Origin of the sequence: Candidatus Acidianus copahuensis (genome assembly GCF_000632495.1) — an archaeon.
Taxonomy (GTDB): Archaea; Thermoproteota; Thermoprotei_A; order Sulfolobales; family Sulfolobaceae; genus Acidianus; species Acidianus copahuensis.
Map to the genome: position 1 here is coordinate 1 of NZ_JFZT01000062.1, position 49491 is coordinate 49491.

Here is a 49491-nt window from a genome sequence, read left to right on the forward strand (position 1 = left end):
ATCCATTGCCGTGGATGGGACAAGTGGTCGAGGTATACGACTCGTTAACAAACTTAACAGTTATTCCGTGTTCTTCAGCAACATCCCTCAACTTTTCCATAACTTGTTTATAAGACCAGACGTTAACAACTAGAAAGTTACCCTTTTTCTGACTTATGTTCTTTGGATAACCAACCTTAATTAATGAGACTCCCTTGTTGTATAAGAATTCAGCAACTTTCCTTACGGTAGTATCTATTATAGCGTTTAACTCCCTCTTCCACTTAACATATAATCGCCTTATTTTACCCGAAAATGGCTGGTCATACAAGGATAACAACTTCTGTTTCATACTTATCAGTTTCATGAAGTAGTACGAGATTGATTTTAACACTCTAGTCTTGATTAACACTTGTGTACCGTCAGAGATGTAGACAGCAAAGAGGTTGTTTATCCCTATATCTATCCCACCTACTAAATTACCTTTTGGTGTTAGCGGTACTTTCACCCATTCATCATTCTTTCTGTCAAGTCTCTCACTTGCCTTTATGGTAATGTGGGCATACCACTTGTGCAACACGGAGTTGTATATTATTTCCAACCTCCCTTGTTCCCCTCTATAGTATATTTCCCCATTGTATTTTATTGCCAAGTCCTTGAATTTTCCTAAATGATGAAGTTCTATCTCTTGTTTCTCTTCATCTATCTTGTATTGATCTTTCCTTAACACGATTATCAACTTCCTCTCCTTCCTGTCTTTCCAGTAACCTGGTGGGTTTACGTTCTTGATAAATGGTAGTAATTTTTTATCTTTCTTTGCTCTCAATAGAGAGAAGAATGAACTCCACGCCTCATTGTTCTTGTTTAAAACTTGTTGTGTTGTTATTGTACCTATCATGTTCTTATACTCATTATACCACTTTGTATAGGTACCCTTGATATCAACACCACGTTCACCGTTAAAGAACTGTCTTCTCCTCTCATAGTTTACTTGGTTCCATAGTTTTGAACACAAGTTTCCTAGTTCTTTTAACACTTCCTCTTGTTCTTTTGTTTGAATTAGTTCTACAGTTACGGTGCGTCTTAGGACTGGTACGGTAGGCATAGGGACTGATCCCTTACTACTCTTCTTAGGTTTACCCACCGTACCGTCCTCATTAGGAGTTACTCTCTATCTTTTTATAAACTTTTTCTTAACCACATCCCCGCTCTAAAGAGCGAGGCTTTCAGTTGTAAAAGTAGGGAAACAATTGAGAAGTTAATCTGAGAAGTTAATCTGACATATACAACAAGGGCTTATCCACGTTATGATTACGTAAATAGAGAAACATTCGTATTCTACAGACTTAAATTACCACGATTCCCGAAGTATATTTCCAATTCGTCGAATCAATTACGACTGATCTATCAGTGGCGCTAAAAATATTATCTGAAAATGACTTAACATATTTTTGGAAAATCCATCTTCACCACAACGTTAGTCTCACATCTCCCCAATCCATTAGGATAAAGATAAAAATAATCAAAGGGATTAGGTGACTTATGAAAAGAGTTGCAATAATAGACTCGGATACGGCAAGTGACGACACTATAGCCATTATTTTAGCCTCAAGATTTTTTGAGTTAAAGGGAATAACAATAGTTGCCGGCAATGTTAATTATGAAAATCAAGTTAGAAATGCTCTATTTACAGTTGAATACTTCAAACTTAATGTCCCTGTCTACCTAGGTAGTAGAAGACCAATCTTAGGAAATTGGAGGACTGTAGAGGAGGTTCATGGAAAGAATGGTATGGGAGAGTGGAACTATGAGGAACCAAAACTCTCCCCATCTTCTGAAAGAGCGATAGATGCTATCCTAAGATTATCCAAGGAATATGAAGATGAGCTTGAGATACTAGCTATTTCTCCTCTTACAAATATCGCCTTAGCGTATCTCATAGATAATGAATTAGTTGATAGAGTTAAGAAAGTCTGGATAATGGGTGGAGCATTTACTAAGGGAAATACTACAGAACTCGGAGAATTCAATTTCTGGACCGATCCAGAAGCTGCTGAGATAGTACTCAACGCAGGTTTTGATATAACTATAGTTCCTTGGGAGGTTACAGAAGAGGCTGGAGTAGTTGATGATATACTATGGGAAAAGATTTCGTCTCTTAAATCAAGATCTTCTGAATTCTTTATAAAAGTTAACAAAACACTAAGAGAATTCTCTAAAAAACAAGGAAATCCAGGAAGTATTCATCCAGACTCCTTAACTGTCACCATCGCTTATGATAAGAACATAGCTCTAAACACGGTTAAACATGAAGTTAAGGTTGAGACTTGCTCAAGAGCTAGAGGCGGAATGCTTATTGACTGGTACGACCAACTTCCTAGAAGTAATAAAGTAGAAATAGTAACAAAAGCTGATCATAATAAGTTTAGAAGCTATTTGTTAGATACCTTATTACAGCTAGCATAGGCAACTACACTCACGTTTTTAACATCGAATCCCTTTTCCATTAACTGGTTTTCTATATCTTGAAGATTTGCACTTACATCTATTATTTCCTTCGTATCTAGACAAAATACATTTATATGTGCCTTAGTTGCCATTTCATACCAAGTAATACCATTAGCTTCGAAGGAATTTACTATACCAGCGTTTTCTAAAGCCTCTAATGCATTATATACCGTTGATAAGCTTATGCTTGGTTCATTCTTCTTCAGCTCTTCGTATATTTGCTCCCCATTAAAGTGACCTCCTCTACTTAATAATTTCATAACTGCAAGCCTTTGAGGAGTCACTTTAAGTCCCTTCCCTCTTAGCATTTCAACTATTTCAGTATCCATTGTGTAACAACTTTTATCTTAGAGTAATTAAAACTTATCATAGAAACTCTTTAATTTTTTTCTGTTATCACTTACCTATGAAATACCTAGTTGATATAAGCGTCGAACCCATAGGAACGGGAAGTACAAGTATTTCCTCTTATGTGAAAGCTGTTTATGAAGTGTTAAAGGCTAAAGGAGTAAAGTTCTACCCCGCACCTTCCATGACTACATTAGAGCTGGATAACATAGAAGACCTTGGAAAGATAATCAAAGAAATAGATAATAAGTTAACAGATATGGGTGTAAAAAGAATAGTTACGATAATAAAAGTAGACGATAGAAGAGATAAGGAAAATTCAATAGATCATAAGTTAGACGTCATTAAAATGTAGATGTATACATTTTAACTTCGTATAGATATTTTCTGACTCTATCGTCTAATAGTGCTTTTGTAACGTCAGTTGTAGTTATTACTCCTTTTAGTCTATCTCCTTCAACTACTGGAATCCCCTTTATTTTCCTTGAGGCCATTAGTTTAGCTGCGCTATTCAAGTCCTCTTCTTCCTCTACAACAATAATATTCGGACTCATGGAATCTCTTACAGACACCTTACACTCCTTGTACTTTAAAGCTGGTAATAGGTAAAGAAGATCTGTAGTAGTTAACAGCCCCGAGACTCTATCATTATCTACTATGATTACTCTACTTATATCTTTCTCTACCATGGTTTTTACTGCCTCAATAACACTATCATCAGGCCCAATTGCTATTGCTGGAGTGCTCATATATTCTCTAACCTTTTGTACTCCCTTTATTTGGGCAGCATAATACTGAGTTAAATCAGTCTTTATAATAATACCTAAAGCTTTTCCTTCATCTGAACATACGACAAGCATCGGTTGCCTTTTATCAATCATAATCTGAGCAGCCTCTAACGGATCTATGCTCTCGCCTACACATACTATATCTTTTTTCATGACCTCAGAAACGTAAATCTTATCAAAATCTGTCTCTTCTCCTTTTTTATAAACAAAGTTAATAATGTCCTTTTGTGTAATTATCCCAAGAGGGAATCCTTTTTCATCAGTTACAACTGCTTTTGGTATGTATTCCATTACCATTACTTTGAGTGCATATAGTAAATTATCGTAGGGCCTCATAACTATTGAACTTCTAACAATACCCATAGTTTACAATAGTTAAAACAACATAAAAATCATTTAGGTTAATAAGTGTCAAAATCTAGTTATTTATTATGGAGGATTTTCGGGAAATTATATTAAACACTGTACTTTCATCGAAGATAACTAATTATAACGACGTGTATAGGTCTGGATTGAGAAAGAGAAACATGTGTTACTTCTTTGATGGTACATTCTGTAAAATAAAGATGGAAGAGAACATTGTAAATACGTGGAAGTCTAATAACAAAACTAGACCACATCCAGTACTATGCTATATTTGTCCATATTTTTCTATTAGAGAGAATGATGGAATCTCTAATTCCAGTTTATTTGATATTTATTCATATTATATAAAACTTAAAGAGAGTATAGAAAGAGAACTTCAATACCTAGAAAGTAAAATGAATAGTATAATGTATGGATCTATGTCTTTAAGGAGAAGAAAAGAGGAATTAATATCTTTACTTTCAGATATAAACGAGAGATTAAGTATAAATAAAGAGCTTATAAAGCTTTCAGAAACTGGGATTACTAATGGAAGTATTTAAAGACCCTAAAGGTTACATCAACTGGTACTTTAACCATAAAGAAATATACGACTCTGAAAGGGAGTTAGTTAAATCTTTGAACTTAGAGAACTGCATAGATATTGGTTCTGGACCATCTGTTTTCCACGATGCTCTAAAGGGTAGAACTATAAGTGTTGATATTTCAATATTAATGTTAAAGGAAGCAGACCCTGAGGAGGATAAGGTTCAAGCAGATGCAATGCATTTACCCTTTAGGGATAACTCAATGCCTTGTGCGTTTGTTTCAGTTGCAATATGCTTTCTTGAAAGCCCCGAAAAGCTTATTCGAGAAATGGAAAGAATTTCTTCAAAGGAAATAGGAGTATGTATTGTCCCAAAGGACTCTAGCTGGGGAAAATTTTACCAACAATTAGGGGAAAAAGGGCATAAGTACTATTCGATAGCTCACTTTATATCTAAGGAAGAGCTATTATCAGCTCTAAAAGATTTTAATTTAGTTGAAATTAAGTCAACCCTTCATTTTGCCCCTCTAGAGGATGCTAAATACGAGGAACCAAAAAACGACCCGTTTGGAGGCTTTCTATGCGTAAAAGGAATCAAGAAAAATCATTTGGGCTTCCCTTAGAAAGATATAAAAATAATGAAATTAATTGATAGGTGAATGAGACAGGTACTTTGGTTTTGGATAACTTTTCTTGTATCTCTATGCTTTGCGTTGACATCAAGTAGTGCGATAATAGTTACAGAAGCGATTCATTCTTTTATGGATGCTGCAGTTGTTACATTCTCTTCTTTAGCTTTGGGTATTGTCAATAGAAGGAGTCCAGATTATACGTACGGCCTGCATAGATTAGAAGTAATATCAGCAATATCCAATGTCCTTGTAGTTATTTTGGGTTCATTAATAGGAGGAGTTGTAGATTTTCTATTCTTCTCATTCCATATAGTAGACAAACCAGAGATCGTTATAGCGGCATCTGCATTAACCGCGTTATTCGCTTTTATGGCTTCTCTAAAAGAGGAAAATGGAAGCGTAAAGAAAAGTATTAGGATTCACGCTATTTCTGATACAGTATCCTATTTAATAGGTTTAGCCGGAGGTATAGCCGTATTATTAACGAGGTTATATATATTAGACCCTGTAACTTCGGTGATTATCCTCATAATAATGATTTCCATGAACGTCAAAAACTTACGGGCATACTTAGACGTTGTAATGGAGAAGTCTCCAATAAATACGGACATCATATTGGACGATATATCGTCGATAATACCTGGGACTCATCACGTCCATGTATGGACAATTTGCGAACATATGAGGATTGCAACTCTACACGTTGAAGAGAAACCTGATACAACATTAAGGCAGTTAGATAATGAAAGATTAGCTATAGAAAAAATCCTCATGGAAAAGTATGGTATAAATCACGTTACGATACAGTTTGAGTCAAAGAAGGAAACTAAAAGAGTTGATTAGGCCACCAAGAGTTTCCGCGCTTTCTTACACCTATTATCTGTAATATCCTTCTCCTATCCTCTCTACTTACTTTAACGTCAAAATGTACCTTAAGTAAGGGGTATGGATATCCATTCACTGATACTGAGCTTAGAATATCTAAGATATCTTTTGCTTGCTGCTCATTAATAATCCCTACTATATCTACCTTTAACACTTTTGCGTTTTTATCTAATCTTAAGTAAAAGGAACTATACTGCAATCCATTTAATGGTCTAGTTTCCTCACTGTTAATAATAGTATTAGGATCTACGTTATGAACTATTGGCAAAGTATAACCAGGTTCCTCAGTTAACGCTTCAAGTATTCCCACGTCGGATATGTTTTGGTTAAACAGATCATTACCCTTACTATTCTTCGAAATCCAGAGAACGTTTCCCCTATACTTAGAAATTAGCTGAGCTAATTGTGCCTGCTTTTTAGCGATTAGTGTATATAACATCTCTTTCTCTCCATTCATAGATAAAATTTCGTCGAGAGAATTGGATATTAAGTATCCTGGTTTAGCTTTTTCCAATTTCTTAGCAAAACTTCCATCCATTAATACAAATTCAGATTTATCTGCGTGTTCAATGGCTAGATTTACTTCTAGAATGGCCATAACTTCAGAGGTTCTCTCCTTGGCTAGATTTCCTGGACTAAAAGTAAGAATTTTTGAAGTGGTACCCACAGCATCATAGTTTTCACCATCGAAGAGAAGTGCCTCTGCATTAACTACTGCCACGGACCCTACTCTAAACTCTTTAAGAAATTCGCCTCCATCGATCGATAAAAAAGTAGACTCTTTAGGAGCAGGAGTATATGTTCTCCAGCTTCTATTTATTTCATCTTGAACCTTTTCCTTTAGATTCTCAGAATAGACGGAAATCTTATTCTTTATTTCTGAATAGTTGTTTACTAGCTCTTCATAAGCCTTGTTGATCGTCTGGGATAACCTCCTTAACTCTACTACCGTTTCCTTTTGCTTCAACTTGAATTATATAATCAGATATATCCCTGACTTCTTCATCGTGAGTTACTACCATGATTTGAGGAACAATTCCCATTGAGCTTCTTATTACATCCATTAATTCCTTTTTTCTTTCATCGTCTAAATGAACAGTTGGTTCGTCTAAAATCATAAAACCTACATCCTCCATTAAGGAGTTCGCTATAGCTAATCTTAACGCTAAACCGAGGGCTACTCTCTCTCCACCACTTAGTTGGTTTACTGTGAAATCCTGTCCAGCATTATTGAATAGTTTTATTTCCGCTCTACTTTTATTCCTTCTTCCAGAGAGATCAAAGTCCAGTTCTACTGTTGAATACGCTAGGTCAAATTTTCCTAATATTTCTGTTAGATTATTTTCTATTTTACTTTTGAGAGAGGATATTAGAAAGTTCTGTAGACCTGTTCCTCCTAGATCTGATCTTAACTTGTCAATCTTTTTTATCGCATTTTCAAGACTAGGAAGTTTAGATACATTCTTCTTATCTTCCTCAATTTTTTTAGATAAATTATCTATATCCGCACTGAGGATCTCTATCTCCTTCTCAAGGGCTGAAATATTGTTTTGGAGATCTCTCAATCTTTTATCTAAATTTTGATGCTCTTCCTTAACTTTCTTATAATAATCCTCAGTATAGTTAAGGGAAGATATTTTGGATTTTAATTCAGCTATTCGTTGATTTAGATCATTTAGTCTCTCTTCTTTTGCATGCTTCTCTCCTCTTTTGTTTAGTAGTTGAGAATACTGCTGCTTTAATATTTGAAGATCTCTCTCTGCTTTTTGCAGAACCTTTTCATCACCTATTTTTTCCTTCAATTCTTTCTCTTTCTCCTCAAGTTCTTGGAGATTACTCTGAAAACTAGAGAGATCTCTAAGTAATTCATCTAATCTTTCCTCCGTAACTTCTTTTACTGAGAGATATTGATTGAATAAAGGCTCTAGGTCTTTTAATGATCTCTGAAGCTGAAAGTATTTTTCCTCTAGTTCTTCCATCGATTCAAGTTCTTTCTCCTTTTCTTCTATAGAACTTTGGCTTGTATCATACTGAGATTTGATTTGCCAAGCTTCAGTTAATATATTCAATTTATTCCTTAACTCTTCAAGATATTTTTCACCTTGTTTTACCTCCTTTTCAAGGTTTATAATATTAGAACTCAAATCTCCAATTCTTTCTGTGCTTTCTTCAACTAATTTTTGTATATGATCTTTGTCAAGTTGGTGTCCGCAAACAGGACATTTACCTCCTTCAGCATTTTCAAGGTTTTTTAAAACGTTCTCTAATCTCGTCTTCTCTGCAATATTCTTAGCTTTTTCTTCCCTTTTTCTCTTAACTTCCTCATCAAGTTGTTCTATTTTCCGCTTTACAACCTCAATGTCCTCTATTTTACCGAACTTATCTAGCTGTTGTTTAAGCTTGTTTAATTGAGTTTTCAAAGATTTAATCTCTCCAGATAATCTAGTATAATTCTCATGAACTTGCATAATTTTATCATATTCGTCCTTAGCCTTCTGATATTCCTCAAATTTGGGATATAATTTATTCTTTAGTTCCAGGTTCTTTTTGACCTTTTCAATTTCTGAAGTAATTTTATTGATCTGTCTACTTATCTCGCCTTTTTGTTTGACTAAAGTAGCAAGCTCTTCTTTGTATGCACTTGCCTTTTCGACCCAACTTAGCTGGTTAATCTGGTTATCTACATTCTTGATTTCCTCATCAAGGCTCTTAACTTTTTCTAAGAATGCGCTTATCTCGTTTTTCTCTTGTAAAGCTAATGAGAGTTGGTTATCGAGTACAAAATATTTGTTTCTCTTATCTTCTAAAACCTTTAGCTCGTTTTCTAATTCCTCAATGTTAGCTATAAGAGGCACCTCCTCATCCTTTAGCCTATTGAGCTCATTCTGCGAATTTACAAGTTTGTTTCTCTTATCTTCTTTCTCCTTTATTAGATCTGCGAGTCTCTTTTCTTGCTCTTCGATTACTCGTATATCAGCCTCTATTTTAGTCTTCATCTGATATATTGGACCTCTGCTATCGGTCAATTTTTCTATATTTTCTATTTTTAGAATTTTTTTCATCACATCAGGTAGATTATTAAATATTTCCTCAATTTCTCCTTGTCTAACTATAACTGTCGAGAGAAGAACATCCTTATCTAGACCAAACATTTCCTCAATTTTCTTGTTAACTTCTGTTCTTCCTCTAGCTATAACCTGTTTACCATCTTGTACCAGTAAATCTTCAGCGCTTGAAGTAACGTTTCTCTTTACCTCATAGGTAGACTTTCCTTGAGTAAACTTAAGTCTAATCCATGACTTTGTTGCACCCTTCTTTATCAGATCTTTTCTATCTCCCTTTTGAGAGTCTGTAAATAAGGAGTAAGAAATTCCCTCAATTATTGAGGTCTTTCCAGCCCCGTTTGGTCCAACAATGGCATTTATATTTCCCTTAAAGTACACAAGGCTTCTCTCATGACTAAGAAAATTTGAAAGTTCAACTTCTTCTATTCTCATCTAATCCCACCAATTTAACCAATAGAGGGTTTACAATTTCCTCCTCATCATAATGATTAATCATTTCAACAATCAAATCCATTTCTTGATCATTGTACCCTCTTTGCTTCAAGTAATCTCTTATTAATTGATTTACTGAACTAGAACTCTTAACACTAATATCTATATTTCCCCAAGTTGTTTCATCTCTAGCTATTCTATAATACTCTGTAATGTCTTGCAAGACTCTTAATTTCTTGAAAAGAGTTGTTTTTTCTATTCTTTCTCCTTGAAGAACTATGTGAATTATTGGCTTCTTACTATAAGAAGAACACTTTTTTACTAGATCCTCTAAATCACTATCAATTGAGTTAGTGTTTATATTAAATATTTCTTGAGGTCTTATATTCAAATTTATTGGTTGAATGTCAGGTTGTTTCTGACTAAGATCTACTAAATATGCTCCTTTCCCGTACTTTTCATAACCTTCTATTTCTTCATCTCTAATTATTTCTGGAGATCCTGCTATTGATAATATCCCTCCATCTGGCAAGATCTCCTTAAACCTAGTATGAAAATGCCCTAACGCAATATATTGAAATCCTTGAGGAAGATCTCCTTCTTCTATCTGCCAAGATCCATCATAAGGAAGCTTCTTTTTCAAGCCTTGATGTAACATTAATACATTTCTTTCCGCACTAGGTTTTATAGACTTTAGTTTATCCTTTAATATTTGAGCAGAGACAGTAGGTATATGTCTTATTCCGCATATACTCAGTTTTACTTGATCTTTTATTTCTATACACTCTCCGTCTGATAAGAAAGTAACTAAATTCAGAGATTCACTAAGTAGCCTCTGGGGATATATATATCCTTTCCTCTTTGGCGTGTCATGATCTCCTGGGATCGAAATGAATGGGATCTTATCTTTAATTTTATTTAATGCATCTATAGCAACCTTTATTGAAGTGACCTGAGGATGATAGACATCAAACAAATCGCCAGTGTGTACTATTGCCTTAACGTGTTCCCTTATAGCGATATCTATTAACTGATTAAAGGCATCATAGACATCCTGTTCCCTTGAGTCCAAGCTATACCTCCTTGAACCTAGATGAGTATCAGAAATGTGTAAAATCTGAATAATCTCACCCAAAATCTGCAGCACTTTTCTCTATCTCAATATCTTTTAACGCTTTTTCCCATTCTCCCCTTAAATCTGGATCGGTTCCACCTAAAGCCCCAGTGTATGCATCTACTTTTACAACTGCAGGAATCCTCATTAGATTACCTATAAGTAAGGCCTCTCCTACATTTAGAGTGGATAGTTGGTTCACCAAGTCCTCACTGAGGTTATCACTAGTCTGTAATACATACTCCTTATCTTTAGGTTCAACAATTCGAAGTATAATCTTGTTCGTCATTTGACTCAATATATTCTCGTCTAACCCTTTAGGTCTCTGACTCACAATAACTAGACCTACACCAAACTTTCTTCCCTCTCTAGCTATTCTAGAAGCCCAAGTTCTAGTTAACGTTGGATCATCTTTAGATAGAAATACGTGGGCCTCTTCGATCACTAGAATTACCGGAAATGTTAGCCCAGATTTCTCCCTCTTAAAAGACTTCCTTGCATCTAGTATTCTTCTCAAATAGTGAGAGACAACAGCATCCATAGCCTCTTCATCTAGAGGACTTATATCAATTACATTAACTGCCCCAAGCCTTACGTTATTAACAATATCTCTGGCAACTAAGTCAAGAATTCCACTATACTTGTCCGCAAATTCCTCAAGTTTATTCTTAACTTCTTCTACTGCATCTTTCTTCTCTTTCTTCTCTTTCTTCTCCTGCATTTCATCTATTATTCTCTCTATATCGTCTACAAATGACTGGTTTAAACTGCTAAGGTCAAGTTCTCCTTTATCCTGTTTCTCCTGGATTTCTTTCTTATACTGTTGAAATGACCGCCTTAATATTCTATACTGTATTGGCGCATTACCTCGAATTTCTAAGAGTCCGGAAAATTCCCTAGGTGTTAGGTAAAGCGGATTTAGCCTAGGAGGAATTACGTTTAGAGGTTTTAAATCACTTCTAGAGTACTCGCCATGATAATCGAAGATTATAACAGCCCCATTAATCTCAGCTATCCTTTGAGATAAGATTGCGACCGTATTTGATTTTCCACTTCCCGTAGCTGCCAGTATAGCTAAATGTCTAGCTAAAGAATTTACTCTAATTTTAACCTCTACATTTGTTCCCACTAATTTTCCTATCTTTAAATCACCCTCAGAGAATAGTTTAGCCAGTTCCTCCTCTCGAGCTAAAATAACTGGAGTCCCAGCTAGAGGGGGCACTTCAGGTCTTGAAGAACTATTTAAATCGTAAAGTAACTTAACCTCGGCTCTTATATATTTGGGTACTTTACTATCAAAGGCTCTTAGTCTCTCAACTACGTTTACATCTATAGTATCACCATCAATCATAGGACTTCCCCTTGTTATTTGAGTAATTAAGCCTATTACCCTAGAGTCATCATAATCCATTTCAACGTATCGGCCTAATCTAATTGGCTTTTGAGTAAGAACAGTTGAATACTCAATGGTCGAATCGCCAACAACATAACCGATAATCCCCTTATCGTCCTGCATTTAGATAATTTATAAGTATAACATATATAAACTATACTAATGCCTAATAGGTAATACAAAAAATAATAGTTTACTGGAGTTTAGCTATTCTTTTTGTTGCTTCAGCGATATCCTTCTCTTGTTCTGCATATGCGCAGAGCATAGCTTCAACATCAGCATGTCCCTCTTCTTTAGCCTTCATTGCAACGTTATTGTACTCAGCTACATGCTCAGCATCTTCTTCTACTGCAAAATCCTTGAGCATTTTCATTACCTTAGCGCTTGTATTAGCGATATCCTTCTCTTGTTCTGCATATGCGCAGAGCATAGCTTCAACATCAGCATGTCCCTCTTCTTTAGCCTTCATTGCAACGTTATTGTACTCAGCTACATGCTCAGCATCTTCTTCTACTGCAAAATCAGAGAGAACAGAATTAACATCAGTATTAGCTAGCAGTTTTTCGAATATTCCTCTAGCGTGACCAAATTCAACTCTAGCTTTTTCCCTTAGTATTTTAGCCTCCTCCTTCTTGCCCATAGCCTCGAGTTTGTCTGCCAAGAAACTTAGAGTTAAGTAGTCTTCTGCATTTGCCTTAAACAAGAATTTTAGACCGTTTTCGGTCTCTTTTCCGAGAGTCATTTTGTTCACTACTAAGTATGTTAACGGTAAGTTAATAAACTTTAACTAAGATCTCTATTAACTGTATTACATTCTAATTTAAGCGTCTGAAAAGATAATAATGAAAAGAGGAGGATAGATTAAATATTATTTATAGAATAGTTAAGATGATGTGATGACTGACTTCAATCCTGAAAGGTGAAGAAGTAACTCGAAGCTGACAAATTATGGATATACCTCCACTTTTTCCACCTAGTTAGCAGCATTGCTTAAATTACGATATTTTTATGAGTGTCGCAGTCTATTTTTCTTCTAAAACACTTATATATCTTTAAAAACAATAATAATTTAAGTCCTAAATATGATGGGTAGACTTGTAATTAGGATCGAGAAAAGTACTCACGTGTAAGTATGGGTTAAAGATTGATAGATAAGTGAACGCTAGTACAAATATCTTCCTAAAAATGTGTGAATTTCCCAAATCCCTGAGGTCTTCGATCAAGGGTATGGGTGAGGTTAGCTCGCTAATGGATCGTGATGATGGGTTTTGTTCAGAACGTGGTGAAGCCCAAGGGTTTTACGGAGATGATAATAAATGTACGTAAAACCCAAATCCCATAGGAAAGTTCTAAATCCCTTTTTGTTATTATTTCTTTATGATAACTACTAAGAAAATGAGGATACTGGAAATTAACAGCGAAGCCTTAGGAGTTCCAACATTACTACTTATGGAAAATGCGGGAAGATCCGTCAGAGATGAGATTATAAGAAAAATAGATGTCAATGGGAAAAATGTTGTAATCTTTGTTGGCCATGGAGGAAAAGGGGGAGATGGTCTGGTAGCAGGAAGACATTTAGCCGGAGATGGAGCTAAAGTTACAGTTCTTCTGCTCGGGGAAAATAAGCATAAGGACGCGTTACTTAACCTTGAATCTACTCTAGAAATGGATTACTCCATAATATTAAAGGAAATAAAGGATATTGAAGATTTACAACCCATAAAATCTGACGTTTTGATAGATGCAATGTTAGGGACAGGTTTTAGAGGAAAGCCAAGAGAACCGTTTAGAACAGCAATCAAAGTCTTTAATCAAAGCTTAGGATTTAAGGTTTCAATAGATGTACCCTCTGGTATGGATAGCGATACAGGAGAAACTCCAGGAGAAAGCGTTATTCCAGACTTAGTTGTAACATTTCATGATATGAAAAAAGGGCTACAAGAGAGTAGACTTAACGTTGTTGTCAAGAGCATAGGGATTCCAAAAGAAGCTGAAATTTATGTTGGGCCCGGAGATGTACTAATGAACATCAAACCAAGGGATATGAAAAGTAAAAAAGGATCCGGAGGTAGAGTCCTTGTTATAGGAGGAAGCAAAACGTTCAGCGGAGCCCCTTCTTTATCGGGCATGGCAGCTCTAAGAAGCGGAGCAGATCTAGTTTACGTAGCTGCACCTGGAAGTACTGCATATACTATCGCCTCCTATTCCCCCGATCTTATCGCTATTAAGCTAACTGGAGACAACTTAAATCCCTCTAACCTAGACGAATTAAGAGCTTGGATTGATAAGGCAGATTCAATAGTAATTGGACCGGGTGCAGGATTAGCTGAAGAAACTATAGAAGCTTCGAAGAAAATAGTAAATTATATTCTAGACAAAGGAAAGCCGGCCGTAATAGACGCAGATTCTCTAAAATCAATAAAAGGTTTCACTCTAAAAGAAAACGTCGTAGTTACACCGCATGCTGGAGAGTTCAAGATTTTCTTCGGAGAGGAAGTTAACTCTGAACCAATGGAAAGAATACAACAGGTTATGAGATTAGCAAAAAAATGTGGTTGTACCGTATTACTAAAAGGCTACTTTGACGTAATAAGTGACGGTAATACCTTTAAGCTTAATAAGACTGGAAACCCTGGAATGACTGTAGGTGGAACTGGAGACACTTTAACCGGTATTGTAGCTGCACTTTTAGCTGAAGGATTGCCGGCATTTGATGCAGCGTCAATTGGATCCTTTATTAATGGCCTAGCAGGTTCTGTAGTTTACTCGGAAAAAGGTAACCACATAACGTCTACAGATTTAATTGAAGAAATACCTAAAGTAATGATAGATCCGCTAGAATTGTTCAAGAAAAAAGTTTATAAAAAGGTACTTTATTGAGAGATTATAGCTAGAGCTTTATCAGCATGATCTTCAGCCTTTTTCAGATTTTTGAGAACAGACTTAACTTTTCCTGATTCATCAATTATGAAAGTTACTCTTTGGGCACTTGTCCCTTTCTCACTCAATACCCCATATTCATTAATAATCTTTTTTTCCTTATCCGCAACTAAGGGAAAATTAGCCCCATATTTTTCTGCAAATTTCTTTACTGAACTAACGCTATCAGCACTAACTCCTATAATTATACTATTTTTACTACTAAATTGGTTGTAAAGTTCAACAAATCTCTGTAATTCTCTTGTACAGCCTGAAGTAAAAGCTTTTGGATAAAAATAAAGAATCACATTTTTTCCCTTATAGCTAGAGAGCTTAATCTTACCTATACTTGACTCCGCCTCAAAATCTGGAGCATCTTGCCCTACTTCTATCATAAATTGTAGATAAGAAGATATGCTTAAAACTCTTTTTACATAACATAACTAAATGAGAAAAATACCCCGGACGATGTCTACGCAACATCCAGACAACGCTAAGGTACCGGATTGGTCAAAAGGCGAGGTAATTGAAGGAGATGATGAAGTAGTTGAAGCGTATTACTCGTATCTGAACTTAAAAATCCATGAAGTTATGTGGGATGCTGAAGGAAAGGATGTTGATACACATGTTGTGAGAAAATTACTTTCAAATTACTCCGAATATTTTAGGGAAAAGATAATAGGCGAGGATATTTTTCTTACTTATAGACTTCCTAATCCTAAAATTGAGGGAGCAGAAAGAAAGGTTTTCGCAGAGACTATGGAAAGCATTCCAATAGCCTACGACTTAGCTAAGGAATTCTATAAGGGAGAAAAGATACCTGTCTTTGAAGTAATCTTGCCTTTTACAACTTCTCCTGAAGAGATAATATCAGTCTCAAAGTACTATGAAAAAGCAGTATCAGGAGAAGAGGATATTGAACTCTATGACGGAATATATGTTAGAGATTTAGTGGGAGAAATGTATCCAAAGTCTATAGAGGTCATACCACTAATTGAAGATAAGGATTCCATGTTTAGAGTTAGGGATATAGTCACTGGCTACTTTAAGGTAATAAGGCCAAAGTACATGAGAGTATTCCTAGCGAGATCTGACCCCGCAATGAATTATGGTATGATCCCTGCTATTTTTATGGCAAAATATGCTTTAAGCACCTTATATTCTATCAAGAATGAAACTGGACTAGATATCTTTCCAATAATCGGTGTTGGTTCTCTTCCAATGAGGGGTCATTTAAATCCAATAAACTATCGAAACGCTTTAGAGGAATATGATGGAGTTTACACGTTCACAATACAGTCTGCTTTTAAATATGATTATGATGAACCAATAGTAAAGGACGCTATATCAAAAATAAACGAATACACAGTTAAGGAACCTAGAATATTTACTAATAATGAAGAAGAAATCCTTAAAAAAATAGTTGAAGGGTACGTTTCTACATACCAGCCTATTATAGAGTCACTTGCTCCTGCAATAAATTATATCGCTCTTAACTTACCAAGAAGAAGGGCTAGAAAATTACATATAAGCTTATTTGGTTATGCCAGAAGTACAGGAAAAGTAACCCTTCCAAGAGCCATTAGCTTTGTGGGTTCCCTTTACTCTTTGGGTATACCTCCAGAGATTATTGGCCTTTCTTCTCTCTCAAGGTTAAGTGAGGAAGAGTGGAATTTTCTTAGAGAAAACTATAAGAAAATGGAAATAGATTTGCGAGAAAGTGCAAAATTTATAAATCCTGATGCTTTGGACAGAATAAAAGATATATGGAATTTAGACGAATGGGTAACATGGAAAATCAAGCAAGACTTAGATTTCCTTGAAAACAATCTAGGAATACCTATTGGCGGATCTGACTATGAATCCAAAAAACATGTTCTTCTTTCGTCGCTAGCTTTGCTTGCATGTAAGGAGAAGAGAGAGGAAGAATTAAGAGAGTATATAAGAGAAATGGCCATACTAAGAAAATCATTAGGCTAACTGTTTCCACCAACTGTCTCAACTATTTTACTTGCTACGTCCAATACGATACCGTCCTCATAAGGAGTTCCACTAACCATAAGCCCAATTGGTAGACCATTAATGGAGGATAAAGGAAGAGTAATAGATGGTGCGCCAACAAGGTTAAAGAGCTCAGTGTTTGAAACTAGAACAGATCTAAACTCCTTTTCTTTCCCTACTACGTCGCTAATCCTAGGAGCTGGTATTTTTGTCGTAGGAGAAAGGAGTACATCAATTTCCCTCAACGATTTAATATATTCTTCAACAACAAAAGCTCTGGCCCTTAAAGCGTCAACATAATCAACAGCCCTTATTTTAAGACCTTGAAGTAAAATATCCTTAACATCTGGGAAATACATTCCTGGAGAGCTCTCTATCCATTCCCTATGATATGAAGCGCCTTCGGCAAGCGCTATAGTTCCACGTATATTTGAACCAAAACCTTGCAGAAAGTTCATATTTACTTCCACTAGATCGAAGATTGAGGAGAGCTTATTGAGAACGGGCTTTAATGCATGTGATGATTCATCCTCTCCAAAAAGGAAAATTCCAGCTCTAGGTCTTCTTCTAGCTTCAGTTGTTAATATATGACCCATTTCTGGAGGAACAACTGCCTCTAAAACATTCCAGATAGTTTCTACATCTCTAGCTATAAAGCCTACTGTGTCAAGAGTCCAACTAAACGGAATTATCCCATCAGTAGGTATTACGCCTGTAGTTGGCTTAAAACCAACTACTCCGCAAAGGGATGCAGGAATCCTTATAGATCCTCCAGTATCAGTGCCTATACCTATATCTACCATGTTTAATGCCACTGCTGCAGCGGAACCTCCACTTGAACCACCAGTTATCCTTTCCGGATCAACTGGGTTTTTAGCTGGACCGCCTATTGAGGAAGTATTTGTTGCACCTATTGCGAATTCGTGAGTATTTGTTTTTCCACGTATTGTCCCGCCTTGATCTAGGATTCTTTTAACTATCCACGCATCATTATCTGGGACGTAATCCTTTAGGATTCTAGAGCCAGCAGTAGTCTTCACACCTTTGGTAATTATAATATCCTTGATCCCGAAGGTCAGACCAGATAGCTTTCCTTTACTTTTACCTTTGATCTCTTTAATCGTTATGAACGCATTGTACTTTGTATTTAATTCTTCTAACATCATCTTCTTTCACTTCAAACATCGGTTTGGGCAATTTTTTTGAGAGAAAGTCTTCTGAGCTCATTTATAACTTCCTCTACCTCCTTATTAATTTCGTCCCTACTTATACCACTTTCTTCAGCTTTTTTAAGAACTATATCCTCAACTTTAGCGTAATTTTTATACGTTTCATTAAGCTTTCTCCAGTCTATTCCTTTGAGGACTTCCGAAATCCTTTTGCTATAAGATAATTTGCCCTCAAGCATAAGTACAGCTATTATAGGATAGCCCACATATCCTCTAAATTTAGTTCCATTATCGTCACTAAAAGCAGAATCATCCCTAATAAATACTCTATATTTTCTATCGCCTTCAGATGAGATAACTTCGTACTCTTCTTCTCCTTTTTTCTTTATCCTGCCGTCTGATATTGCTCCTAAGGCCTCAAGAACTTTTATTCTAGGTGGAAGCTTTAACTTAACCATGATAAATTCTATTGTAAACCGCTATAATAACCTAGAAGGATTTATTATCTCTGTATTAAGAGATTGATAATAATGGCAATTAGAGAACTGATCTCGAGATCCCCTGTAATCGTATCACCCGACGCTACTATAGTGGATGCATCAAAAGAAATGAAAAAGGAAGGAGTAGGATCCCTACTAGTTATGGAAGGAGGTTCTCCAGTAGGAATAGTGACAGAAAGAGATATTATATACGCAATTGCTGACGATCTCCCATTAAATGCTAAGGTTAGAGATCTAATGAGCACAAACTTAGTTTCTGCTGAAGCGTCTACTGAAATAGGTGATGCGGCAATTCTTATGACAACTAATAAAATTCGTCACTTAGTAGTAACTGATAAAGGAAAAGTTATAGGCGTTATATCATTGAGAGACGTAGCAAGGGCTTTAGGACTGATAACCACTGACCTAGTTATCTGGTAGTTCGTTTGTTTTTAGTGTTTAAATCATTTTTAATATCTCGTTAAATTCATCCTGCTTTCCATGGAGAGTCTATAGACGTAGTGTGTGTTGTCACCATATTCTCTACTGACTATGTTTAACGAACTAAATAGTAACGGAAGACTTATTATGTGTAACTATTATAAATTTTACTATTATAAAACGAAATTAAAAAAAATAACTCGCCTGTATTAAGAAATTGCGTCAACTCTATTAATAAAATTGTTTATAGAAAAATACGGTAAACCTTCCGATAGTAATTACGATTTTCGTTTTTGTCAAGGGATCGTGAAACTGTTTCTGATTCTAGTGTAACAAAAGGAAATACATGCTTAACCTATATTGGCACTACGAATACTTGATGTAAATTAAGTGCTCCGGCCGGGATTTGAACCCGGGCCGCGGGCTTGAGAGGCCCGCATACTCTCGGCCGAACAACGTTGACCGGGCTATACTACCGGAGCAATTTCCTCTTTTGTTATTCTATATTTAAAAGTTTCTTTATGTTCCTTACTACTTCCTCTTCTCTTCCAACTACGAATTCCGCGTAAACTATTTCGTTATACGCTATAACAAAACCGGAATTTTCTGGAAGTATTTGAAAGTTATAGCCTCTTTCCTTTCTAATTCCTCTAAGTATTCTCTTGAAGCCGGCTTGAGAGATCGAGTATCTAAACTCTCCATCTTTCTTAACATCTGCATCAGCAGTTCGTAAAAGCCTTTTCATTAACTTACCCAATCCCACATGGATGAGCTCAACATTAGTTATTCCCCTTTCCCTTAACTTTGCAGGTAGCTCAAATTCCCTGTCTACCTCTCCTCTAATCTTGATAATCCCTTTAATTTCCTTATTCCATGAGCTGATTTCTTTTCTACACTCTCTCTCAATAGTCCTTATTCCCTTTGCATCACCAATCCATGAAAGTAAATAGGCTTCCCTAATCCTATCAATGCAGTTCATGGTCTCACCACAACGCCAAGTACTTTATCTTCGTTTAAAAAAACATAGAAGAGCAAGGAAAAGTTATCTGGATACCTTAAGATCTCGCTCGAAATTAAGTCCTTCTCTAAGCCTCTCTTCAAATAGTCTTTCTTATAAAATACAGATGATCTAGTATTCATAAATACTAAGCCTTCTTTACCTAGAAAATCTATCAATTTAGGATATTTATTTACTTCAATTACCATATCGGTCAATATACCCATGAATTTAGAAACTCTCATCCTCACAACGTCTGTTATCCCTATACCAAACTTTACATCCATCAGCACAGAGGTAATTGCTTCTCCCAGACTACCTGAGATATCTCCAGACATGTATTTCCAGCTATTCGCATGATAAGGATAGTTAAACCCTATTCCTTCAATATTTCGTGATGAGAAAAACCCAGCTATTGTAACTAAGTGTGGGTCGATAGTTACTTCCTCTGTTCTTCCTCCCTCCTCTTCGTAAGTTTGTATTATGCCATTAACTACAACCTGTAAATCTTTATCACTATCCCTTTTAAAATGAGGTATCATATCTGAATAAACGTCGATCCAGGTAACTCTCACATGGAATTTCTGATACTTTGAAATAAAAGCTTATATAGTCATCAAAAACTAGAAAAATCGCTAAGGCTTTAGAAGGATCTTACCAATCTTGTTTTTATCCTTTAGCATTTCATATCCCTTATCTATTTCATCAATGCTTACTGTTCCAGCAATTACTGGCTTTATTTTACCTTCAGCGGTAAGTTTTAGAGCTGCCTCATCGTCCTTCCTAGTTGCACTCGCATGACCTATTATTTCTATGTCCTTGAGAATCATATAACCTAGTTTAAGATTATAACCCTCGGCCGGATTTACGTTACCTATTTGCACAATTCTTCCTCCCATCCAAAGGGACTTCAACGCTTCGTCAAAGGTAGGAGTTCCAACAGTGTCTATTACGACATTAACATCATCGAGTTTCTTCGCTTCATCGGCGAACTTTCTTCCAACAATCACATGATCTGCAAAACTAGATAAAGTTTTAGATTTCTCCTCAGACGTGGTTACTGCAATCACTTTAGCTCCTAACGCTTTAGCAACCTGTAGTGCGTGAATTCCGACTCCTCCACTAGCTCCTGTCACTAACACTGTTTCTCCCTCTCTCAGTTTAGCTCTCATTAAACCTCTGTAAAGCATACCTGTAACACAAGGTACTAGGACGGCCCCTTCATCTGATGTGCCTTTTGGCACTTTAATTAGGCTAGTCACTTTTATCAGTGCTTTCTCTGCAAAAAAGCCATTAAGTTCCTCAGAATAACCTAATCTAGCGTGACAGTAAGCCTCTTCTCCTACCTTACAATAACTACAGGTCCCATCAGGAGCGTAAAGCATAGAGATCACTTTATCCCCCTCGTTAAAGCCTTCTACATCTTCTCCAACTTCCTCAATTGTCCCAACAACTTCGTGTCCTAGAACCACAGGGTATTTCATCCTTGGATAATATCCCTCTAACTGAAGCAAATCCCTATAGCATAAAGCCGCTCTATCAACTCTTATAACTACTTCTCCTTTTCCAGGACGTGGATCCTCTATATCCCTTATTTTATATCCCTCTTTTTTGCCCGTAACAACTACCGCTTTCATCGCTTAAACATGTTTATACAAACTAAAAAAAGTTGTTAGAAGAGTTATATAAGGAATGAAAATTACGAATTGATATATTACTACCATCATTAGTATTATAGTACAGAGACTTTTATATTTAAGCATGTTTTAAATTATTTCCAGAAGCTAATAAAAACCTAACAGAACCAATTAGAAGATAAACAGATTTAAGATAAGCTATCCCCTAACCTCTTGATCAGCCTTTCTGCTTAATCTTCCAGACTTGAACTCACTATTACGACAGTGAAAGTCTATTTTGTGAAATCATTTCAACAAACCTCGTAAGTATAGGGATTATGAGTTTCTAGAGTTCATACAACTTAATTATTCTATGAATACTGTACCACATCACCAAATCAATTACGACTCATATTAGCAATATGAAGAATATATTATAAATAAGTTTATATACCTTAAGTGATATTTATTTCCTTTACACAAAGAAATTCTGTCCTCTTAACCTTCATTAGACTAAAACAGAAAAATCTCAGTTTCATTGTCCAGTGTAATTTATCTTCGTTTAACCAAACATGATATCAATAACTAAAAATGAAACGATAGAAAAGGTAAAAGATGAGCTCATTAAAGATTTGACAAAAGTAAAGAAAGGTGAAATTTATTTCTATTCTAGGAGAATTATATCCTACAAGTTCAATAACGAAGAACTTAGTCTAGTATTTAGAGGTGATAATTTCTCAATTGTAGATATTTTTTATAGCGGTAATGATTCACAAATACTTGGTCTTTTAAATAAGTGGAAAAAAGATCAAAAAACAAAATCTTATACTAATTATATAAATAACGTAAAATCTATGATTAAGGTATTATTAAACTTCTTATAGCTTCTCCTTCTTCAAGTACTTTCACAGCTTCGTTGATCTCGTCGAGTTTATATCTTCCAGTTATCAACTTTGTTGGATCGTACTTACCTAATCTAACTAGATCTAATAGTCGTGGCATATCTACTCGTGGTCTACCGCCGTAATTTCCTGCTATAGTTATCCCGTTTCTAACTATTGATGCTATTCTTACTGGGATGTCAGACGACGCTGGAGGTAATCCGACTAACACTACTCTACCTCCTATTCTAACGGAATCTGTCGCTATTCTAATAGTTTCCTCAACTCCTCCTGCCTCCACAACAACGTCTGCTCCCCCATTAGTTATTTGTCTTATAGCTTTCACTGCATCAGCTTCCTTTGAGTTTATTACATCAGTAGCGCCTAGATCTATCGCTCTGTCTAGCTTCCACTTTTTCGTACCAACAGCAATTATCCTCCCAGCTCCAGATGCCTTAAGCATCTGAATCACTGAAAGGCCAACTCCTCCGACGCCTATTACTGCAACATTTTCTCCTGGTTCAACCTTTGCCTGCTCTATTGCTCCATATCCTGTTATTCCTGCACAGCTCAAAGGTGAAACTTTCTCTAAATCAAGTTCACTGGGAACTTTAGTCAAAGCGTTCTCTCCAACAATTGCATACTCAGCAAATCCTCCCCCTAGAAAAGTTCTTACTTCTTTTCCGTTCAATGTTATTCTAGTTGTTCCATCAAACATGGTCCCCTTCAGTCTCACAGATGCAAAGGTCTCACATAGATTCTCATGCCCAGAAATACAGTTCCTACAAACTCCGCATGGATGAATGAAAGCTGAGACAACTCTATCTCCAGGTTTCACTCTAGTTACTCCATGCCCTACTTCCTCTACTATGCCAGCGATTTCATGTCCAGCAATGACAGGCGGTGGAACAGGAGTCTTTCCCTCAAAAACGTTTACGTCAGAGTGACATAAACCAGTTGCTGTAACTTTAACCTTTACTTCTCCTGCTTTAGGTTCAGCAATCTCAACCTCTTCTATCTTAAGAGGTTCCTTATACTCATGTAAAACAGCGGCTCGCATTTGTGTATAAGTGGATCCAAACAATTTAAACCTTATTAAACTTATAACTGACTAACTGTTAGTTCTCTTATGAGAATATTAGTTGTCGGTTCTGGAACTATGGGACATGGAATAGCTGAAGTTATGGCAATAGCCGGTCATGAGGTAAAAGTAGTCGATATTTCATGGGATATACTTAATAGAGCAAAGGAAAAAATGAATGAGTCTCTAAATAGACTTTACGAGAAAAAAGTAATTTCGGAGAGTCCAGAAGCTATTATGGCAAGAATCTCTATGTCAACAAGTTACGATGTCGCGTCCGATATAGACTTTGGAATAGAAGCTGTTCCTGAAATATTTGAACTAAAAAAGAAAATATTTCAATATTTAGATGAGAAAGCGCCTAAAACAGCTATTTTGGCTACTAATACTAGCTCAATCCCTATATCTGAAATAGCTGAATTCACCAATAGGAAAGATAAGGTTATAGGAATGCACTTCTTTAACCCTCCTCCTTTAATGAAATTAGTTGAGGTAATTCCAAGTAAATACACGTCTGAGGAAACAATAAATGAAACAGTAGAATTAACAAAGAGAGTAGGGAAAGTACCAGTAAGGCTTAAAATAGAGGTCCCAGGATTTGTATCAAATAGAATATTTATAAGGCTTGTTCAAGAGGCATGCAGAGAAGTGGAAAGTGGCGAAGCTTCAATCCAAGACGTTGATAGCGCTGCTAGAAATAAGTTAAAACTGCCAATGGGTATTTTCGAATTATCTGACTATGTTGGTCTAGATGTTGTAGTAGACATATGGAAGGTAATAGTTAGTAGAGGAGGTACCGACGTAAAATGCAGTTCATTTGAAAAGAAGGTCTCCTCAAAAGAACTGGGAGTAAAGACTGGAAAAGGATTCTATTCATATCCAGGAGGCAGATACGTAAAAGTTCCATTGCCTGAAGATAGTAAGGCGGATCCAGCACGTATTATTTCTCTTGCGGTAAACGAGGGGGCTTGGCTAATTGAGAATAACATAGTTAACGCCGAAGAAATAGATACGGTTATGAAATTGGGATTCAACTTTCCAAAAGGATTAATGCAAATTGCAGACGAACTTGGAGTTGACAGTATTGTTAAGAACTTAGAGGATATAGAGAAAAAAGGAGAAAAGGCATACTCTCCAGTAAAATTATTAAGAGAAATGATTAGCAGAGGAGAAACCGGTGTTAATGCAAAGAAAGGATTCTACAGATATACTTAAATTATTTAAATAACATAAGTCTTGATTAGTATGTCGGTTATAGATGCTTATAATTCCATTTATAGAGAACTCAAGCAAGAGGGTTACATATCTGAATATCCATTAGATCCCTCAGAGAAAATATGGAATAAGAGAATACTTACAATGAAGAGGGAAGAGCTCGAAAAGTTAAAGAGCTTTAGATTGAGAAGAATTGTTAAGTGGGCTTGGGAAAACGTAGAATTTTACAGAAAGTTCTGGAAATCTAAAGGGTTTGATCCTGATTCAATAAAGGAATGGAAAGATATAGTTAAAATACCAATTTTAAGAAAAGATGAGCTCAGAAAGGATTTACAGGCAAATCCTCCGTTCGGAAGTATAATGACACCAGATTTAGCTAGAAGAATAAGGTTTGTTGGAGCAACATCAGGATCTACAGGTCTTCCCACGTTTCAAGGTTGGGGGGCACTTGAGTTAGACTACTTTGAAGAGGCCCAGGCTAGATATCTCTGGACTTTCGCCGAAGTTAAACCAACGAAAGTTTATGCAAACTATCTTAATATGAGCGGTTTTTACAGTTGGGGTCCACCATTAGTTGAAACTGCAATGTGGAGATGCGGGGCTACCGCTATTGCAGGAGGGGGAGAGACGTACTTTAGTTGGAAAAGTAGACATAATCTAATTTTTAAGCTTTGGAAGGTTGACGTATTAGCTACTACACCTTGGTTACATAGGCTAATAGGAGAAGAGGCAAAAAGTGAAGGATGGGAAACTCCATTTAAGGTTCTCCTATTACATGGAGGAGCTGCAGCTGAAAATACAAAAAAGAAATTATTTCAAGTAAATCCTAACGCTAAGCTTGCAATAAGCGTATGGGGGACTACAGATGGACATATGGCAGTTGAAGTACCGAATCTTCCAGGACAGCTTGTAATATGGGAAGATATGGAAATATTTGATGTAGTTGACCCAAAGACTGATGAGCCTTCAGCTGAAGGTGAAAGGGGAGAGCTAATTGCCACACTACTAAATCACTTTACTATGCCCCTCATAAGGTATAGTCTTGGTGACTTTGTCAAAAATGAGTTCTTAACAGATCCTGATCCAACATATGGCATAACTCACGCTAGATTTGCTGAACCTATACCGGGTAGAGTAGAGTGGATGTTCAAAGTAAAAGGTAAACTCTTATTCCCAATATACGTTGAGGACGCAGTAAATGAAATACCAGATACAACTGGAATGTTTAACGTCTTCGTTTACGATAATGAGATGGATAAGTTAAAAATAAGGATAGAAACTAGAAGACGTGTAGATAACCAGTACGATAAGGATTCTAGGGAACTATTAGGTGGCAGACTTGGAATAAACAGCGACGATATAGAGATAGAATGGGTTGAACCAGGTAAAACTATGTGGACTGGATATAAATTACAAGTATTCATTGATCAAAGAAAGAAGAAGTAAAACATTTTTAATATAATATTACTGCAGTCCTTATAGGAAAGGATATTAAATTTAAAGTTTAATTTCCTTTTGTGGTAACTTTAAGGTACTTTAAGGGACTTTTAGTATCAGATCATTATGCACCTGGACTATCTTGGAGGGATGAAACTAGAGGATATACTGGCCTAGCATACAAATATGAAGAAGTGTTAAATTACTTCCGAGAAGAAGGGATTGAAATCAAGGACGAGGTTATAGATCCTATTCCCTTTCCTATAATTAGAGATAAACTGGAACTAAGAGATTATCAAATGAAAGCGCTTAGGTCTTGGTTTAAGAAGGGTAAAAAAGGGGTTATAGTACTCCCTACTGGTTCTGGAAAAACTGCAGTGGGGATTAAGGCTATCTCCTCACTTAAGGTATCCTCTCTTATAGTTGTTCCTACAATTGATCTTTTAGATCAATGGTCTCAGAAAGTGGAGGATTTTCTTGGTTTCCTTCCAGGAAAAGTTGGAGGAGGTTATAATGAAGTTGATGCAATAACGATTATAACTTACGATTCTGCGTACGCTAGAATAGAAGAAATAGGCAATAAATTTCCGTTAGTAATTTTTGATGAAGTGCATCATCTTCCCTCAGAAGGATATACGAACATAGCAGAGATGTTAGCTTCGCCGTATAGATTAGGTCTCACAGCCACTCCAGAAAGGCCAGATGGAAGACATACCGTCCTTCCAAGATTAGTCGGACCCATTATATATAGAGTTTCTCCCTCAGATTTATCTGGAAAATACTTAGCCGAATTCGAGATGAAAAGGGTTTACGTCGAACTAGCTGAGGATGAACGAAAACAGTATGAGGAACTTAGAAGTAAACTGAATACATTTCTGAAAAAGAATAAAATAAGTCTGAATAACCTTTATGCATTTCATAGACTCCTAAGAATGGCAAGTAAAAATAGGGAAGCTAGAGAGGCACTTTTAGCGTGGCATAATGCCTTAAGAATAGCTGTAAATTCCAAATCAAAGATTGAAAAATTGAGAGAAATACTTGCAGAAAATAGAAATGACAAAATAATTATCTTCACAAGGGACGTAGATATGGCCTATTCTATATCAATGGAATTTTTAATTCCAGCAGTAACGTATAAGACCGATAAGGATGAAAGATCTGAAATATTAAGAAAATTTAAGGAAGGTAAATACAAAGTGATTGTAGCTTCAAGCGTGTTAGATGAAGGCGTCGACGTTCCTGATGCAAGTATAGCTGTAGTTTTAGGAGGTTATGGCACTTCTAGGCAATTACTTCAAAGGCTAGGAAGAGTGCTAAGGAAAAACGGGGATAAGAGAGCGCAGATGATAGAGATTGTAACTAAGCGTACTTCCGACTATAATTTGAGTAGGAGGAGACATAATGCTTCCATCTGATCTTGCTAGGTTTAAGATCTATGGTGATGAAGTATCGCCCATCTTTGCTGACGAAAAAGATTTAGAACTAGCTAAGTCAATCATCTCCATTTTTAAACCAGGGAAAAAGGTTGGCGATGTTAGAGAAGAAATTAAAGTTCTTGAAGATGTATACAAATTATCTCCCTTAAGAGTTAAACTCATCAGAGGATTGTATAGAGTTTTCCTGAGAGAAGCCAAACTCTCAGAGGATTCACCAATAGACCCTCGAATAATTAGAAGAGAACTCTACTCCATTGGCCCTGTCATTACCCACGAGGATAGACAGAAGGTAATTAAGGAAGTTTCATCTAGATTAAACGTAAACGTAGAGAAGTACATGTTTTCCGATTTAGAAGACGAAAAAATAATAAAAGAGTTACCAACTATTACCCCAGATGACCTAATTAAGGCCTATAATTTATCCCTCCTTCAAACTATGTTATTTAAGGCTTACAAAGTTGAGGTAGAAATGGAAGGAAATTGGAAGGAAGTAGCAAGGAGAATAAAATGGCTAGGTCTAATGTACTTTGCCTACTCTAATCCTGTTAGAATTGAGATTTTAGGTCCTGCTACCCTTATTAAAATGACAGAGAAGTATGGGAGAAATATGGCCTTGATTTTACCCTATGTAGTATCCTCAAAAAAGTGGAGAATTTCGGCTGAGATCGTTCTGGGTAAAAAAAAGAAAAGGCTATATAAGATGGAAATAAAGGACTTCCCCTTAATTTTATCAAAGCACTTTAATGAAGAGAAATTCGATAGTACAGTTGAAGAGAAATTCTATGAGGACTTCTTAAAGAACATTAAAGGGTGGAAGATAATTAGAGAACCTGAGGCTATTGTCGTTGGCGATAGGCTTTTCATTCCAGATTTTGTTATCGAAAAAGATCCATTTAAGATATATGTAGAGATCGTCGGATTCTGGACTAAGGGGTATATAAGGGAAAAAATAGATAAACTAAGAGGCCTTAAGTCTAGCGAGATTTTAATCCTACTTAATGAAGAGCTAGCTAAAGAAGATTTTCCAGAAAGTAATATCATAAAGTACAAGGGAAAAGTAAACATTGCGCTAGTATATAGCTGGCTTAAAAGGTATGAGGAAACACATTCTAACTTTAACTTTGATTATTCTCTAAGTGGTGATATAGTTTCGCTGGTCGATATAGCTAAAAAGCTAGGAATAAATCAAGAAATATTAAGAAAGAACTTGAAGCAAGTTAAAGGTTATGTATTACTTAACAACTACTATATCAAAGAAGAACTTTTTAACAAGCTTTCAAAGATGGATTTTTCCGGAATGAGATTGAGCGAGATAACTAAAGTTTATGGAGACTATATAATAGAAGTTTTAGAAAGGTTAGGATATAAATTTAAGTGGGATTCGGTAATTGATGCACGAGTGATAAGATGAATGCTGTTATTCTTGATCTTGATGGGACTTTAGTCGAGACAGCACATGTTCATAAAATTGCCTGGGAGATCTCTCTAAAAGAGATGGGAATAAACATACCAGATAACTTAGATTCATTAATGGGAATGAGAACGATAGAGATTGCCAAGTTAATAGGCGGAGAAAAATGGAAGGAATTATTTGACAGAAAGAATAGGAACTACGAGGAGTTATTTTTCCAGCTAGCAAAGCCTACTCCATGCTCGAACGAGTTGATAAACAATCTGACATCAAAAGGAGTGAAGATTGCTGTAGTTACTTCATCCCTAATGAAATCTGCCCAACTTTCGTTTAAGCTATTAAATTTCTATCCAGAAGTTCTTGTTACAGGTGATCAGGTCAATAAGGGAAAACCTGATCCTGAACCTATAATAAAAGCGCTTAATATCATGATGGTCACACCAGAACATACGATAGGAATCGGAGATACTTTACAGGATATAATTGCGTACACAAAAGCAGGATTAAAAGAAAAGTATCTAATAAAAAATAATAACTTAAAAATTAAAATAGATGAAGTAGGGAAATATGGAGGAAGAGTTATAGATACTCTTTGTGATCTAATATCAAGAATTTAACGGTCTTATAGATAACCTAATGAGCCAGTAAATTGACTTTATTACTCCAGAAGCATTGTTAAGGTTCACCTCTTGTAAATCTTTAGAATATTCACCTTTTGTCTTCTTAAGCTCAGTAAAGAAGAATTCTATGCTAGAGAATATTTTATCTATCATTTTTTGTACAATATATCGAACAAATCTGTTGTGCATGGCAGATGTTATAACTGGTATTAATTCTCTAGTAATTTGGAGATCGTACTTCCAAGAGATATAAAGCAGATCCCAATAGTTAGAAGGAAGACTTTTAGGTGTTGGATAAGCGTTTTTTGAGATATAAGTTGTTGATATTGGGATCACTGGAAGAGGGAAAATCCAAGCTGTAAATTTATGGTCTATTATAGACTGAACCAGATCTATGCTTTTCTCTACATCGTCTTCCGTCTCCTCTGGATAGCCAATCGTCATAGTATAACAAGGATAGATAAAGTTCTCATTCATAATTGCCGTTGCATCAATTATAATATTCTTCCATTCCCTTACTGTCCATGGGAACGCCTTAGCTGTCATATATTTTTCCAAGATCCTAAGACTACCACTTTCAAGGCCTACTACAGGAGCTGCTGCCCTATCTGTATCATAATGAGATATTTCTGATATAGATCTAACGGTTTTAGGGCTTTCTCTAACCGCCGGCGCAGATATGTGAGGAAACCATATCCCATCTACTCCCATGTTCATAACTTCAGTAAAGAGCTTGACGATCGCGTCATGATTTGGCTTAAGCTTTGACGAGCCATAAAGCATCACATCATCGGTTATAAATTCAACTCTATTTCTTCCAGATCTTAGATTTACTTCAACCTCTCTCTTTATTACGTCCAAAGGTATTGACCTAAAGGTCTCTGGAGTTATAGAGCAGAACTTGCATCCTCTAGGGCATCCTCTAGTTATCTGAACTTCTCCTAATCTTGCCGGATTAACTATTGGCGGAATTTCCTCAAGTTTAGAATTCCTTCCCCTAAAGATGGCGGGTAATTCACTCTCTCCGTTAACTATTCTCTTTACTAATTCTGGAAAATCCACTTCAGCTTCTCCTATAAAAACTGTATCTACCCATTTAGGTTTCTTCAAACTCAATTCCCAAGCTCCAGGACCACCTGCTATCACCTTAAAATGATATTTATCTTTATATAGTTCTAGCTTTTCGCCAAACTCCTCAAAGAACTTGGCCGTCCAAGTAGGTCCTCCGCCAAATAGAAAGGATAGTTTTGCGCTTACAGGATTAAGTCCAAACGGATCGTGTGCTGTGATACCAATAATTTTGGTCTTATCAATAAATTTATCAATTTTTTCTGGAGGTACAACTGCAACTTTAAATCCTGAATTTACTAGGACTGCCTCAATTTTTCTTAGGGCATATGGAGCAATTAATGCTTTACCATCCTTATCCGTCTTAACTTGAGGTGTGAAAAACTTGTCCATAAATAGCCTAGGAACAATCCTAGATGGCATACATGCAACATATCCTAGGACGCTAGTTCCACCATAGTCTGTAAACGATCCTCTATCTGAGGATAAAATAACGTCATAAGACATTATAATGTATTTAGATATATCTTTTTTAAAACTTTCTTTTAAAAGCGTTTTATTGTTATCTCTACGGAATTAGGAGATAAAAGACCAACCGTAAAGTGGAGATGGATGACCCTTTAGAAAATATATAAAACTAAACAGTCATAACGTCTTTTAGTAATATAGAGAAAAGTTTCAATTAGCTCAATTAAGTGATATAATATTAATAAAAGAGGAAATTAAGGCCTATGATCTCTGAGACTTAAACTCATACGCTAGATTTAATGAATAATCTCAAAAGGTAGACCTCCGTTGTAATGAAAGGATTGACTATAAAATATGAAGTATATAAGCCTTAGCTGGGAGTTCAAGCATTTCACGTACTTATCATTTTCTTTCAGATAGTTTTTGAATACTTAATCTACTTTTAATCTTATATTAGAATACAATAGAAATTATAAAATAAAAAAGCTAAAATCATAATATCTTTGACAATCATCAGATAATAATTTATAAAGATTAAATAACTGTTTTTATCTCTTCTTAATTAAAAATTATCAGTAATGAACATTTATCTTTACATAATAATAAAACAAAAAAGAGGTTATATAGTCCTTGAAAACACCTTTATTTCAGGGAAAAGCATAGTATGTAATACTTATTTAAGTTGTAATCCCTAATATATATTAATGGGAGCGGATAAACGAGAACTAATTAAGTCGTTAACTGAGGCAAAAGAATTAATATTAGATGGATATTTAAAACAAGGTATAGATTTAATTGAAAAGACAGTCACATCAGACAATATAAAGGAATCTAATTGGGTTATTTGTAATATTATAGATGCAGTACCGTGTCAGAATCTAGTTACAGTTCTAGATAATATTGGAAAAATGTTTGATATTTCAGTTTGTGGTAATGTAAAAAGAGTAATATCCTGCTACTCTAAGGTCAATAAATATAACGAATTAGTCGATATAGCTATAGATTCGATAGTCCAAAAAAGAAAGGTAGAACAATTAGATAAGGTTTTACAAGAACTTGGAAATAACGGCATGATATATTATAAGCTAGCTCTAGCATATGAAAAACTCAATTATTCTAAAAAAGCTCAAGAATTAAAGAAAAAAGCATGTGAAAATGGAATAGCAGAAGCCTGTCAAAATATAAACCAAGTATTCAGTAGTTTTTCATGATGAGAAAAACAAAAATCATCGCCACATTAGGTCCGGCTAGCGAGAATAAAGTTAAAGAACTTTCAGGTCTTGTAGATATTTTTAGATTAAATTTTGCTCATGGGGATGAAGCTGAGCATAAGAGATATTTTGATATAATTAACGATGAAGCTAAAGGTACTCCTATCCTTGTAGACTTACCTGGACCCAAAATAAGGGTAGGGGATATACAGGGAAAGTTGGATCTTAGGTCTGGACAAAAAGTTATATTTTCAAATAAGGGGAATGGGATCCCAGTAGAAGATCCTGTTTTTTTTAAAGGTGTAAAAAATAATTCAATTATACTATTATCTGACGGTAATATTAAGGTAAAGATTACCGAAGTAAAAAATGATGAAGTAAAAGGATTAGTCTTAGAAGGGGGAATACTTACCTCAAGAAAAGGAATAAACATTCCGGATATACAGCTTCCTTCGGGTATAACAGACAACGACATGAAATTGCTCGATGAAGCATTGAAACTTGGAGCTGATTTTATAGGCCTTTCATTTGTGCTAAGTAAAGACGATATAATCAAGGTCAAAGAAAAAGTAAAAGATACGGCATGGGTGATCGCTAAAATTGAGAAAAAAAATGCTGTAGAGAAATTAAAGGATATAGTTGACGTTAGTGACGCTGTAATGGTAGCAAGAGGAGATCTTGGAGTAGAGATAGGACTGGAGAATTTACCGTTTATTCAAAAGAGAATTATTTCTGTATCTAGGCATAGCGGAAGACCAGTAATTTTAGCTACTCAAGTCCTAGAATCTATGGTTACTTTTCCTGCTCCAACTAGAGCTGAAGTAATTGACATATCAAATTCTATCTCAGAAGGTGTCGACGCTATAATGCTAAGTGACGAAACTGCTGCAGGTAATTATCCCGTAGAAGCTGTAAAGACACTAAATGAGATCATGACAGCTGTGGAGAAAAGAATAAAGACTATTAGACCACCTCCTGTAACTCCTGATGATGCAGTAGCTGTAGCATCTGTAAACGTTGCTGAAATATCTAAGGCATCGATAATTATTGTTCATAGCCGAAGTGGAAATTCCACCATAAGAATTTCTAGATTAAGACCAAAGTCTAACATTATAGGTATATGCCCAACTGAAGTCCTAGCTAGAAGGCTTAAGTTATGTTGGGGAGTTTTCCCAATTATTAGCGATAAAAACATGAGAGATATAGATGACATAATAATCTATGCTGAAAATGTATCAAGGCTTTACGGTAAGTGCGGAGAGAATATAGTTGTAACTGGAGGAGATCCCAGACTTGAGGAAGGAAGAACAGATTTCATAAAGCTACATCAAATACCATGCTGATAAAGTTTTTATTTTATGAAGAGAATAAACTATTATGACTAAAGTAATAAAGCGAGACGATAGTGAGGAAGATTTAATTTACGAAAAAATAGTTGTAAGCGTACTAAAGACTGGTGCTTCTGTAGAAATAGCAAGAAAGATAGCCTTTATTGTAATTGGGAAAATCTATTCTGATGGAAAAGACAAAATATCGGCAAGAGAACTCACTTCCCTTATTTTGCAACAACTTAAGAAGGAAAATGAAGAGTGGTATAGAAGGTGGATAGCGTTCGATAAAATAGCTAAGAAGAGAGAAACTGAGAAAGAAATACAATGATTTTAAGTATAGTGAACAAAATCTAACTTACAGATGATGATCTTCTAGACTTAACGAAAAGATGAGATAAGGGTGCAAGCACTGACTAGTAATCATAAGGACAAGGATAATTTTCCCCTTTAACTTTTCGTGCAACACTACAGAGAGGGCATATATTCATGACCTCTTCTCCTCGGATCATCCTTCTAACTAATAGATCAACCATTTCCATGAAATCATCGTTACTTTCCAACGTCTTCTTTAGCTCATCATTTCCTCTCTTTCCTTTTAAATAATAGTTAACGTCAGCAGTGCTTATTCCCATTAGTACACTTATCTGCATTTGAGATAACCCATGCTTACGTAACTCATCTATTAATATAGCCTTAACCGCTGGAATCACGTCCCTAACAGCTACTTCGCAAGGAGCTATAATTCTTGCCATAATATTAACTATTTCATTTTAACGGTATTTAACGGTTTCGCATATCTTTTTCAAAAGTATTGTAATTTCCCATCAAAATAGACTTAAAGAAAAGAAAAGTTAAAATTTTTACAAATTTATTATCTTTATTTCCCTAGTTTCTCTACTAGCTCTTTGGGGGCGTCCTTCTCACTAACTGCTCCTCTTCCAGTCTTTCCATTATCGTCGTACGTGAAGGACACCATTTTTCCTACTTTCCAAACCTTCTTTACCTTTGATATATCTACTTCTTTTTCCTCTCCTTTATACTTGAACTTTACTTTAGTTGCCATTATGATAAAACTTAGGAGATCCATTAAAAACATTACGATAAAAATAGTAGTATGACTTGCAAGAATAACGCAAGGGTAATATCATTGTATTGAATAAATTAAACATAATCTATATTTCCTATAAGGAATTAACATACTTAGATAGAAATCCATAGTCCTTTGACTTTCCTATAACTAGATCTGAGGCGTATTTGCCCATTGCTGGGCCATAACTCCAGCCTAACCTACAAGCACCCGTAGATATTACAATATTTTCCTTTTTTCCTATAATTGGAAATCCATCGGGTGAACAAGGTCTGAATCCCATGTTCATCTCTTCTATATATTCTATGTCAATTAATTTGGACGCCTTCTTCAAGAAGATCTCTGCTCTAGAGGAGTCATAAGAAGAATCAGCGTCAAATCCTCCAGTAATTTTTACGCAATTACTTAATGGAGATATTGCAACGCCTTCTTCTTGGATGACCGCTGCATAATTAAGTTTAGGATCTCCCTTAACCCTATAACCATATCCCTTAAACGGTGTTATTGGAATATTAATTAGCTTGGTAGTCCAAAAACCAGTTGTTAAAACTATAAAATCAAAATCCTTTATCTCCTTGATTTTAAGACTATCAATAGCTATTCTTTTAAACAATATTCCTTTCAGTTCTTTCATCATTCTAGAGATAAATTTTTCAGTAGAAATTCTAGATAGTTCAGGAAAATATATGGAACCAGCGAATCCCTCTATCTCCTTAACCTCATACCTCGGATTAAATGGATTTTTCTTTTCCTCACGCAAACCTTTCTCAAGGTCATTTATATTCAAATAAATCTCATAAAGCCCATCAGCCCTATAATCGAAGTCATTTCGTTCCTCAGCAAAATTTTTATAAGCGTCTAGAGAGAATTTTGCCATTTCCCTCATTACGTCCCATACCTCTTGAGGCGGTTCCTTATTCAAATTAACAAGGAGCTCTTTCAGCCAGAACTTATTTACATTTTTTATCTCTGTTGTTCCTAATAATTTATACTTTAGCATTTTAGCAATCATTTCAGTTGTATTTATTCTATCAAATCTAGTAGGCTCGATCAAACCAGCTGCATGAATTGAATAACTACCAGGATCTGCAGGATCGAATAACGTGACATTTACCCCCTCTTTCATAAGATAATAGGCTGTAAACAGTCCCACTATACCTGAACCTATTATAGCTACTTTCAACTTAACCTCATCTTAAGAGAGATTAAACCCTAATATGTTTTTTTGCAAAAAATAATTTAATTCCCTCTAGTATAGTTTTCAAGTGATAGTTTCCCTAGTGAAAAGAAAGGAATATAAATTTATTCGTGAATTTTTAATAACCATGAAGATTAAGATATTCCTGCTTAAAGAAAACTTAGTAAAGGAAATGGAAATGCCTAATAACTCTAAAGTTAAGGACCTGATTAAAGCTCTAGGTTTTACAGTACAAGGTACCGTCGTATTAAGGGATGGCACTCCTATAGTAGAAGAGGAAAATCTTATGCCTGAAGATAAAATTACTGTAATATTAACGGCTACTGGAGGATAAACAAAAAATCACATGTAAGCTAGTGCTCTATATCTGGCCATATTTAAGGCTTTATTATAGCATTCCAAAGCCGATTTTCCAACCTTACTCCATCTAAACTCAGAATTTACTCTTGAGATTGAATTTTGCCTAACTTTTTCCCAGAACTTTACGTCATCTACTTTTAATAGTTGAGCCTTGTTTAGTAGGTCTCTATTTTCTGTTTCATCAGCTAGAGAAAGATATATAGAGGTCTTAAGAGCATTGGCTAAAGATGATATACTTTCTGGTTCTACTAAGAAACCAGTTCCATTACTAGTACTCCACCTTAAATCAATTACGCTTTCTGCAAGTCCCCCTACCGTAAATGCGACTACCGGAAGACCTACTGCCATAGCTTCAATAGCATTGATTCCGAATGGTTCCCATCTGGATGGAGCTACAAAAACCGAAGAGATGTAATGAAATAACTTATAGATATCAAGACTTGGAGTAGAACCAATTATTAATCTCACATTGTCCCTTACCTCTGCAGCTCTGTCTATAACATCCTGAAGTAATCCATAGTCGTCTGTGGGTATTCCTAGAACAATAAGTCTAGCGTTCCATATATCTCTCACTACATCCTTGAAAGCCCTCAGAAGTATATCAATTCCCTTTTGATATATAATCCTTCCAGTAAAGAGAACTAGTGGACCGTCTCCTAATGGCTCGTATGTCCAGTCATCTCTAATTCCTATTCTACTTCTATTGTTCCAAAGCATGTTCCCGGAGGCATAGTCATTCGGAACTACTTTTATATTAGGAAGAAAAGAATACATTTTCTTCCTTCCTTCAGACCTATTTATTGTTCCAAGAAATTTAGAAGAAAAATCCTTTACCGTATTTACATCCCAGTCAGTCCCATTGTAAGTTACGCACCCCTTATTCTCCATAAAGTTACCTACATAAGAAAAGACATCATAACTTAGATAGTTTCTACTGACAGAGGCAATTAAGTCTGCCTCATAACATCCAAATTTTTCAATTTTTCCCTCACAATAATCCCACAAAGTTCTAGTACCATAAAGAACATGCTTAGAGACCATCCATACATAGTGCGGGTAATCCTCTAAACCGCTCCAATCTTGAGATGCGTAATGCCAAGGTGCACCCACCCTATTCAGTAAATGTATAGTATAAATTAAGGGGACGATTAATCTTCTCTGTTCAAAGGAAAGTTTAGCTTTTACTCCAGCTATTACAGAATGCCAATCATTCACATGGATAATTGATGGAACGTTATCAAATTGCATTACTTGAATATATCCTTCTATTGCCCTCGCAAATAGGCTTGCTTTCTCCATAGTGTTCTCATAGAGATTCCACGAATCTATGATCTTTCCTGTATTATAATCTAGGCCTTTGGCTATCATAATTCTCATTCCATCTAGATCTCCAATCTCAAAGCCTAACCTGTACGGATATGTTCCACCATCTAGTCCTTTCCTTACTCCAAAAAAGGAGAGACCAGAATCTCTAAGATTCATAGACTTTCTATAATAGTCGCTCATATGTCTACCATGACTTGGCATTAGCACTGTTACCTTAATACCTTGATTCGCTAACTCTTTTCCTAGATTATACACTGCATTCCCTAATCCGCCCATTGAGGCTACTTTCAAAAGTTCAAATGTCAATAACCAAACACTATCTACTTTTTCTGGCAACCATAAAGATTCAATTCTCTTCATTATCTAACCACTCCTTCAAATATTTCTCGTTATCTTTAAATCCTTCATCTCTTTTCAATATATCATAAAATTGCTTCTTATTCCAAGCAACTACTGACCTCTTTCCGTTTTTTACGAAGAAGAACGGATCATTCCTTATATTTAGTTTATTAAGCTCCTCATCAAGAAAAGAGTTTATCGCATAAAATTCATTTATAAAAGCGTCTACTGGCGTTGAATATGAACTAAAATAAGAATGAACTTCAGCAGGACCACCTCCTCCAACAAAAAGATAATAGTAATTATCACTAGTAGTAAAGTACTTCCAAGCCTTCAAATATTCCCCACCTAACTCTTTTGAAATCATTTCTGTCCTTCTGACAGCCTCATCATATGCCCACTGCATCACGTTTCCTAACCAACTCGTTTCATCCTTATTTACATCAGCCCAACTCCACGTTCCGTTTACATCTATCTCGTAATATGCATCGCTTATTAAATCACTTGGTGTAAACATTCTTACTCCTCTTTTATTTAGTTCTTCAGGTAACCATCTGAGAAAGTCAAGTATTCCAGATTCAGGCCAATGGTGTTCGCCAAACGTTTCGTAGTCAACAAAAATATTTATCATCTGTCCAGGAGAGTCCTTAATCCATGAAGCGTATTTGTCAGCGGTTAGCGGGAATTGATTCCAACTTCTCATAGAAAACCTAAATGCAAGATCATCGCTCAATTGATAGTTTCTAAAGAACATTGCTATCTTTCTTCCTTTTTTCTTATAGACATAGTTTGGACTTGATCCTCTAAGTATGCTTTCTTTTCCTTCAGCCATTATTCCGCTAAATCCCATCTTTTCCGCTTCATCTATTATTGTAGGATTAGTAAGGAGCTCTGTATTCTCAAATATTTTTGGTGAATATCCTAAGTAATCCTTAATTGCTTGAATCTGATCTTTAATCTGCTCTCTCCATTCCGTTTTATCCTCCCAAAGTGAGGTTACTGAGTGATAATATGTCTGGGCTAAGAATTCAACCTTCTTTGTTGAGGCTAAAATCTTAAATAGATCTAAAACCTCTTTCCCCCATCTTTCAGCCTGTTCCAAGAACGTACCTGATAAAGAGAAAAAATACTTCGTATCCCGACCTTCATATTCACCTTTTTCAATCGAATTTAAGATAATATTGGTTGCAGGTACGTAACACTTTTTCTTGACTCTATCAAATACTTCTTTGTTTAAAGTTATGTCAAAGAACTTTTCAAGTGGATTACCCTTAAATCTTGGATTCCAATAAGCATCGTTCCTTATTCTAAATGGCTGATGTACCTCAAATCCTATTATAGCTTTATCCACCATAAACTCTTATATGATGCCATTCAAATAAAAATTATATGAAGTGGAACTCAGAGGACATTAAAGTAATTATTCCAATAGGAGGAGAAGCTACAAGATTAAGACCTCTTACTTTAGAGACTTCTAAAGCAGCGGTTAGATTGCTTAACCGACCTTTGATAGAGTTCTCTATTTATGAGCTGGCAAGGCAGGGAATAAAGGAGTTTATCTTTGGTGTAAAGGGGTATGTAAACTACAGGTCTCTTTTCGATCTATTTAAGGAGGGGATCGGATTCTCAGCTAGGTATAAAATAAAACCCAGGGTTCACTTCAAGTATCAGCCTAGGGTTGATAGCATAGGAAATGCCGATTCAGTAAGAATAAATATGGATTACTACAGGATTGAAGATATAACAATGGTAATACAAGGGGATAATATTTTCAAGATAGATGTGAAAAAGCTCGTAGACTATCATGTGGATAAAAAGGCTATGATGACTATTGTTCTTAAACCATGGGATAACGTAGAGGAGTTTGGTGTAGCTGACGTTGATAAGGATATGAGAATAAGGAGATTTGTTGAAAAGCCAAAGAGAAAAGAGGATGCTCCTTCTAACTTAATAAATACTGGGATTTATGTATTGTCGCCTGAAATAGGTAGTATTTTTAAAAATGACGACTTAGTTAAAATGAGAGAAGAGGGCAAGTTGGACTTTGGTAAGGATATAATTCCTTATCTAATAGAAAAAGGGTACCTAGTATATGGATATGTAACTGATGATTTGTGGTTCGATGTAGGGACACCAGATAGGTATTTAGATGCAATGGAAACTCTGCTGAAAACGCTTAAAGACTCAGAAATAGGAGGAAAGAGAATAGATTCTAGTAGAAGGATATTTGTACAAGGTACTAGTTCGGACTCTATAAGGAGAAGAAATATAATAATTTCAAAATATAAAAAAGGAAGGCTGAAAATTGAGGGGAATGCCCTAATAGGGAGACATTGTCAAATAGGCAATAATGTATATTTTCAGGATTCATCAATAGACAACTTTTCTATTGTAAAGAATCAGGTTAGAGTGATTAGAAGTTCGATTATGGATAGGGCTTACATAGGAGATAATGTAAGCATAGAGGGCTCAATAGTAGGAAGACATGTAGAAATAAGGGATAACTCGAAGGTACTTAATAGCGTAATAGCAGATGATGTAGTTATTGGCGAAAATTCAGAGATTGTAAATTCTAGGATTTATCCTCATAGGACAATAAACGCAGGAAGCAAGCTACACGATACTATATTGACGTGAAGTTCATGAGATATGCAAGCATAGGAAATGGACGTTTATTAATTAATTTAGATGAGTTTGGAAGGTTAACAGATTTTTACTTTCCGTATATTGGTATGGAAAATCAAATCTCGGGAAATCCTGTAAGATTTGCGATTTGGGATGGAGAAAGAACATGGCTAGATACTGAGTTTTCAACCACTGTTTCCTTTTTGGAGAATACAGGAATAGTTAATATTCAAGGTGAAATAAAGACTTTGGTATTTAACGCTTTTTCGTTCGTAGATCTTGATGAACCAAATTATTATTCAATAATTAAATTTACAAGTAAAGATGAAAAGCCAAGAAAGATAAAGGTTTTTTTTGTTCATGACTTTAATATTTACTCTAATCCTTATGGCGATACTGCATTTTATGATCCCTTCTCCTCCTCAATAGTTCACTATAAATCAAAGAGATATATTGGCGTAAAATTAGTCTCTACTTCATCACCTGACATCGAATATACTACTACAAAGGATGATGCGCTATCTGACGTCTTTGACGGAAAACTTTCCGGTTATCCAGTAGCCCATGGTAATGTTATGTTCGCAGTTGGTAAGGAAGTTGATCTGAATCCAAATAGGTCAGCTAAACTATATCATATTATAACAGCAGCAAAAGATCTAGAGAGCATAAGAGCGATAATGTCAAGGATAAATGGAGCTGAAATCGAAACAAGATTCGTCTCAGACTACATGTATTGGAGAAGCTGGTTAGATAGATCTAGAATAAGAGCATCTAAACTTGATGAATTAGAGAAACTTTACAAGATTAGTTTACAAATTATTAAAAGTCATATGGACATTAATGGATCTGTAATAGCTTCTTCTGATTTTTCTTTTGTAAATATTTATGGAGATTCTTATCAATATTGCTGGCCGAGAGATGCAGCTTATGCTGCTTACGCATTAGATATAGCAGGTTATGGAGAACTAGCGGTAAGACACTTCAACTTTATCAGAGAAGTAGTAAGTTCTGAAGGCTTCCTATATCATAAGTACAATCCTAATAAAACCTTAGCGAGTTCTTGGCATCCATGGATCTTTAGAGGAAAAGGGATTTACCCTATTCAAGAGGACGAAACTGCACTTGAGGTATGGGCAATAAGCAATCATTATGAAAGATATAGGGATCTTGATGAATTAGGTGAAATATATAAGAAATTTGTTAGACCAGCCATGAAGTTTATGATGAATTTTATAGAAGATGGATTACCTAAACCGTCCTTTGATTTATGGGAAGAGAGATATGGAATTCATACTTACACAGTGTCAACAGTATATGGAGGACTTACAAAAGGAGCTCTTTTTGCGAAGGATATGGGAGATGAGAGTTTGTCCTCGGATGCAATTGAAGTAGCTAAATCTATTAAGGAAATAGCTAAAAATAAGCTAACCTATAACGGAAGACTAGTTAGAAGAATAGACGAAAACGGAAACTTAGATTTAACTCTCGATTCTAGTGTGTATGCAGCTTTTTTCTTTGATATGATTAATCCTAGAGATCAATTAATGGAAAATACGATGAATTCCATATCCAAGATGTTAAACGTTAACGGAGGAATAATTAGGTATGAAAACGATTACTATCAGAGAAGAAAATCTCAGCCCAACCCTTGGATTATCACTACGCTCTGGGTAGCGGAATTCTACTTTGAAAGAGGAGATGTGGAAAAAGGTAAGGCGTTACTCAATTGGGTTTTAAGAAGATCTACTACTTCTCTTCTTCTTCCAGAACAAGTAGATCCTGAGAACCTTCAGCCAGTATCAGTAATTCCTCTGGTCTGGTCCCATGCTGAGTTTATAATTGCTTTAAATAAATACATTAATAACTTGTCTCCATATGATAGAACCTGAACAATGTGAGGAACTAGAATGGATATTGCCATTAGGAACAGGAGGTTATTCTTCATCGACAATCTGCGGAATGAACTCTAGAACTTATCATGGATTGCTGGTCTCTCCTCAAAATCCTCCTCATATGAGATTCGTTATTCTATCTAAGTTTGAGGACTCACTAATAGTTAGGGACGAAGAATATCCTATTTCAACTAACCGTTATAACTTTAATGTATACCATCCGGAAGGCTATAAGTTTCTTCAGAGCTTTATAAGAGGAGGGAATTTTGTTTCATGGATTTATAACCTTCCTGGCGCTACTCTTAGAAAGACTCTTATTGCAAATAAGGGCACTAACTCCATAACGTTAATATATGAGTCTGATAAGGGCAAGATTAAGCTTTGTCCACTTATTACATATAGAAGCCACCATCTTGCGCTAAAGTCAAGACCGGGGTTTTTTGATTATAAGATTATAGATAACAATTTAATAAAAATTCTTTATAATAATAAAGAGATAATTAATTTTGAATTAAGTAACCCTGCTAAGATTTTAAGTTCAGGTTATTGGTATTATAATTTCTTTTATAGACTAGATTATGAAAGAGGAGAAAATTTTCTAGAAGACCTATATAATCCATTCTGCCTTGAGAGTATAGGAAATACATTTCAGTTCACAGTATATCAAGGGGAATATAAGAGATCGAGTATCGTACACCTCAAAAAGGACATAATTCCATTACTTTCTTATACTTCTAAGGATTTCGTCGTGAAAGGGAAATATGGTTGGGCGATTATTGCTGGATATCACTGGTTTGATGAATGGGGAAGAGACACGTTCATTTCTATGGAAGGATTACTTTTCCTTAATGCCCTCTACGACATAGCAAGAAACATCATAAATAGATACTTCTCTCTTCTAGAAAAAGGGATGCTACCTAACAATTTTCTCTATAACGACGAACCTGTTTACCTAGGTATAGATATCTCTCTCTGGGCTATTAATACCATATATAAATATTTTATCTATACTAATGATACTGAATTCATAAAATCTATATTCCAATATTTAGTAGAAATAGTAGAAAATTACTGGAAAGGAAATGGTATTGTTCATAACTACAATGGTCTCATTTTTCACAAGGGATATCCAAGGACCTGGATGGATGCACAGTACTCAGATGAAAGTGTTACGCCAAGAGAAGGAGCAGCTGTTGAAGTTAATGCGCTTTGGTATAATGCACTAATGATCATGGATTTTTTATCGTCTTTCATCGGATATAACGAGTATAATTTTAAGGAAATAGCAAACCAAGTTAAATCATCATTTTCAATGTTTTATGCAGAAAATGGTCTCTATGATTTCTTAGATTGGAACTTAAGACCAGACCATTCAATAAGACCTAACCAGCTGTTTGCTATTTCTTTACCGTATTCGCCAATAGAAGAGAAAAAGGCGAAAGAAACTCTCCTATTAATTGAGAGAGAACTACTACGTCCTTATGGATTAAGTACCTTATCTAAGAAAGATCCTAGGTACATTCCTTACTATAGGGGAAATAGGGAAAGTAGAGATAAGGCATATCATAATGGACCAATATGGCCTTGGCTTATAGGATCGTATATTGATGCTAAAATAAAACTAGAAAAAAATCCAATTAAGATCAAAACATTATTGAACAATATTGAACCATTACTTAACGTAGCAATAAATAATGCTGGTTATATACCAGAAATCTTTGAAGACATACCTCCTTATAGGCAGGCTGGATGTATAGCACAGGCGTGGAGTATCTCTGAGACGTTTAGAAGCGTGAATAATATTCTGAATTACTCTTAAAAGTTATTTACTCTTGAGAGAAAAATTCTCTCATGAGAATAGAACCACTAGCTTTTGAAAGTCTAGGTGTTAGATCCCAAGCGACACTAGTGGAAACAAAAGATGTGAGAATATTAATTGATCCCGCGGTGTCTCTAGCTCCTATGAGATTCAGGCTTCCTCCACATCAGAAGGAAGTAGATAAGCTAACTGAACTTGCAAAAAAGATAACTGATGTTTCTAGAGACGTTGACTTAATCATTATAACTCATTATCATTACGATCATCACGATCCAGGTTGGATTATACCAAAGGAAATTTACTCTAAAAAAAGGGTTATTATAAAGGATCCTAAGAATAATATAAATCCTAGTCAATCTAGAGTTAGGGCTCCTCGCTTTCTAAACTCGATTTCTGGGCTTCCCTCTTCAATTGAAATAGCGGACGGAAATTTATTTACAGTAGGGGATACTAAAATATTATTCTCACATGCTGTACCACATGGAGCTGATGAAAGACTCGGCTATGTAGTCCAAGTAGCAATAAATGATGGAGACCAGACAATCATGATTACGTCGGATATAGAGGGAGCTCCAAGAGAAGCCCACATAAAGTTTACAAGGGAGGTTAAACCTAACATTATTGTCATAGATGGTCCATTAAGTTATCTTTTAGGTTATGCATTAAAAGAAGAGGATTTAGAGAAGTCTCTAAAGAATATGGAGGAAATAATAAAGAACGGAACAGAAACTATGATTGTCGATCATCATGTATTAAGGGATAAGAACTATCACAACGTATTATCTAATCTATATGATATAGCAAGAACTTTGAACGCAAAAGTTGAAACAGCTGCTGAGTACTTAGGGTTAGAAGTTAATGCGCTCGAATCAAAAAGGGTAGAACTTTTTAGAGAAGAAAACAAGCCTGCAAGAATTCCTAAAGACTTAGCTAGGCTACTTAAAGCAGGGGAGCAATAGGTATAAAATGTGCCAATATTAAACCTGCTGTATAGCTTCCTACAAGAGCTATTAATCCTACAGCTATTTGTTCACCTGCTCCTCTCAACTTACTCAAGCCTGTGAATTTCGTAGCTAATGAACCAAAAATTCCTAAGATTATGACTATTATCATACCTGATAGAATAACTGCAAAATCAAACGAAAAATTTGTAAACAAACCGGCTATAAATGGAGATAATGGCAAAAGTCCTCCAATTATCAAATATAGACTCATTAGAAATCCTAATTTAACTGGAGATTCGAATTCCTCAGGAAATATCTTTAATTCTTGTTGCATCATTTCCCTCATTACAACATTTTTATTTTTCATCAAAACATCTGCTATCTTTTTTGCTTCGCTCTCATCCAGGCCTTTGCTCATATAAAAACTTATCAGTTCACTTTTTTCCTTTTCTGGAAAATTTTCTATTTCAAATTCCTCCTTTTTGAGTTCGTTATTTATAACCTGACCCCTAACTCTAGTAGAGATATATTCACCTATTCCCATAGAGAATGCTTGACCTATTGTAGCTAACAATCCAGTTATAATAACTATTAAAAAGTCATGAGAAAAACCTGAGGCACCAAGGATTATTGCTCCTATTCCTATTAGTCCGTCTTGTATTCCAAAAACCTTTGTTCTGAAAGTATCTGCCTCGTCAGTATAATGATGAACAGGTTCCTTAAACTTTCCCTCCATAACAGTTGATTAAACAACAATTTTAAAAATATTTCTAGAATTACGACTTATCGTATAATACTTTATAGTGATCGTTGTCCACTCTAACTACAAGCCCAGAATAAACTCCCCATTCAGTAATTGTTACTTGAAGATCGTATATTCCTTGAGGATTGCTATATGTTGTTATCCCCTTTTCTTCTAGTTTTGCCTTTAACTCCTCAAGAGTAAACTCTGTCATCTGTATAGCTGTTGCGAAGGGTTCAATTTTGTTTAAACTCTCTCTAAGAAGTTCCTTTCTTTTCCTCAAATTAGACTTTAGAAATTCTATTCCTTTATCTGTTATTATTATATCTCCTCCTCCTACAGTTATATAGCCTAAATAGTTCGCCGTATAGACTATTGGCATTAAGTCATCAAGATCCACTTCCATACCTTTTTCCAATTCATATAAGTCCGTTTTACCTTCATACGAATTATTAAGGACAAATAATAATCCCATTAAATCAGCTACTCGCGCAGAAGGATCTATAACGTTCATATTAATATGATATAAATCTATTGAGATTTCAAGTTATCGGTTTTACTCTTATCTTTAAGCCTAAAGATTAATATATCAATAAAAAGAGATAAAATCTGAGAATAAAGAGTAAATCAAGAAGAGCTGTATAGAGACAAACCAAGCTCAAGTGAAATAGCAAAATCCGTCAGCTAAGGCCTACTACTTCACGGTTAATCCTTAAACAAAATGGAGGAGTAAACTCCACGGGATTTTGAGTTTTTCTAGCTGCGTGATGAGATTCTGGGAAAACCTATGAAATCACGGTCAATAATGTAAAACTGCGATTTTAGCTAACAAAAACTCTCCAAGGGGAAGAGGTGTTCATTTACATGAACAAAATATAGACAAGATATTTATATATATTATGAGTTAATTAATTTAAACTACTTCTCTGCTTTTTTAATGAATAAATTGATCTATTAGTAGATAATTTCTAGATATAGAAGACAATAAAGGGATCTTATAAAGGTTTTTATTTTAAAAAGTTAAAATATGGATTATGAACATTTTCATTCTACTCGCAATAGTTGGGTTCATAGTAATTACTGCAATAATAACAATTAGCTTAATTAAGAGACCAGATTTACGGAAATCATTGTGGTTATACTCTCTATATGCTATATATTATATGGGAATTATAATTTATTATATTCATAGTATAATACTTGCTGTTATTATGATAACATTGGTAAGTATATCTTTACTAAGTATTATTGCTATTAGAAAGCTTCATTTTATGTAGATTTACGTAATATCTTAAAGTTTCCTTTATTATGGATATCATATCTAATATTTAATACGTGAAACTCGTAGAAGTAATATCGGAAATAGGTAAAGCTATAGATCCGTCTGAGGCAACGGAGGCTTTAGAAGGAAAATTAAATAGGCAAGAATTAATTAAACTAAGATTAGACAATGCCTATTTTTACCTAAATAGAGCTGAGGAACTCTCAAGTTTCCCATCCATATCCAGCGAAATGTTATATCAGGCTATAGTTGAAGGTATTAAGGCACTAAGAGATTATTTTGGAGTGCAAAGAGAGATAAAGGATAGTATTCCGTATCTCTCCGATATATTGGGAGATTGGATAGATAACTCTTGGGATCTTTCACTAAAATTGCACTATGATGGATATATTGCAGAGCTTATAGACAGAGACGATATGTCTATATATATCGAAAAAACTAAAGAATTTCTTAAGAATTGTGAAATGGTAATTTTAGACTAATAATAAAATAATCTAATTTTCACCTATTAAACGTTATTCCTAAGTTTTAAAATAGATAGAATAAATCTAACTAAAATAAAAATCATGGAAAAAAGAGATATAACTAATACTACTATAGCTAGAGCAAGCTCTGAATATAGCCCTTTAAAGTACCCCAAAAATAAAGCAACTATATTTGACATTGTTTGTTACTCTATGAAAAAACTATTATTTCTTTCTTCTCCTTAAGGCTACTAAAGCTAATACTATTATAATTATAGCTAAAACTACTATTATAATTATAGTTATTGGATTACTAAAATCTTTGCCTATCTGTGATAATAACGGCGGACTTACCATAACGTTAAATGAGTCGGATTGGGCAAATGGTATCAAAGAACCTGTTTGATTCCACACAAGAGTTACCGACATTGGATATATACCTGATGACGCTCCACTACTAACGTCAATTATATAAGTTACGTTGACTTCTTGACCTGGACTTATATCTCCCAACGAGGACTCTGACGCTGTTAGAGCTGAAAGTGGATTAGAAGAACTTACGTAAGGATAAATCACATCCGATTGTCCTAGTATAGCCCTAACATTATAAGCTGTTGCATTACCCTCATTCTTTATTGTTAAAGTTATTGGAACTTGACTTGCTCCAGATGTCAAACTCGAATAATGAACCCCCACAATGTCTAAATATGCCTTCGGATAGACCTTGACTGAAAACGGTTTCATAAGACTTCCTCCGTCATAGTTAACTGTAATGTAAACAGTATAGCTTCCTGCTGGAGTATTGTTATGAACGTTAATTAAGAACGTTGAATTAACAACTCCTCCAGTAGCAATTGCACCTAATGATATGTTATTTGGAGAGATGAGCTCTAAAGGTGGCTGAACGGATATTGAAACTGAAGTGTTCTCAGCTATACCTGTTCCATAGTTAACTACTACGCCCTCTAAACGAATATCGTAAAATCCAGGAAATATTTGAGGTGGAATTGTGACCAGATTTACTGCTAGTTTAGGACCTGATATTATAATTGGCACATACTCTGTTAAGCTTGTATCTCCGAAATAATTAACTTTAATTGGAATAAAATATGTTCCTGGAGTAATGTTAGAGTAAACACTGGCTGTTATACTACCTTCATTATACTCTCCTGCTGGTATAATTCCTATGCCTATAGACTTCTGACTTACTAAAAGAGGATATGAGTTCACGATATTTAGCGTAACATTAGTGGCGTCAACTAGTCCAACGTCTTTTATAATGAACGTGAGAGGCAAACTACTACTCCCTGGTGATGCGGATAATGGATGTGACGTAGTTCCCCATAATGCTTGAATAGAGAAATTCACATATCCATTTACCGGTACTTTAACGAAAGCTGGTTCAGATGCTGTATCTCCAAAATACGTCACAATTATTGGTATAGTGTATACAGCCTCTGTAGCGTTCTTCATAACGTTAGCGTAAACTGTTATTGGTACTGGTTGTCCTGGTGGTAAATAGCCAACGCTTACGTTAGATTCTTCAAACTGGACTGGATATATGGAGTGAAGCAATAGAGTCACATTACTTAACTC

The 49491-nt window shown here is 35.4% G+C and carries 48 protein-coding genes and 1 tRNA gene; 24 read left to right on the plus strand and 25 right to left on the minus strand.

Annotated features, from left to right (window positions below; all coding sequences use genetic code 11):
- Positions 1 to 1123, minus strand: a 1123-nt coding sequence (locus CM19_RS11660) for an RNA-guided endonuclease InsQ/TnpB family protein (RefSeq protein ID WP_052349552.1), incomplete at its 3' end; no start/stop codon positions are given.
- A 398-nt stretch (positions 1124 to 1521) separates the two neighbouring features.
- Here CM19_RS11660 and CM19_RS11665 point away from each other — a divergent pair.
- Entirely contained in the window at positions 1522 to 2445 is a 924-nt protein-coding gene (locus CM19_RS11665) for a nucleoside hydrolase (RefSeq protein WP_048100629.1), read from the plus strand.
- On the opposite strand, the gene CM19_RS11670 is transcribed toward CM19_RS11665, so the two are convergent.
- Positions 2412 to 2816, minus strand: coding sequence for a Fur family transcriptional regulator (locus CM19_RS11670; RefSeq protein ID WP_048100630.1), 405 nt, complete (start codon positions 2814 to 2816; stop codon positions 2412 to 2414). The two genes, CM19_RS11665 and CM19_RS11670, sit on opposite strands and share 34 nt — an antisense overlap.
- 77 nt (positions 2817 to 2893) lie before the next feature.
- Between CM19_RS11670 and CM19_RS11675 the strand changes: the two genes are divergently transcribed.
- Complete coding sequence (locus CM19_RS11675; RefSeq protein ID WP_048100631.1) at positions 2894 to 3190, plus strand: MTH1187 family thiamine-binding protein; 297 nt, start codon at positions 2894 to 2896, stop codon at positions 3188 to 3190.
- On the opposite strand, the gene CM19_RS11680 is transcribed toward CM19_RS11675, so the two are convergent.
- Positions 3180 to 3986 (minus strand): CBS domain-containing protein, encoded by an 807-nt coding sequence (locus CM19_RS11680; RefSeq protein WP_048100632.1) that lies wholly within the window; start codon positions 3984 to 3986, stop codon positions 3180 to 3182. The two genes, CM19_RS11675 and CM19_RS11680, sit on opposite strands and share 11 nt — an antisense overlap.
- 68 nt (positions 3987 to 4054) lie before the next feature.
- Here CM19_RS11680 and CM19_RS11685 point away from each other — a divergent pair, with 68 nt between their 5' ends.
- The 3 genes from CM19_RS11685 to CM19_RS11695 are packed head-to-tail and all read left to right on the plus strand — an operon-like array spanning position 4055 to position 5990.
- Positions 4055 to 4531: a hypothetical protein gene (locus tag CM19_RS11685; RefSeq protein ID WP_048100633.1), complete on the plus strand. Its 477-nt coding sequence runs from the start codon at positions 4055 to 4057 to the stop codon at positions 4529 to 4531.
- Positions 4518 to 5138 (plus strand): class I SAM-dependent methyltransferase, encoded by a 621-nt coding sequence (locus tag CM19_RS11690; protein WP_048100634.1) that lies wholly within the window; start codon positions 4518 to 4520, stop codon positions 5136 to 5138. Before CM19_RS11685 ends, CM19_RS11690 begins: the two co-directional genes overlap by 14 nt.
- Positions 5139 to 5174: 36 nt before the next feature.
- Positions 5175 to 5990 carry a cation diffusion facilitator family transporter gene (locus CM19_RS11695; protein ID WP_052349553.1) on the plus strand — a complete coding sequence of 272 codons (816 nt, stop codon included), beginning with the start codon at positions 5175 to 5177 and terminating at the stop codon, positions 5988 to 5990.
- Here the strand turns inward: CM19_RS11695 and nurA are convergent.
- The 5 genes from nurA to CM19_RS11720 form a co-directional block, all read right to left on the minus strand.
- On the minus strand, positions 5974 to 6999 hold the full coding sequence (nurA, locus tag CM19_RS11700; RefSeq protein ID WP_048100635.1) for a DNA double-strand break repair nuclease NurA: 1026 nt from the start codon (positions 6997 to 6999) through the stop codon (positions 5974 to 5976). The genes CM19_RS11695 and nurA overlap by 17 nt on opposite strands.
- Positions 6935 to 9529: a DNA double-strand break repair ATPase Rad50 gene (gene rad50, locus CM19_RS11705; RefSeq protein ID WP_048100636.1), complete on the minus strand. Its 2595-nt coding sequence runs from the start codon at positions 9527 to 9529 to the stop codon at positions 6935 to 6937. The genes nurA and rad50 overlap by 65 nt, the downstream gene beginning before the upstream one ends.
- A complete protein-coding gene (gene mre11 / locus CM19_RS11710; RefSeq protein WP_171714234.1) occupies positions 9510 to 10652 on the minus strand; it encodes a DNA double-strand break repair protein Mre11 in 1143 nt (380 codons plus the stop codon). The genes rad50 and mre11 overlap by 20 nt, the downstream gene beginning before the upstream one ends.
- Before the next feature lie 4 nt (positions 10653 to 10656).
- Positions 10657 to 12159, minus strand: a complete 1503-nt coding sequence (herA, locus tag CM19_RS11715) for a DNA double-strand break repair helicase HerA (RefSeq protein WP_048100637.1) — start codon at positions 12157 to 12159, stop codon at positions 10657 to 10659.
- Positions 12160 to 12229: 70 nt separating this feature from the next.
- Positions 12230 to 12778, minus strand: a complete 549-nt coding sequence (locus CM19_RS11720) for a hypothetical protein (protein ID WP_048100638.1) — start codon at positions 12776 to 12778, stop codon at positions 12230 to 12232.
- 635 nt (positions 12779 to 13413) lie between these two features.
- On the opposite strand from CM19_RS11720, the gene CM19_RS11725 reads away from it, so the two are divergent.
- Complete coding sequence (locus CM19_RS11725) at positions 13414 to 14916, plus strand: bifunctional ADP-dependent NAD(P)H-hydrate dehydratase/NAD(P)H-hydrate epimerase (RefSeq protein WP_048100639.1); 1503 nt, start codon at positions 13414 to 13416, stop codon at positions 14914 to 14916.
- On the opposite strand, the gene CM19_RS11730 is transcribed toward CM19_RS11725, so the two are convergent.
- Complete coding sequence (locus CM19_RS11730) at positions 14910 to 15347, minus strand: peroxiredoxin (protein WP_048100670.1); 438 nt, start codon at positions 15345 to 15347, stop codon at positions 14910 to 14912. The genes CM19_RS11725 and CM19_RS11730 overlap by 7 nt on opposite strands.
- Before the next feature lie 55 nt (positions 15348 to 15402).
- Here CM19_RS11730 and ppcA point away from each other — a divergent pair, with 55 nt between their 5' ends.
- The gene (ppcA, locus tag CM19_RS11735; RefSeq protein WP_048100640.1) at positions 15403 to 16935 is read left to right on the plus strand and encodes a phosphoenolpyruvate carboxylase; all 1533 of its coding nucleotides are present in this window, start codon (positions 15403 to 15405) and stop codon (positions 16933 to 16935) included.
- Here ppcA and CM19_RS11740 read toward each other — a convergent pair.
- Complete coding sequence (locus CM19_RS11740; RefSeq protein ID WP_048100641.1) at positions 16932 to 18122, minus strand: amidase; 1191 nt, start codon at positions 18120 to 18122, stop codon at positions 16932 to 16934. The two genes, ppcA and CM19_RS11740, sit on opposite strands and share 4 nt — an antisense overlap.
- An 11-nt stretch (positions 18123 to 18133) precedes the next feature.
- A complete protein-coding gene (locus CM19_RS11745) occupies positions 18134 to 18583 on the minus strand; it encodes a hypothetical protein (RefSeq protein WP_048100642.1) in 450 nt (149 codons plus the stop codon).
- 72 nt (positions 18584 to 18655) lie between these two features.
- Here CM19_RS11745 and CM19_RS11750 point away from each other — a divergent pair, with 72 nt between their 5' ends.
- Positions 18656 to 19045, plus strand: a complete 390-nt coding sequence (locus tag CM19_RS11750; protein WP_048100643.1) for a CBS domain-containing protein — start codon at positions 18656 to 18658, stop codon at positions 19043 to 19045.
- A 391-nt stretch (positions 19046 to 19436) separates the two neighbouring features.
- Here CM19_RS11750 and CM19_RS11755 read toward each other — a convergent pair.
- The 4 genes from CM19_RS11755 to CM19_RS11770 all read right to left on the minus strand — a co-directional run bounded on the left by CM19_RS11755 (position 19437) and on the right by CM19_RS11770 (position 21679).
- Positions 19437 to 19527: transfer RNA gene (locus CM19_RS11755), tRNA-Glu, on the minus strand.
- A gap of 14 nt (positions 19528 to 19541) precedes the next feature.
- The gene (locus tag CM19_RS11760; RefSeq protein ID WP_048100644.1) at positions 19542 to 20024 is read right to left on the minus strand and encodes a hypothetical protein; all 483 of its coding nucleotides are present in this window, start codon (positions 20022 to 20024) and stop codon (positions 19542 to 19544) included.
- A complete protein-coding gene (locus CM19_RS11765; RefSeq protein WP_048100645.1) occupies positions 20021 to 20617 on the minus strand; it encodes a hypothetical protein in 597 nt (198 codons plus the stop codon). Before CM19_RS11765 ends, CM19_RS11760 begins: the two co-directional genes overlap by 4 nt.
- A gap of 60 nt (positions 20618 to 20677) precedes the next feature.
- Positions 20678 to 21679 (minus strand): acryloyl-coenzyme A reductase, encoded by a 1002-nt coding sequence (locus CM19_RS11770; RefSeq protein ID WP_048100646.1) that lies wholly within the window; start codon positions 21677 to 21679, stop codon positions 20678 to 20680.
- A 551-nt stretch (positions 21680 to 22230) separates the two neighbouring features.
- Here CM19_RS11770 and CM19_RS11775 point away from each other — a divergent pair.
- Positions 22231 to 22542, plus strand: a complete 312-nt coding sequence (locus tag CM19_RS11775) for a hypothetical protein (RefSeq protein WP_048100647.1) — start codon at positions 22231 to 22233, stop codon at positions 22540 to 22542.
- Here CM19_RS11775 and CM19_RS11780 read toward each other — a convergent pair.
- Positions 22517 to 23599, minus strand: coding sequence for an alcohol dehydrogenase catalytic domain-containing protein (locus CM19_RS11780; RefSeq protein WP_048100648.1), 1083 nt, complete (start codon positions 23597 to 23599; stop codon positions 22517 to 22519). The two genes, CM19_RS11775 and CM19_RS11780, sit on opposite strands and share 26 nt — an antisense overlap.
- A 69-nt stretch (positions 23600 to 23668) precedes the next feature.
- On the opposite strand from CM19_RS11780, the gene CM19_RS11785 reads away from it, so the two are divergent.
- From CM19_RS11785 to CM19_RS11805, 5 genes are all read left to right on the plus strand, one after another.
- The gene (locus CM19_RS11785; protein WP_048100649.1) at positions 23669 to 24835 is read left to right on the plus strand and encodes a 3-hydroxyacyl-CoA dehydrogenase; all 1167 of its coding nucleotides are present in this window, start codon (positions 23669 to 23671) and stop codon (positions 24833 to 24835) included.
- 30 nt (positions 24836 to 24865) lie between these two features.
- Positions 24866 to 26281, plus strand: a complete 1416-nt coding sequence (locus CM19_RS11790) for an acyl-CoA synthetase family protein (RefSeq protein WP_048100650.1) — start codon at positions 24866 to 24868, stop codon at positions 26279 to 26281.
- Between the two features lie 71 nt (positions 26282 to 26352).
- Positions 26353 to 27687 (plus strand): DEAD/DEAH box helicase family protein, encoded by a 1335-nt coding sequence (locus tag CM19_RS11795; RefSeq protein WP_048100651.1) that lies wholly within the window; start codon positions 26353 to 26355, stop codon positions 27685 to 27687.
- Positions 27674 to 29119: an endonuclease Bax1 gene (bax1, locus tag CM19_RS11800; RefSeq protein WP_048100652.1), complete on the plus strand. Its 1446-nt coding sequence runs from the start codon at positions 27674 to 27676 to the stop codon at positions 29117 to 29119. The genes CM19_RS11795 and bax1 overlap by 14 nt, the downstream gene beginning before the upstream one ends.
- Positions 29116 to 29736 carry an HAD family hydrolase gene (locus tag CM19_RS11805; RefSeq protein WP_048100653.1) on the plus strand — a complete coding sequence of 207 codons (621 nt, stop codon included), beginning with the start codon at positions 29116 to 29118 and terminating at the stop codon, positions 29734 to 29736. Before bax1 ends, CM19_RS11805 begins: the two co-directional genes overlap by 4 nt.
- Here CM19_RS11805 and CM19_RS11810 read toward each other — a convergent pair.
- A complete protein-coding gene (locus tag CM19_RS11810; protein WP_048100654.1) occupies positions 29725 to 31314 on the minus strand; it encodes a B12-binding domain-containing radical SAM protein in 1590 nt (529 codons plus the stop codon). The two genes, CM19_RS11805 and CM19_RS11810, sit on opposite strands and share 12 nt — an antisense overlap.
- A 665-nt stretch (positions 31315 to 31979) precedes the next feature.
- Between CM19_RS11810 and CM19_RS11815 the strand changes: the two genes are divergently transcribed.
- The 3 genes from CM19_RS11815 to CM19_RS11825 are packed head-to-tail and all read left to right on the plus strand — an operon-like array spanning position 31980 to position 34145.
- Positions 31980 to 32486 (plus strand): DUF1955 domain-containing protein, encoded by a 507-nt coding sequence (locus tag CM19_RS11815; protein WP_048100655.1) that lies wholly within the window; start codon positions 31980 to 31982, stop codon positions 32484 to 32486.
- A complete protein-coding gene (gene pyk, locus CM19_RS11820; protein ID WP_048100671.1) occupies positions 32486 to 33829 on the plus strand; it encodes a pyruvate kinase in 1344 nt (447 codons plus the stop codon). The genes CM19_RS11815 and pyk overlap by 1 nt, the downstream gene beginning before the upstream one ends.
- A 34-nt stretch (positions 33830 to 33863) precedes the next feature.
- The gene (locus CM19_RS11825; RefSeq protein ID WP_048100656.1) at positions 33864 to 34145 is read left to right on the plus strand and encodes an ATP cone domain-containing protein; all 282 of its coding nucleotides are present in this window, start codon (positions 33864 to 33866) and stop codon (positions 34143 to 34145) included.
- A gap of 85 nt (positions 34146 to 34230) precedes the next feature.
- On the opposite strand, the gene CM19_RS11830 is transcribed toward CM19_RS11825, so the two are convergent.
- The 3 genes from CM19_RS11830 to CM19_RS11840 all read right to left on the minus strand — a co-directional run bounded on the left by CM19_RS11830 (position 34231) and on the right by CM19_RS11840 (position 36087).
- Positions 34231 to 34569: a transcriptional regulator gene (locus tag CM19_RS11830; RefSeq protein WP_048100657.1), complete on the minus strand. Its 339-nt coding sequence runs from the start codon at positions 34567 to 34569 to the stop codon at positions 34231 to 34233.
- Between the two features lie 125 nt (positions 34570 to 34694).
- Complete coding sequence (gene sul7d / locus CM19_RS11835; RefSeq protein ID WP_048100318.1) at positions 34695 to 34880, minus strand: Sul7d family chromatin protein; 186 nt, start codon at positions 34878 to 34880, stop codon at positions 34695 to 34697.
- Positions 34881 to 34998: 118 nt separating this feature from the next.
- Positions 34999 to 36087, minus strand: a complete 1089-nt coding sequence (locus tag CM19_RS11840; RefSeq protein ID WP_048100658.1) for an FAD-dependent oxidoreductase — start codon at positions 36085 to 36087, stop codon at positions 34999 to 35001.
- A 142-nt stretch (positions 36088 to 36229) separates the two neighbouring features.
- Between CM19_RS11840 and CM19_RS11845 the strand changes: the two genes are divergently transcribed.
- Entirely contained in the window at positions 36230 to 36436 is a 207-nt protein-coding gene (locus tag CM19_RS11845) for a MoaD/ThiS family protein (RefSeq protein ID WP_048100672.1), read from the plus strand.
- A gap of 8 nt (positions 36437 to 36444) precedes the next feature.
- Here the strand turns inward: CM19_RS11845 and CM19_RS11850 are convergent, their stop codons facing one another.
- Together CM19_RS11850 and CM19_RS11855 are read right to left on the minus strand one after the other, a co-directional pair.
- Positions 36445 to 38148 carry a glycosyltransferase gene (locus CM19_RS11850; RefSeq protein ID WP_048100659.1) on the minus strand — a complete coding sequence of 568 codons (1704 nt, stop codon included), beginning with the start codon at positions 38146 to 38148 and terminating at the stop codon, positions 36445 to 36447.
- Complete coding sequence (locus CM19_RS11855; protein ID WP_048100673.1) at positions 38135 to 39478, minus strand: glycoside hydrolase family 57 protein; 1344 nt, start codon at positions 39476 to 39478, stop codon at positions 38135 to 38137. The genes CM19_RS11850 and CM19_RS11855 overlap by 14 nt, the downstream gene beginning before the upstream one ends.
- 38 nt (positions 39479 to 39516) lie before the next feature.
- On the opposite strand from CM19_RS11855, the gene CM19_RS11860 reads away from it, so the two are divergent.
- Genes CM19_RS11860 through CM19_RS11875 form a run of 4 tightly spaced genes read left to right on the plus strand, consistent with a single transcriptional unit; the run spans position 39517 to position 45422 of the window.
- Positions 39517 to 40764: a nucleotidyltransferase family protein gene (locus CM19_RS11860; RefSeq protein ID WP_048100660.1), complete on the plus strand. Its 1248-nt coding sequence runs from the start codon at positions 39517 to 39519 to the stop codon at positions 40762 to 40764.
- Between the two features lie 5 nt (positions 40765 to 40769).
- Entirely contained in the window at positions 40770 to 42641 is a 1872-nt protein-coding gene (locus CM19_RS11865) for a glycoside hydrolase family 15 protein (RefSeq protein WP_048100674.1), read from the plus strand.
- Positions 42628 to 44463, plus strand: a complete 1836-nt coding sequence (locus tag CM19_RS11870; protein WP_048100661.1) for an amylo-alpha-1,6-glucosidase — start codon at positions 42628 to 42630, stop codon at positions 44461 to 44463. Before CM19_RS11865 ends, CM19_RS11870 begins: the two co-directional genes overlap by 14 nt.
- 32 nt (positions 44464 to 44495) lie before the next feature.
- Entirely contained in the window at positions 44496 to 45422 is a 927-nt protein-coding gene (locus CM19_RS11875) for an MBL fold metallo-hydrolase (protein WP_048100662.1), read from the plus strand.
- On the opposite strand, the gene CM19_RS11880 is transcribed toward CM19_RS11875, so the two are convergent.
- Complete coding sequence (locus CM19_RS11880) at positions 45403 to 46143, minus strand: VIT1/CCC1 transporter family protein (protein ID WP_048100663.1); 741 nt, start codon at positions 46141 to 46143, stop codon at positions 45403 to 45405. The genes CM19_RS11875 and CM19_RS11880 overlap by 20 nt on opposite strands.
- Before the next feature lie 40 nt (positions 46144 to 46183).
- A complete protein-coding gene (locus tag CM19_RS11885) occupies positions 46184 to 46663 on the minus strand; it encodes an AAA-associated domain-containing protein (protein WP_048100664.1) in 480 nt (159 codons plus the stop codon).
- Positions 46664 to 47183: 520 nt separating this feature from the next.
- On the opposite strand from CM19_RS11885, the gene CM19_RS11890 reads away from it, so the two are divergent.
- Both CM19_RS11890 and CM19_RS11895 read left to right on the plus strand, forming a co-directional pair.
- Complete coding sequence (locus CM19_RS11890; RefSeq protein WP_048100665.1) at positions 47184 to 47426, plus strand: hypothetical protein; 243 nt, start codon at positions 47184 to 47186, stop codon at positions 47424 to 47426.
- A 58-nt stretch (positions 47427 to 47484) separates the two neighbouring features.
- Positions 47485 to 47913, plus strand: coding sequence for a hypothetical protein (locus CM19_RS11895; protein ID WP_048100666.1), 429 nt, complete (start codon positions 47485 to 47487; stop codon positions 47911 to 47913).
- 207 nt (positions 47914 to 48120) lie between these two features.
- On the opposite strand, the gene CM19_RS11900 is transcribed toward CM19_RS11895, so the two are convergent.
- Positions 48121 to 49491: COG1361 S-layer family protein (locus CM19_RS11900; protein WP_048100675.1), on the minus strand; the 1371-nt coding region annotated here is incomplete at its 5' end.

Bases quoted from the DNA above. Each gene is read 5' to 3' on its own strand.
- CM19_RS11860 (WP_048100660.1), top strand. From the start codon at position 39,517: ATGAAGTGGAACTCAGAGGACATTAAAGTAATTATTCCAATAGGAGGA.
- CM19_RS11720 (WP_048100638.1), bottom strand. From the start codon at position 12,778: ATGACTCTCGGAAAAGAGACCGAAAACGGTCTAAAATTCTTGTTTAAG.
- sul7d (WP_048100318.1), bottom strand. From the start codon at position 34,880: ATGGCAACTAAAGTAAAGTTCAAGTATAAAGGAGAGGAAAAAGAAGTA.
- CM19_RS11670 (WP_048100630.1), bottom strand. From the start codon at position 2,816: ATGGATACTGAAATAGTTGAAATGCTAAGAGGGAAGGGACTTAAAGTG.
- CM19_RS11770 (WP_048100646.1), bottom strand. From the start codon at position 21,679: ATGAAAGCGGTAGTTGTTACGGGCAAAAAAGAGGGATATAAAATAAGG.
- CM19_RS11745 (WP_048100642.1), bottom strand. From the start codon at position 18,583: ATGGTTAAGTTAAAGCTTCCACCTAGAATAAAAGTTCTTGAGGCCTTA.
- CM19_RS11725 (WP_048100639.1), top strand. From the start codon at position 13,414: ATGATAACTACTAAGAAAATGAGGATACTGGAAATTAACAGCGAAGCC.
- CM19_RS11830 (WP_048100657.1), bottom strand. From the start codon at position 34,569: ATGGCAAGAATTATAGCTCCTTGCGAAGTAGCTGTTAGGGACGTGATT.
- CM19_RS11865 (WP_048100674.1), top strand. From the start codon at position 40,770: ATGAGATATGCAAGCATAGGAAATGGACGTTTATTAATTAATTTAGAT.
- CM19_RS11750 (WP_048100643.1), top strand. From the start codon at position 18,656: ATGGCAATTAGAGAACTGATCTCGAGATCCCCTGTAATCGTATCACCC.
- CM19_RS11665 (WP_048100629.1), top strand. From the start codon at position 1,522: ATGAAAAGAGTTGCAATAATAGACTCGGATACGGCAAGTGACGACACT.
- herA (WP_048100637.1), bottom strand. From the start codon at position 12,159: ATGCAGGACGATAAGGGGATTATCGGTTATGTTGTTGGCGATTCGACC.
- CM19_RS11875 (WP_048100662.1), top strand. From the start codon at position 44,496: ATGAGAATAGAACCACTAGCTTTTGAAAGTCTAGGTGTTAGATCCCAA.
- CM19_RS11825 (WP_048100656.1), top strand. From the start codon at position 33,864: ATGACTAAAGTAATAAAGCGAGACGATAGTGAGGAAGATTTAATTTAC.
- CM19_RS11685 (WP_048100633.1), top strand. From the start codon at position 4,055: ATGGAGGATTTTCGGGAAATTATATTAAACACTGTACTTTCATCGAAG.
- CM19_RS11850 (WP_048100659.1), bottom strand. From the start codon at position 38,148: ATGAAGAGAATTGAATCTTTATGGTTGCCAGAAAAAGTAGATAGTGTT.
- CM19_RS11675 (WP_048100631.1), top strand. From the start codon at position 2,894: ATGAAATACCTAGTTGATATAAGCGTCGAACCCATAGGAACGGGAAGT.
- CM19_RS11815 (WP_048100655.1), top strand. From the start codon at position 31,980: ATGGGAGCGGATAAACGAGAACTAATTAAGTCGTTAACTGAGGCAAAA.
- CM19_RS11810 (WP_048100654.1), bottom strand. From the start codon at position 31,314: ATGTCTTATGACGTTATTTTATCCTCAGATAGAGGATCGTTTACAGAC.
- CM19_RS11695 (WP_052349553.1), top strand. From the start codon at position 5,175: ATGAGACAGGTACTTTGGTTTTGGATAACTTTTCTTGTATCTCTATGC.
- ppcA (WP_048100640.1), top strand. From the start codon at position 15,403: ATGAGAAAAATACCCCGGACGATGTCTACGCAACATCCAGACAACGCT.
- CM19_RS11790 (WP_048100650.1), top strand. From the start codon at position 24,866: ATGTCGGTTATAGATGCTTATAATTCCATTTATAGAGAACTCAAGCAA.
- CM19_RS11880 (WP_048100663.1), bottom strand. From the start codon at position 46,143: ATGGAGGGAAAGTTTAAGGAACCTGTTCATCATTATACTGACGAGGCA.
- CM19_RS11680 (WP_048100632.1), bottom strand. From the start codon at position 3,986: ATGGGTATTGTTAGAAGTTCAATAGTTATGAGGCCCTACGATAATTTA.
- CM19_RS11690 (WP_048100634.1), top strand. From the start codon at position 4,518: ATGGAAGTATTTAAAGACCCTAAAGGTTACATCAACTGGTACTTTAAC.
- CM19_RS11740 (WP_048100641.1), bottom strand. From the start codon at position 18,122: ATGATGTTAGAAGAATTAAATACAAAGTACAATGCGTTCATAACGATT.
- bax1 (WP_048100652.1), top strand. From the start codon at position 27,674: ATGCTTCCATCTGATCTTGCTAGGTTTAAGATCTATGGTGATGAAGTA.
- CM19_RS11785 (WP_048100649.1), top strand. From the start codon at position 23,669: ATGAGAATATTAGTTGTCGGTTCTGGAACTATGGGACATGGAATAGCT.
- pyk (WP_048100671.1), top strand. From the start codon at position 32,486: ATGAGAAAAACAAAAATCATCGCCACATTAGGTCCGGCTAGCGAGAAT.
- CM19_RS11870 (WP_048100661.1), top strand. From the start codon at position 42,628: ATGATAGAACCTGAACAATGTGAGGAACTAGAATGGATATTGCCATTA.
- CM19_RS11885 (WP_048100664.1), bottom strand. From the start codon at position 46,663: ATGAACGTTATAGATCCTTCTGCGCGAGTAGCTGATTTAATGGGATTA.
- CM19_RS11760 (WP_048100644.1), bottom strand. From the start codon at position 20,024: ATGAACTGCATTGATAGGATTAGGGAAGCCTATTTACTTTCATGGATT.
- CM19_RS11780 (WP_048100648.1), bottom strand. From the start codon at position 23,599: ATGCGAGCCGCTGTTTTACATGAGTATAAGGAACCTCTTAAGATAGAA.
- rad50 (WP_048100636.1), bottom strand. From the start codon at position 9,529: ATGAGAATAGAAGAAGTTGAACTTTCAAATTTTCTTAGTCATGAGAGA.
- CM19_RS11845 (WP_048100672.1), top strand. From the start codon at position 36,230: ATGAAGATTAAGATATTCCTGCTTAAAGAAAACTTAGTAAAGGAAATG.
- CM19_RS11775 (WP_048100647.1), top strand. From the start codon at position 22,231: ATGATATCAATAACTAAAAATGAAACGATAGAAAAGGTAAAAGATGAG.
- CM19_RS11890 (WP_048100665.1), top strand. From the start codon at position 47,184: ATGAACATTTTCATTCTACTCGCAATAGTTGGGTTCATAGTAATTACT.
- CM19_RS11805 (WP_048100653.1), top strand. From the start codon at position 29,116: ATGAATGCTGTTATTCTTGATCTTGATGGGACTTTAGTCGAGACAGCA.